53 protein-coding genes (1 of these 53 only partly in view) are annotated in these 55,494 nt (G+C 73.0%); 16 read left to right on the forward strand and 37 right to left on the reverse strand.

What is annotated here, in order from left to right; all coding sequences use genetic code 11:
- Positions 1-88: 88 nt before the first annotated feature.
- Positions 89-1,240, reverse strand: a complete 1,152-nt coding sequence (locus ACFVQZ_RS34300) for a hypothetical protein (protein ID WP_383628731.1) — start codon at positions 1,238-1,240, stop codon at positions 89-91.
- A 225-nt stretch (positions 1,241-1,465) separates the two neighbouring features.
- On the opposite strand from ACFVQZ_RS34300, the gene ACFVQZ_RS34305 reads away from it, so the two are divergent.
- On the forward strand, positions 1,466-2,284 hold the full coding sequence (locus ACFVQZ_RS34305) for an NAD(P)-dependent oxidoreductase (RefSeq protein ID WP_030492812.1): 819 nt from the start codon (positions 1,466-1,468) through the stop codon (positions 2,282-2,284).
- A 221-nt stretch (positions 2,285-2,505) separates the two neighbouring features.
- Here ACFVQZ_RS34305 and ACFVQZ_RS34310 read toward each other — a convergent pair whose 3' ends face one another.
- Complete coding sequence (locus ACFVQZ_RS34310) at positions 2,506-3,480, reverse strand: AraC family transcriptional regulator (protein WP_383628733.1); 975 nt, start codon at positions 3,478-3,480, stop codon at positions 2,506-2,508.
- A gap of 55 nt (positions 3,481-3,535) precedes the next feature.
- Here ACFVQZ_RS34310 and ACFVQZ_RS34315 point away from each other — a divergent pair, with 55 nt between their 5' ends.
- Together ACFVQZ_RS34315 and ACFVQZ_RS34320 are read left to right on the forward strand one after the other, a co-directional pair.
- Entirely contained in the window at positions 3,536-3,775 is a 240-nt protein-coding gene (locus tag ACFVQZ_RS34315) for a hypothetical protein (RefSeq protein ID WP_030492814.1), read from the forward strand.
- A 45-nt stretch (positions 3,776-3,820) separates the two neighbouring features.
- A complete protein-coding gene (locus ACFVQZ_RS34320; RefSeq protein ID WP_030492815.1) occupies positions 3,821-5,071 on the forward strand; it encodes a TerD family protein in 1,251 nt (416 codons plus the stop codon).
- A gap of 25 nt (positions 5,072-5,096) precedes the next feature.
- On the opposite strand, the gene ACFVQZ_RS34325 is transcribed toward ACFVQZ_RS34320, so the two are convergent.
- The 4 genes from ACFVQZ_RS34325 to ACFVQZ_RS34340 form a co-directional block, all read right to left on the reverse strand.
- A complete protein-coding gene (locus ACFVQZ_RS34325) occupies positions 5,097-6,113 on the reverse strand; it encodes a 1-aminocyclopropane-1-carboxylate deaminase (protein ID WP_030492816.1) in 1,017 nt (338 codons plus the stop codon).
- A 30-nt stretch (positions 6,114-6,143) separates the two neighbouring features.
- On the reverse strand, positions 6,144-6,845 hold the full coding sequence (locus ACFVQZ_RS34330) for a GntR family transcriptional regulator (protein ID WP_030492817.1): 702 nt from the start codon (positions 6,843-6,845) through the stop codon (positions 6,144-6,146).
- A 128-nt stretch (positions 6,846-6,973) separates the two neighbouring features.
- Positions 6,974-8,416, reverse strand: a complete 1,443-nt coding sequence (locus ACFVQZ_RS34335; protein ID WP_383628736.1) for an alkaline phosphatase PhoX — start codon at positions 8,414-8,416, stop codon at positions 6,974-6,976.
- 153 nt (positions 8,417-8,569) lie between these two features.
- Positions 8,570-10,018, reverse strand: a complete 1,449-nt coding sequence (locus tag ACFVQZ_RS34340; protein ID WP_030492819.1) for a hypothetical protein — start codon at positions 10,016-10,018, stop codon at positions 8,570-8,572.
- A 231-nt stretch (positions 10,019-10,249) separates the two neighbouring features.
- Here ACFVQZ_RS34340 and ACFVQZ_RS34345 point away from each other — a divergent pair, with 231 nt between their 5' ends.
- Positions 10,250-12,088 (forward strand): endonuclease/exonuclease/phosphatase family protein, encoded by a 1,839-nt coding sequence (locus tag ACFVQZ_RS34345; RefSeq protein WP_030492820.1) that lies wholly within the window; start codon positions 10,250-10,252, stop codon positions 12,086-12,088.
- 11 nt (positions 12,089-12,099) lie between these two features.
- Here the strand turns inward: ACFVQZ_RS34345 and ACFVQZ_RS34350 are convergent, their stop codons facing one another.
- Complete coding sequence (locus tag ACFVQZ_RS34350) at positions 12,100-12,852, reverse strand: antibiotic biosynthesis monooxygenase (protein WP_383628739.1); 753 nt, start codon at positions 12,850-12,852, stop codon at positions 12,100-12,102.
- A gap of 65 nt (positions 12,853-12,917) precedes the next feature.
- Between ACFVQZ_RS34350 and ACFVQZ_RS34355 the strand changes: the two genes are divergently transcribed.
- A complete protein-coding gene (locus tag ACFVQZ_RS34355; RefSeq protein WP_030492822.1) occupies positions 12,918-13,364 on the forward strand; it encodes a GNAT family N-acetyltransferase in 447 nt (148 codons plus the stop codon).
- A gap of 78 nt (positions 13,365-13,442) precedes the next feature.
- Positions 13,443-14,336, forward strand: a complete 894-nt coding sequence (gene dapA / locus ACFVQZ_RS34360; protein WP_030492823.1) for a 4-hydroxy-tetrahydrodipicolinate synthase — start codon at positions 13,443-13,445, stop codon at positions 14,334-14,336.
- Here the strand turns inward: dapA and ACFVQZ_RS34365 are convergent.
- From ACFVQZ_RS34365 to ACFVQZ_RS34380, 4 genes are all read right to left on the reverse strand, one after another.
- Entirely contained in the window at positions 14,315-14,533 is a 219-nt protein-coding gene (locus tag ACFVQZ_RS34365; protein ID WP_030492824.1) for a hypothetical protein, read from the reverse strand. The two genes, dapA and ACFVQZ_RS34365, sit on opposite strands and share 22 nt — an antisense overlap.
- A 154-nt stretch (positions 14,534-14,687) precedes the next feature.
- Entirely contained in the window at positions 14,688-15,674 is a 987-nt protein-coding gene (gene dapD, locus ACFVQZ_RS34370; RefSeq protein WP_383628742.1) for a 2,3,4,5-tetrahydropyridine-2,6-dicarboxylate N-succinyltransferase, read from the reverse strand.
- 44 nt (positions 15,675-15,718) lie between these two features.
- Complete coding sequence (locus tag ACFVQZ_RS34375) at positions 15,719-16,315, reverse strand: TetR family transcriptional regulator (protein ID WP_030492826.1); 597 nt, start codon at positions 16,313-16,315, stop codon at positions 15,719-15,721.
- Positions 16,315-16,686 carry a DMT family transporter gene (locus tag ACFVQZ_RS34380; RefSeq protein ID WP_383628772.1) on the reverse strand — a complete coding sequence of 124 codons (372 nt, stop codon included), beginning with the start codon at positions 16,684-16,686 and terminating at the stop codon, positions 16,315-16,317. Before ACFVQZ_RS34380 ends, ACFVQZ_RS34375 begins: the two co-directional genes overlap by 1 nt.
- Positions 16,687-16,697: 11 nt before the next feature.
- Here ACFVQZ_RS34380 and ACFVQZ_RS34385 point away from each other — a divergent pair, with 11 nt between their 5' ends.
- A complete protein-coding gene (locus ACFVQZ_RS34385) occupies positions 16,698-17,753 on the forward strand; it encodes a hypothetical protein (RefSeq protein ID WP_383628744.1) in 1,056 nt (351 codons plus the stop codon).
- A 67-nt stretch (positions 17,754-17,820) separates the two neighbouring features.
- Here the strand turns inward: ACFVQZ_RS34385 and ACFVQZ_RS34390 are convergent, their stop codons facing one another.
- The 8 genes from ACFVQZ_RS34390 to ACFVQZ_RS34425 all read right to left on the reverse strand — a co-directional run bounded on the left by ACFVQZ_RS34390 (position 17,821) and on the right by ACFVQZ_RS34425 (position 24,371).
- Positions 17,821-18,159 (reverse strand): metal-sulfur cluster assembly factor, encoded by a 339-nt coding sequence (locus ACFVQZ_RS34390; RefSeq protein WP_030492829.1) that lies wholly within the window; start codon positions 18,157-18,159, stop codon positions 17,821-17,823.
- Positions 18,156-18,617: a Fe-S cluster assembly sulfur transfer protein SufU gene (gene sufU / locus ACFVQZ_RS34395; protein WP_030492830.1), complete on the reverse strand. Its 462-nt coding sequence runs from the start codon at positions 18,615-18,617 to the stop codon at positions 18,156-18,158. Before sufU ends, ACFVQZ_RS34390 begins: the two co-directional genes overlap by 4 nt.
- Positions 18,618-18,629: 12 nt before the next feature.
- A complete protein-coding gene (locus ACFVQZ_RS34400) occupies positions 18,630-19,898 on the reverse strand; it encodes a cysteine desulfurase (RefSeq protein ID WP_030492831.1) in 1,269 nt (422 codons plus the stop codon).
- Complete coding sequence (gene sufC, locus ACFVQZ_RS34405) at positions 19,895-20,659, reverse strand: Fe-S cluster assembly ATPase SufC (protein WP_030492832.1); 765 nt, start codon at positions 20,657-20,659, stop codon at positions 19,895-19,897. The genes ACFVQZ_RS34400 and sufC overlap by 4 nt, the downstream gene beginning before the upstream one ends.
- A gap of 7 nt (positions 20,660-20,666) precedes the next feature.
- Positions 20,667-20,984, reverse strand: coding sequence for a bifunctional 3-phenylpropionate/cinnamic acid dioxygenase ferredoxin subunit (locus ACFVQZ_RS34410; protein ID WP_030492833.1), 318 nt, complete (start codon positions 20,982-20,984; stop codon positions 20,667-20,669).
- Positions 20,984-22,165: a Fe-S cluster assembly protein SufD gene (sufD, locus tag ACFVQZ_RS34415; RefSeq protein WP_030492834.1), complete on the reverse strand. Its 1,182-nt coding sequence runs from the start codon at positions 22,163-22,165 to the stop codon at positions 20,984-20,986. Before sufD ends, ACFVQZ_RS34410 begins: the two co-directional genes overlap by 1 nt.
- 68 nt (positions 22,166-22,233) lie before the next feature.
- Complete coding sequence (gene sufB, locus ACFVQZ_RS34420) at positions 22,234-23,649, reverse strand: Fe-S cluster assembly protein SufB (RefSeq protein ID WP_030492835.1); 1,416 nt, start codon at positions 23,647-23,649, stop codon at positions 22,234-22,236.
- Entirely contained in the window at positions 23,646-24,371 is a 726-nt protein-coding gene (locus ACFVQZ_RS34425) for a metalloregulator ArsR/SmtB family transcription factor (protein ID WP_030492836.1), read from the reverse strand. The genes sufB and ACFVQZ_RS34425 overlap by 4 nt, the downstream gene beginning before the upstream one ends.
- Positions 24,372-24,541: 170 nt before the next feature.
- Between ACFVQZ_RS34425 and ACFVQZ_RS34430 the strand changes: the two genes are divergently transcribed.
- The 3 genes from ACFVQZ_RS34430 to ACFVQZ_RS34440 all read left to right on the forward strand — a co-directional run bounded on the left by ACFVQZ_RS34430 (position 24,542) and on the right by ACFVQZ_RS34440 (position 27,289).
- Complete coding sequence (locus ACFVQZ_RS34430) at positions 24,542-25,486, forward strand: ABC transporter ATP-binding protein (protein ID WP_383628749.1); 945 nt, start codon at positions 24,542-24,544, stop codon at positions 25,484-25,486.
- The gene (locus ACFVQZ_RS34435; protein ID WP_030492838.1) at positions 25,483-26,247 is read left to right on the forward strand and encodes an ABC transporter permease; all 765 of its coding nucleotides are present in this window, start codon (positions 25,483-25,485) and stop codon (positions 26,245-26,247) included. Before ACFVQZ_RS34430 ends, ACFVQZ_RS34435 begins: the two co-directional genes overlap by 4 nt.
- 82 nt (positions 26,248-26,329) lie before the next feature.
- On the forward strand, positions 26,330-27,289 hold the full coding sequence (locus tag ACFVQZ_RS34440; protein ID WP_030492839.1) for a COX15/CtaA family protein: 960 nt from the start codon (positions 26,330-26,332) through the stop codon (positions 27,287-27,289).
- Between the two features lie 10 nt (positions 27,290-27,299).
- Here ACFVQZ_RS34440 and ACFVQZ_RS34445 read toward each other — a convergent pair whose 3' ends face one another.
- The 3 genes from ACFVQZ_RS34445 to ACFVQZ_RS34455 all read right to left on the reverse strand — a co-directional run bounded on the left by ACFVQZ_RS34445 (position 27,300) and on the right by ACFVQZ_RS34455 (position 29,870).
- Positions 27,300-28,379 carry an amidohydrolase family protein gene (locus ACFVQZ_RS34445; RefSeq protein WP_030492840.1) on the reverse strand — a complete coding sequence of 360 codons (1,080 nt, stop codon included), beginning with the start codon at positions 28,377-28,379 and terminating at the stop codon, positions 27,300-27,302.
- Positions 28,380-28,470: 91 nt separating this feature from the next.
- Positions 28,471-28,815, reverse strand: a complete 345-nt coding sequence (locus tag ACFVQZ_RS34450; protein WP_030492841.1) for a hypothetical protein — start codon at positions 28,813-28,815, stop codon at positions 28,471-28,473.
- A gap of 101 nt (positions 28,816-28,916) precedes the next feature.
- The gene (locus ACFVQZ_RS34455; RefSeq protein ID WP_383628752.1) at positions 28,917-29,870 is read right to left on the reverse strand and encodes a heme o synthase; all 954 of its coding nucleotides are present in this window, start codon (positions 29,868-29,870) and stop codon (positions 28,917-28,919) included.
- Positions 29,871-30,214: 344 nt separating this feature from the next.
- Here ACFVQZ_RS34455 and tkt point away from each other — a divergent pair, with 344 nt between their 5' ends.
- Genes tkt through pgl form a run of 5 tightly spaced genes read left to right on the forward strand, consistent with a single transcriptional unit; the run spans position 30,215 to position 36,849 of the window.
- Positions 30,215-32,302 (forward strand): transketolase, encoded by a 2,088-nt coding sequence (tkt, locus tag ACFVQZ_RS34460; RefSeq protein ID WP_030492843.1) that lies wholly within the window; start codon positions 30,215-30,217, stop codon positions 32,300-32,302.
- A 35-nt stretch (positions 32,303-32,337) separates the two neighbouring features.
- Positions 32,338-33,462: a transaldolase gene (gene tal, locus ACFVQZ_RS34465; RefSeq protein WP_030492844.1), complete on the forward strand. Its 1,125-nt coding sequence runs from the start codon at positions 32,338-32,340 to the stop codon at positions 33,460-33,462.
- Positions 33,463-33,467: 5 nt separating this feature from the next.
- The gene (zwf, locus tag ACFVQZ_RS34470; RefSeq protein ID WP_030492845.1) at positions 33,468-35,000 is read left to right on the forward strand and encodes a glucose-6-phosphate dehydrogenase; all 1,533 of its coding nucleotides are present in this window, start codon (positions 33,468-33,470) and stop codon (positions 34,998-35,000) included.
- Positions 34,997-36,070 carry a glucose-6-phosphate dehydrogenase assembly protein OpcA gene (gene opcA, locus ACFVQZ_RS34475; RefSeq protein WP_383628755.1) on the forward strand — a complete coding sequence of 358 codons (1,074 nt, stop codon included), beginning with the start codon at positions 34,997-34,999 and terminating at the stop codon, positions 36,068-36,070. The genes zwf and opcA overlap by 4 nt, the downstream gene beginning before the upstream one ends.
- Positions 36,067-36,849: a 6-phosphogluconolactonase gene (gene pgl / locus ACFVQZ_RS34480; protein WP_030492847.1), complete on the forward strand. Its 783-nt coding sequence runs from the start codon at positions 36,067-36,069 to the stop codon at positions 36,847-36,849. Before opcA ends, pgl begins: the two co-directional genes overlap by 4 nt.
- A gap of 33 nt (positions 36,850-36,882) precedes the next feature.
- Here pgl and ACFVQZ_RS34485 read toward each other — a convergent pair whose 3' ends face one another.
- The 15 genes from ACFVQZ_RS34485 to ACFVQZ_RS34555 form a co-directional block, all read right to left on the reverse strand.
- Entirely contained in the window at positions 36,883-38,436 is a 1,554-nt protein-coding gene (locus ACFVQZ_RS34485; protein ID WP_030492848.1) for a PH domain-containing protein, read from the reverse strand.
- Positions 38,433-38,933 (reverse strand): PH domain-containing protein, encoded by a 501-nt coding sequence (locus ACFVQZ_RS34490; RefSeq protein WP_383628758.1) that lies wholly within the window; start codon positions 38,931-38,933, stop codon positions 38,433-38,435. Before ACFVQZ_RS34490 ends, ACFVQZ_RS34485 begins: the two co-directional genes overlap by 4 nt.
- A 3-nt stretch (positions 38,934-38,936) precedes the next feature.
- On the reverse strand, positions 38,937-40,601 hold the full coding sequence (gene pgi / locus ACFVQZ_RS34495; RefSeq protein WP_383628760.1) for a glucose-6-phosphate isomerase: 1,665 nt from the start codon (positions 40,599-40,601) through the stop codon (positions 38,937-38,939).
- A gap of 155 nt (positions 40,602-40,756) precedes the next feature.
- The gene (locus tag ACFVQZ_RS34500; RefSeq protein ID WP_003957010.1) at positions 40,757-41,092 is read right to left on the reverse strand and encodes an RNA polymerase-binding protein RbpA; all 336 of its coding nucleotides are present in this window, start codon (positions 41,090-41,092) and stop codon (positions 40,757-40,759) included.
- A 77-nt stretch (positions 41,093-41,169) separates the two neighbouring features.
- Entirely contained in the window at positions 41,170-41,400 is a 231-nt protein-coding gene (gene secG / locus ACFVQZ_RS34505) for a preprotein translocase subunit SecG (protein ID WP_030205174.1), read from the reverse strand.
- A gap of 106 nt (positions 41,401-41,506) precedes the next feature.
- The gene (tpiA, locus tag ACFVQZ_RS34510; RefSeq protein WP_030492851.1) at positions 41,507-42,283 is read right to left on the reverse strand and encodes a triose-phosphate isomerase; all 777 of its coding nucleotides are present in this window, start codon (positions 42,281-42,283) and stop codon (positions 41,507-41,509) included.
- A gap of 7 nt (positions 42,284-42,290) precedes the next feature.
- A complete protein-coding gene (locus ACFVQZ_RS34515) occupies positions 42,291-43,502 on the reverse strand; it encodes a phosphoglycerate kinase (protein ID WP_030492852.1) in 1,212 nt (403 codons plus the stop codon).
- A gap of 118 nt (positions 43,503-43,620) precedes the next feature.
- The gene (gap, locus tag ACFVQZ_RS34520) at positions 43,621-44,631 is read right to left on the reverse strand and encodes a type I glyceraldehyde-3-phosphate dehydrogenase (protein WP_030492853.1); all 1,011 of its coding nucleotides are present in this window, start codon (positions 44,629-44,631) and stop codon (positions 43,621-43,623) included.
- A gap of 223 nt (positions 44,632-44,854) precedes the next feature.
- The gene (locus ACFVQZ_RS34525) at positions 44,855-47,809 is read right to left on the reverse strand and encodes a M14 family metallopeptidase (protein ID WP_030492854.1); all 2,955 of its coding nucleotides are present in this window, start codon (positions 47,807-47,809) and stop codon (positions 44,855-44,857) included.
- A 291-nt stretch (positions 47,810-48,100) separates the two neighbouring features.
- Positions 48,101-49,090: a DNA-binding protein WhiA gene (gene whiA / locus ACFVQZ_RS34530; protein ID WP_030492855.1), complete on the reverse strand. Its 990-nt coding sequence runs from the start codon at positions 49,088-49,090 to the stop codon at positions 48,101-48,103.
- Positions 49,081-50,121 carry a uridine diphosphate-N-acetylglucosamine-binding protein YvcK gene (yvcK, locus tag ACFVQZ_RS34535; protein WP_030492856.1) on the reverse strand — a complete coding sequence of 347 codons (1,041 nt, stop codon included), beginning with the start codon at positions 50,119-50,121 and terminating at the stop codon, positions 49,081-49,083. Before yvcK ends, whiA begins: the two co-directional genes overlap by 10 nt.
- Positions 50,118-51,071: an RNase adapter RapZ gene (gene rapZ / locus ACFVQZ_RS34540; RefSeq protein WP_081958888.1), complete on the reverse strand. Its 954-nt coding sequence runs from the start codon at positions 51,069-51,071 to the stop codon at positions 50,118-50,120. Before rapZ ends, yvcK begins: the two co-directional genes overlap by 4 nt.
- Positions 51,068-53,050: an excinuclease ABC subunit UvrC gene (uvrC, locus tag ACFVQZ_RS34545; RefSeq protein WP_030492858.1), complete on the reverse strand. Its 1,983-nt coding sequence runs from the start codon at positions 53,048-53,050 to the stop codon at positions 51,068-51,070. Before uvrC ends, rapZ begins: the two co-directional genes overlap by 4 nt.
- Positions 53,051-53,171: 121 nt before the next feature.
- Positions 53,172-54,089: a hypothetical protein gene (locus ACFVQZ_RS34550; RefSeq protein WP_383628774.1), complete on the reverse strand. Its 918-nt coding sequence runs from the start codon at positions 54,087-54,089 to the stop codon at positions 53,172-53,174.
- 5 nt (positions 54,090-54,094) lie between these two features.
- Complete coding sequence (locus ACFVQZ_RS34555) at positions 54,095-54,706, reverse strand: papain-like cysteine protease family protein (protein WP_383628764.1); 612 nt, start codon at positions 54,704-54,706, stop codon at positions 54,095-54,097.
- A gap of 267 nt (positions 54,707-54,973) precedes the next feature.
- Between ACFVQZ_RS34555 and ACFVQZ_RS34560 the strand changes: the two genes are divergently transcribed.
- On the forward strand, positions 54,974-55,494 hold the 5' portion of the coding sequence (locus ACFVQZ_RS34560) for a hypothetical protein (RefSeq protein ID WP_030492861.1). The gene runs 409 nt beyond the window's last position; 521 of the gene's 930 nt are visible here — the first part of the coding sequence; its start codon is at positions 54,974-54,976; its stop codon lies beyond the right edge, outside the window.

Below are 55,494 nucleotides of genomic sequence, written 5' to 3' on the forward strand. Positions count from 1 at the left end.
GTCCGGCAGCAACGGCTCGATCCTCGCCCACTGGGCATCAGTCAACGACACACATCAACCAACGATCAGATGATCCGAAGGAAACGCCCTAGCCGAGGTCCGCGAGGGCGGTGCGGACCGCCGCCAGGTCGGCGTCGGAGGCGAGGCCCGCGTGGTAGAGGCGGAGTTCGGTGGCGCCGTCGGCGACGGCCCGCCGGGCGTCCTCGGCGAGCCGGCCGGGGGCGCCGCCCATGCCGCTGACGACGGAGAGGTTGGCGGCGAGGGTGGTGCCGGGCCGCAGCCGGGCGGCGAAGGGGGCGAGCCGGCCGGGGCGGGCCACCACGCCGTCGGCGAGGCCGAGGACGTGCGCGGGGTCGGTGCCGGCGTCCGCGCCGCAGGCGTACGGGTCCGGGTCGGCGTGCAGCAGGACGCGGAAGCCGGGCGGGGCGGCGGCCCGGACGGCGGCGACGGCCTCCTCCTGGAAGGAGCGGGCGGTCCGGGCGCGCCAGGCGAGGGCGGGCGCGGCGAGGGCGCCGGGCTCCCCGGCGGGGCCGGTGCCGGTCCAGACCGGGGCGAGGGCGGCGCGGACGGCGGCGGCCAGCGCGTCGGGGTCGGCGCCCTCGTCCGCGTACCCCTGCCGGCAGTGGGGGCAGAAGCAGAGGGAGAGCAGCAGCAGGGCGCGGTCGTCGAGCGGGATGCCGCCGGTCTTGTCGTGGGCGTGCAGGTGGGCGTAGCCGTACCAGCCACAGGACTCCAGTTCGGTGCCGGCGGCGCCGGGGCGGACGGCGGCCTCGGCGGCGAGGCCGACGAGGAGGGCGCGGACCTCGGGGTGGGCGACGCAGGGGGCCCAGGGGTAGCGGTCGCCGTGGGCGTTGACCACGGAGGTGTCCGGATGTTCGGCGCCGAGACGGGAGTTGTGGGCGAGGACGACCCAGCTGTGCACGGCGAGCCCGGTGCCGTCGAGGGCGTCGGCGGCGCGCGCCCAGGCGTCGCCGGGGGCCCAGTCGCCGGCCGGGTACGGGGCGAGCCGGCGGCCGGCCCAGCGGTCCGGGTCCGGCGGGTAGAGCACGGCGGCGTGTTCGGCGGTGACGACCCGCCGGCGGGGGTGGCGGGGGGTGAACGCCCGGGTGCCGTGGTAGGCGGCGGCGAGGGTGACCTGCTGGACGCCGAGTCCGGCGAGGAGGGCGGGGGCGGCCGGGTCGCCGTCGACGTCCCAGGGGTAGAGGAAGGCTCCCGCACGGGGGCGGACGGGGGTGGTCACGGGCGCTCCGGGGGTACGCGGCACGGAATCCAGCGCCGTTCACATCCTTGAACGACGCCCGCACGCTAACCCGCCCCGCCACCCGGGTCAAGAGGAACGCCCCTGGCCGCGCAGTGCCTTGACGCCCCTTCGACCCCTCCCTAGCGTGTCCACGTCCGTGAATGCCCCACCCGCGGACGGCCCGGGCCCGCCGGGCCCCGCGCCCCAGCCGAGGAGAACCCCCCGATGCCCGCACCCCGCACGCTCCTCCTCACCGGTGCCGCCGGCGGCGTCGGCACCCTGATGCGGGAGCTGCTCCCGGCCCACGGGTACGCGCTCCGCCTCCTCGACGCCGTCCCCGTGCCCGGCGCCCCGGACGCGCTGGTCGCCGACCTCGCCGACCGCGCGGCGCTGCGCGAGGCGGTCCGTGGCGTGGACGCGGTCGTGCACCTCGCGGGCATCTCCCGGGAGGCGGACTTCGACGCGGTCGTCGCCGCCAACATCACCGGCCTCCACCACCTCTACGAGGCCGCCCGCGAGGAGGGCGTCCGCCGGATCGTCTTCGCCTCCAGCAACCACGCCGTCGGCTTCACCCGCCGCCCGCGCGCCGGCGAACCCCTCGTGCCGGTCACCACTCCGCACCGCCCCGACACCTTCTACGGCCTCTCCAAGTGCTTCGGGGAGGACCTGGCCCAGCTGTACTGGGACCGGCACGGCGTCGAGACCGTCTCGGTCCGCATCGGCTCCTGCTTCCCCGAGCCCACCTCGGTCCGCATGCTGTCCCTCTGGCTGAGCCCCGCCGACTGCGCCCGGCTGCTGCACGCCGCGCTCACCGCGCCGGACGTCGGCCACACCGTGGTGTACGGCTCCTCCGCCAACACGCGCGCGTGGTGGGACCTGTCGACCGCCCGCGCCCTCGGCTACGCGCCGCGGGACGACTCGGAGGAGTACGCGGAGAAGCTGATCGCCGAGCAGGGCCTGCCGCCGGAGGGCAGCCCCGACGACCTGTACCTGGGCGGCGGCTACACCGGGGACGCCCCGCGCTGGCGGCCGCCGGCGCCCTGACCCGGCGCTGCCGGTGCGGCGCCCGGGACGGAGCGGACGTCCGCGGGCCCGGCCGGTGATACGGGGGAGCCGGCCGGGCCCGGTTCGACGGCGCGCGCTGGCAGCGCCGGACGCGACCACGGTAGGCCGCGTCCAAGATCACCGCGAGCCGCGGAACGCGGCCTCTGTCCGGAATGCGCGGCCGGCCGGAGCACAGGGGCGGACAGGGGCGCACCGACGGCTCACGGTGCCGTGCGCAGCGTCCGGGACGGGGACTCGCCGAACCGCTCCCGGTAGCGGGCGGCGAACCTGCCCTGGTGCGCGAAGCCCCACCGCCAGGCGACCTCGCTGACGCTCACCTCGTCCGGCTCCGCCGCCCGCAGCTCCTCCCGCACCCGTTCCAGCCGGACCTCGCGGACGTACGCCATCGGCGACATCCCGACGTACTCCCGGAAGGACTCCTGGAGCCGGCGGACGCTCACGCGCGCGTGCGCCGCGAGTTCCCCGGTGGTGAAGGGGTGTTCGGGGCGCTCCCGGACCGCGTCCATGGCGCGCTTGACCGGGGCCGGGCGGCGCGGCCCGCCGGGGTGGGCCAGTTCGTCCCGCCAGGGGTGGTCGGCGGCGAGCAGCAGGCCGTTGAGCAGCGCCTCCTGGAGCGGGCGGGCGACGAGTTCGTGGTGGGCCGGGCCCTCCCCGGCCAGCGCCTCGGCGGCGACCCGGCGGGCGAACCGCACCCAGCCGAGACCGGGGCCGCGCGCGATGTCGAGGCCGGGCCGGAAGGCGAGGCGGCCCTGCGGCGGCCGGCCGAGCAGGCTCTCCAGACGGTCGCGCAGTTCGGCGGCGCCGACCTTGACGGAGAGGATCCGCCCGTCGCCGCTCCAGCGGTCGAGGAAGGTGTCCCCGGCGGGGTCGAGGAGCAGCGCCTCGCCGGCGGAGGCGCGGACGGCGGGGCCGCGTCCCTGGCGCATCTCCATGGTGCCGCTCATCGGGGCGTTGACGTGGTACGCGCCCAGCTCGCCGAAGCTCATCCGGACGTCGGCGCCGCAGCTCAGGTCGCCGATGACGAGCGGCCCGAACTCGACGATGTCGAAGCGGGCCGCGAAGGTCCGGTGCTCGTCGACGACGTCCATCCGGCTCGTGTAGTAGCGCGCGTCCAGTTCCTGGCGCGCCTCGTCGACGTCCCCGGTCGTAAAAGAGCTCCCACCCACAGCACCCACGGTGCGAAAGATAATTCATATGACGGACCCGTCCGGAACGGGCAGGATGCCCCGCATGCCACGACCCCAGGGATTCGCGTACGAAGAGCGCAAGGACGGTTCCGTCGTCCTCACCCACCACGGCCGCCCCGCCGGCGTGCTGCGCGGCGCCCGGGCCGCGACGTTCCTGGCCGAGGCCGCGTCCGGCGACGTCCAGCTGCTGATGGCCCGCTGGACGGGGTCGTACCGCTTCGGCAACGAGCGGCAGGCGCGGAACCACCCCCGTCACCGGGGTGGCGCAACCCGCCGCGGGTAAGGGAACGGCAAAGCGGCCCGGATCGTTGACCCAGGCATGACCGCAATGACCCCCGGCTCGAACCTCCCGCTCACCGCCCCCCGCGTGGCGGTGGACGTCGCCGCCCCCGTGCGGCTCGACGTCTCGGGCCTGCTGCTCGGCGCCAACGGCAAGGTGCGCTCGGACGACGACTTCATCTTCTACAACCAGCCCGCCGGGCCCGGTGTCACCTACCGCTCCGGCGGCGGCACCGCCCCGGACGCGATCCTGGTGGACACCGGCGGCCTGCCCGCCGGCATCGAGAGGATCGTGGTCACGGCCAGTCCGGACGCCGCAGGCCAGACCTTCCAGGGCATCGAGCCCACCGCCACCGTCCGCGACGCCGACAGCGGCGCGGTCATCGCCACCTTCACCCCGCCCCAGCTGGCCACCGAGACGGCCCTGGTGGTCGTCGAGATCTACCTGCGCAACGGCGCGTGGAAGGTCCGCGCCGTCGGCCAGGGGTACGCGAACGGCCTGGCCGGCATCGCCACCGACTTCGGCGTCTCCGTGGACGAGGAGCCGGCCGCCGCCGCTCCCCAGGCCCCGGCCGCGCCGCCCGCCCCGCCGATGCCGGCCTCGCCGCCCACGCTGGTGACGCCGCCCGGCCCGAACGACCCCCGGTTCGCCTTCGGCACCCCCGCCCCCTCCGCCGCCCCCGCGCCGCCCGCCCCCGCGGCCCCTGCCCCGGCCGCCACCGGCAAGATCAACCTGGACAAGGGCCGGGTCAGCCTCCAGAAGAACCAGACGGTGTCGCTGGTCAAGGGCGGCCGTCCGCTGCTCTCCCAGGTGAAGATGGGCCTCGGCTGGGAGCCCGCGTACCGGGGCAAGGACATCGACCTGGACGCCTCGGTCATCGCCTACGGCCCCCAGCGCAACCACCTGGACAGCTGCTACTTCGGCAAGCTGACCATCCTCGGCGGGGCCGTCCGGCACTCGGGCGACAACCTGACGGGCGAGGGCGCGGGCGACGACGAGGTCATCACCGTCGACCTGGGCCGGCTGCCGGCCGACGCCACCGGCCTGGTCTTCACGGTGAACTCGTTCTCCGGGCAGAAGTTCACCGAGGTCGCCAAGGCGTACTGCCGGCTGATGGACGCGGCGACCGGCGAGGAGCTGGTCCGCTTCGACCTGACGTCCGCCGAGCCGCAGACCGGCGTGATGATGGCCAAGCTCATCAAGCAGTTCTCCGGCGAGTGGGAGATGACCGCGATGGGCGAGTTCGTGAAGTCCCGGACGGTCCGGGGCATGGTGAAGCCGGCCGCCCAGGCCCTCTGAGCGGCCGGTCCGTCCCGCGGCGCGCCTAGAACAGCGCGCTGTAGGCGTTGAGGGCGGGCTGGCCGCCGAGGTGGGCGTAGAGCACGGTCGAGGAGCGGCCGATCTCGCCGCGGTCCACCAGGTCGATCAGCCCGGCCATCGACTTCCCCTCGTAGACCGGGTCGGTGACCATGCCCTCGGTGCGGGCGGCCAGCCGCATCGCGTCGAGGGTGGCCTCGTCCGGGACGCCGTAGACGCCGGCGTGGTAGCGCTCGTCCAGCTCCACGTCGGCGCCGGTGAGTTCGCGCTCGACGCCGATGAGGGCGGCGGTGTTCCGGGCGATCCGGGTGATCTGGTCGTGGGTCTCGGCGGGCTTCGCGGAGGCGTCGACGCCGATGATCCGGCGCGGCCGGCCGCCCTCCTCGGCGAGCGCGGCGAAGCCGGCGACCATCCCGGCCTGGGTGGAGCCGGTCACCGAGCAGACCACGACCGTGTCGAAGAAGACGCCGAGGTCCCGCTCCTGTTCGGCCACCTCGTAGGCCCAGTTCGCGAAGCCGAGGCCGCCGAGCGGGTGGTCGGAGGCGCCGGCCGGGATCGCGTACGGCTTGCCGCCGCCCTCCTCGACCTCGCGCAGCGCCTGCTCCCAGCTCTCCTTGAAGCCGATCCCGAAGCCGGCCCTGACCAGCCGCACGTCGGCGCCCGCGAGCCGGCTGATCAGGATGTTGCCGACCTTGTCGTAGACGGCGTCGGGCCAATCGACCCAGCTCTCCTGCACCAGCACGCACTTCAGCCCGGCGCGGGCGGCGACGGCGGCGACCTGGCGGGTGTGGTTGGACTGCACGCCGCCGATGGAGACGAGGGTGTCGCAGCCCTGCGCGAGGGCGTCCGCGACCAGGTACTCCAGCTTGCGGGTCTTGTTCCCGCCGTACGCCACACCGGAGTTGCAGTCCTCGCGCTTGGCCCACAGGGCCGCGCCGCCGAGGTGGTGGCCGAGGCGTTCGAGGGGGTGGACCGGGGACGGCCCGAAGAGGAGCGGGTAGCGGTCGAAGTCGGTGATCGGCACGGGCGGCTCTCCCTGGAGTGGCGGACGGGGTTACGGCGCCGAGGGCGCGGGCGCGGGGATGCCCGTGACCTCGGCGACCTCGATGGCGTCGTCGGCCAGCTGTTCCAGGGCGGCCCAGATCTCGCTGGTGAGCCGGACGGCCTCGTCCACGTCGCCGGCGGCGCAGGCGTCGATGAGGCGGGTGTGCAGCTCGGCGGAGGCGCAGCTGTCGGCGTTCCCGAAGAGCCGGCGCTCGACGCGGCGGAGCAGCGGGGTGTAGCGGTCGATGGTGGCGGCGGCGGCGTGGTTGCCGCTGGCGCCGACGAGGACCTGGTGCAGTTCGTCGTCGGCGTCGAGGGCGGTCTCGACGTCGGAGGCGCGGACGGCGGCGGCGAAGCGCTCGTTGGCCTCGCGCATGGCGCGGATGGCCTCGGGGCCCAGCAGCGGGACGGCGGTGCGGGCGGCGAGTTCGTGCATCACCCGGACCACGGAGGCGGCGTCGCGGACGATCCGGCTGACCGGCCGGGTGACCCGGGTGTAGCTCTGCGGCTTGGTCTCGACCAGGCCCTCGACGGTGAGCCGGGCGAGGGCGTCGCGGACGGGCGCGCGGGAGAGGCCGAGCCGGTCGGCGAGGTCGGCGTCCTTGAGGAGGGCGCCGGGCGCCAGGTCGCCGCGCACGATCGCCTCGCGCAGCGACTCGTAGGCCCGGTCGCGCAACAGGGTCCGGCCCACGGGCCGCAGAACGTCGTCCATGGACTGACAGGTTAGATGTCAGTCCCGGAAGCGGACAGAGGATCTTGGAAGCTGGCGGGAACCCGTCGGATTCCCGACCCGAATCCTCACAGGCCCCCGGCTCCGGCGGGCCGGGGGCCGGCGGGGCGTCAGCGGCGGGGCTGGCGGCGCCAGGGGCCGGTGATCGCGACCATGATCCCCGGGTTCTGGATGGACGCGTACAGGGTGTCGCCGTCGGGCGAGAAGACGACGCCGGCGAACTCGCTGTCGTTGAGGTCGTTCCGGGCGATCGGGTAGGTGCGGCCGGAGTCGGTGGCGCCGACGAGGTGCTGGACGCCCTCGCCGTCCTCGGCGATGACGATCCCGCCGTACGGGGAGACGGTGATGTTGTCGGGGGCGTCGTAGGCCCCGTCCTGGCCGGGCGCGGGGTTCACGCCGAACAGCACCTTGAGGGTGAGGGTGCGGCGCTTGGGGTCGTAGAACCAGACCTGGCCGTCGTGGGGCGTGCCGGGGCTCTCCTCACGGGCGTACGAGGAGACCACGTACGCGCCGCCGTCGGCCCACCACATGCCCTCCAGCTTCCGGCCGCGGGTGACCTGGCCGTCGGTGAACTGCTTGCGGACGGGGGTGGTGCGGGCGTCGCGGTCGGGGACGTCCACCCAGTCGACGCCGTAGACGGTGCCGATGCGGGTGGCGCGGGACAGGTCGTCGACGAACCGGCCGCCGGAGTCGATGCACTTGGCGGCCTGGAGGACGCCGGCGTCGTCGGCGAGGGTGCGCAGCCGGCCGCGGCCGTGCGCGAAGCCCTGCGGCGGGACCCAGCGGAAGAGGAGGCCGTTGGGGCCGGAGGCGTCCTCGGTGAGGTAGGCGTGGCCGCGCTTCGGGTCGATGACGACGGCCTCGTGGTCGTACCGGCCGAAGAACTTGAGGGGCTTGGGGTCGAGGTTGGCCCGGCGGTCGCGGGGGTCGACCTCGAAGACGTAGCCGTGGTCCTTGGTCATGCCGTTCTTGCCGGCGAGGTCGGAGTTCTCCTCGCAGGTGAGCCAGGTGCCCCAGTCGGTGCGACCGCCCGCGCAGTTGGTGGAGGTGCCGGCGATGCCGACCCACTCGGCGACGGTGCCGTCGCGGTGCACCTCGACGACGGTGCAGCCGCCGGCCGCCTTCGGGTCGTAGACGAGTCCCTCGGCGAGCGGGACGGGGAACTCGACCTTGGCGCGGTCGCCCTTGATCTCGTGGTTGTTCACCAGGTACGTGACGCCGCGCGGGCCGGCGAAGGCGGCGGTGCCGTCGTGCTTGGCGGGGGTGAACTCGCCGGTCTCCAGGCGGGTGACCCCGGTGCGGGTGATCACCCGGTAGGTGAAGCCCTCGGGCAGGGCGAGGATGCCGTCGGGGTCGGCGACCAGCGGGCCGTAGCCGAGGCGGTGGTGGCCGCGGCCGTGGTCGTGGTCGCCGCGCTCGCCGCCGGGGCCGCCGTGGGCGTCGTCGTCGCTCGCGAGGGCCTCGGGGGCGGTGGCGAGCACACCGACGGCGCCGGTGAGGGCGAAGCCGGCGACGGCGGACTTCTGGGTGAACTCTCTGCGGTTGAGCGCCATGGTGTGCGGTCTCTCCCCAAGCTGAGTGCCGGTTGTCGCGCACACCCTCGCGCGCCCGCGGGAACGGCGGCTGAACGCCGCGGGAACGGCCGCGGAGCGCCTCTCCCCGGTCCGGGGAAGGGCGCTCCGCGTCCGGCGCGACGGGGGCGTCCGTCAGGCGGAGCCGGCGCGGGAGCGGGCCTTGAAGGCGGCCTTGCGGGCCTCCTTGGCGGCGTTCTTGTCCGGGTGGAGCCGGCCCATGGCGTCGAGGACGTCGGCGGTGGCGGGGTGCTCGACCCGCCAGGCGGTCTCCAGGAAGCCGGTGTGCCGGCTGGTCAGGCCCTCGATGAGCTCCTGGAGTTCGGCGGGGGCGCCGGAGGCGTCGAGCTGGGCGGCGATGGTGTCGACGGCGAGCCAGAAGATCATGGACTCCGGCGGCGGCGGCACGTCGGTGGCGCCGCGCTCGGCGAGCCAGACGCGGGCGAGGCCGCCGAGCTCGGGGTCGTCGAGGACGGCGCGGACCACCGGCTCGGCGTCGGCGCCGACGAGGGCGAGGGCCTGCTGGCAGTGGAGGCGGCGCAGCGGCGAGGCGGGGTCGGAGCCGCGGGCGGCGGCGAGGAGTTCGGCGGCGGCGGGCACCGGCTCGCGGCCGGCGAGCCACGCCTCGGTCTCGGCGCGGGCGGCGGACTCGGGGTAGCCGGCGAGGCCGGCGAGGAGGGCGTCGGCGTCCTTCTCCGCGAGGTCGCCGACGACGGGCGCGTCGACGCCGGCCTCGACCATGCGGGTGCGGACGCCGTAGAGGCCGAGCGGGGTGAGCCGGACCATGCCGTAGCGGGTGACGTCCTCGTCGTCGACGGGCGGCGCGGGCTCCTCGCCCTCCTCCGCCATCAGGGCCTCGTCCACGGGCTGGTACTCGACGAGGCCGATGGGCTCCAGGAGCCGGAACTGCTCGTCGAGCCGCATCATCGCGTCGGAGACCTGCTCCAGGACGTCGTCGGTGGGCTCGCCCATGTCGTCGGGGACGACCATGGAGGCGGCGAGGGCGGGCAGCGGCACCGGGCCGTCGCCGGGGCCGCCGTCGCTGACGGTCAGCAGGTAGAGGTTGCCGAGGACGCCCTCCAGGAAGTCGGCCTCCGCCTCCGGGTCCCAGTCGAGGCTGTCGAGGTCGAGGCCACCGTCCTCGTCGAGCAGCGGCTCCAGGTCGTCGAGGACGGGGGCGACGGCGTCGCCGAAGACGGCCTCGAAGGCGTCGAGCCAGAGCGCGAGCACGTCCCGGGGCGCGCCGCCGGTGACGACGGCGAGGTTCTCGCCGGGGGCGGCGGTGCCGGGGGTGTCGTCGTCGGCGCCGTCCTCGACGTCGACCAGGCCGGTGTCGACGGCGAGCCGCCAGGCGTCGCCCGCCCAGTACTCGGCGTCCTCGTCGTCGCCGAGCCCGAGGACGCCGGCGGCCTCCGGCAGCTGCTCGTCGACGAGTTCGCCGCCCGCGCCGACGCGGGTGCCGGGGCCGGCCCAGCGGGCGAGGCGCACGGCGTGGGCGAGGAGGGGGGCGGCCAGGGCGTCCCGAGCCAGCTCCGCGTCCGAGGGCAGCCGAACGGGGGGAAGGGTGGGGTGCTCCGCAGCCATGTGGGGGATCTCCTCGACGCGCGCGTGGATCGGTGGGGTGGACCGGTGGGGACCGGGCGGCACCGGTGGGGCCGGCGTCTCAGCGTAGACGCATCCGGGGGCCCGCCCGCCGGTTCACGGATCCGTCAGCCTTCGTACACCCGTCGACCCTTGACAAGTGGGGTGCTCCCCACGGAGATTGACGCGCGTAGATCCCTCTGCCGTTCCTCCAAGCACCCTCGGAGCCTCCTGATGTCTTCCTCCATACCGAGAACCGCCGCCGTCTCCGCGGTGGTCGCGGCGGCGCTCGCGGCCGGACTCCTCGCCGGCTCGCAGAGCGCCGCGGCCGAGGACACCGCCGCCGTCCGCATCCACGACGTCCAGGGCACCACCCGGGTCTCGCCGCTGGCCGGCAAGCAGGTCACCGGCGTGACGGGCGTCGTCACCGGCGTCCGGACCTACGGATCCTCGCGCGGCTTCTGGATGCAGGACCCGCAGGGCGACGGGAACCCGGCCACCAGCGAGGGCCTGTTCGTCTTCACGGGCTCCACCCCGGCGGTGGCCGTCGGCGACGCGGTCAGCGTGGACGGCACGGTCACCGAGTACGTCCCCGGCGGCCTGAACTCCGGCAACCAGTCGCTGACCCAGCTGTCCCGCCCCAAGGTCACCGTGGTGTCGAAGGGCAACGCGCTGCCCGCCCCGGTCCACATCGCCCCCTGGTCGGTGCCGGACGCGTACGCCCCCGAGGGCGACCCGGCGAACGGCGGCTCGATCAACGGCCTGGAGCTGGACCCCGACACGTACGCCCTGGACTACTACGAGTCCCTGGAGGGCACCAACGTCCGCGTCGGCTCCTCCCGGGTGGTCGGCGCCACCGACCCGTACTCCGAGCTGTGGGTCACGGTGAAGCCTTGGGAGAACGACAACGAGCGCGGCGGCACGGTCTACGGCTCGTACGCCTCCCAGAACACCGGCCGGCTCCAGATCCAGTCGCTGGTCCCGACCGCCCAGCAGCCCTTCCCGAAGGCGAACGTCGGCGACTGGCTGACCGGTTCGACCGAGGGCCCGCTCGACTTCAACCAGTTCGGCGGCTACACGCTGACCGCCCGCACCCTCGGCACCGTCCAGGACATGGGCCTGGAGCGCGAGGTCACCGCGAAGCAGCACAAGAACGAGCTGGCCGTGGCCACGTACAACGTGGAGAACCTCGACCCGACCGACCCGCAGGAGAAGTTCGACGCGCTCGCGAAGGCGGTCGTCGAGAACCTCGCCGCGCCCGACATCGTCGCCCTGGAGGAGATCCAGGACGACAACGGCGCCAAGAACGACGGCACGGTCTCGGCCGGCCAGACGCTGAAGAAGTTCACGGACGCGATCGTCGCGGCCGGCGGCCCGGCGTACGAGTGGCGCTCGATCGACCCGGAGAACAACAAGGACGGCGGCGAGCCCGGCGGCAACATCCGCCAGGTGTTCCTCTTCAACCCGGAGCGGGTCTCCTTCGTGGACCGCCCGGGCGGCGACGCGACCACCGCGACCGCCGTCACCGGCACCAAGGGCCGCGCCGCCCTCACCCTCTCCCCCGGCCGGATCGACCCGGCGAACACCGCGTGGGAGAACAGCCGCAAGCCGCTCGCCGGCGAGTTCCTCTTCCGCGGCCGGACGGTCATCGTCGTCGCCAACCACTTCGGCTCGAAGGGCGGCGACGAGGGCCTGACCTCCCACCACCAGCCGCCGAACCGTTCCTCCGAGGCGAAGCGCCACCTCCAGGCGCAGGCCGTCAACGCCTTCGTGAAGGACGTCGTGGCGCTCGACAAGCAGGCGGACGTCCTCGTCGTCGGCGACATCAACGACTTCGAGTTCTCCGCCACCACCGAGGCGCTGACCGACGGCGGCGTGCTGTACCCGGCCGTGACGTCGCTGCCGGCCTCGGAGCGGTACTCGTACGTCTACCAGGGCAACAGCCAGGTCCTCGACCAGATCCTGACCAGCCCCGGCGTGCACCGCTTCGCGTACGACAGCGTGCACATCAACGCCGAGTTCGCGGACCAGGACAGCGACCACGACCCGCAGGTGCTGCGCTTCCGCCCGTGACCCGGAGGGCGCTACGCGTCCGCGCTCAGGCCGAGCGCGGGCGCGTAGCGCCGTACCCGGCCGCCCACGAGCCGCGGGTCGTACTGCACCCGGCGCCACGCCTCGCTCAGCGGGGCGTCGTCCGCGAGCCATTCCTCGTGGGCCCGCTCGCTCTCCCACTCGGCGTAGTTGAGGACCCGGCCGCCGTCGGCGGACAGGTGGAAGTTGCCGCTGATCCCGCCGGACGCCGGCCGGGCCGCCGTGGCCTCGTCGTCCGCCAGCGCGGCGAGGACGCGCTCCACCCACTCCTCCCGCCGTCCGTCGCCGGCCGCCCCGGCGTCGAAGTCGGCCTCGACGACCACGACGATCCCCGGCTCCTTCCCCGGGCCCGCCGCGCGGTGGACGGTCGAGCGGTGGATCGGCCCGTACCGGCGGAGCTCGACGCGCTCGATGCCGGGCACGGCGGCGTCGATCTCGGCGTTCCGGTCGTCCCGGAAGGTGCGGACGAACTCCTCGTACGCCTTCTCCTCGGTCCACTGCGAGTAGTGCAGCAGCGTCTCTCCGTCGGTGCCGGCGAGGACGCTGTACGAAAGCAGGTCGGGGGTGGGCCACGCCCGCCGCTCCCAGGTCGTGCGGATGGCCTCCACGGCGGCCTCCTGGCGCTCGGGGGTGCCGACCCGCCAGGTGCTGACGAGGACGGCGCCGACTCCGGGACGGTGCAGATCGGGACGGGCGCCGGGGCGTGCGACGGTCTTCATGCGGGGCTCCTTCTGCTCGGTGCGCATGACCCGAGCCTCCTTCCTCAACCTTGGTCGAGGTCAAGGGTTTTCCGCGTGGCAGACTTCGGCCCATGATCCTCCGCCCCGCCACCCGCGCCGAACTCCCCGCCGTCCTCGCCCTCCTGGCCGAGGAGGAGCGGGTCGTCGACCCGGCGGCCGTCCGGGTCACCGAGGCGTACGAGCGCGCCTTCGCGGCCATCGAGGCCGACCCCCGCAACGAGATGCTGGTCCTGGCCGCCGACGACGGCCTCGTCCTCGGCTGCCTCCAGGCCACCTACATCCCCGGCCTCGGCAAGGGCGGCGCCGAGCGGGCGCTGATCGAGGCCGTCCGGATCCGGGCCGACCTCCGGGGCACGGGCCTGGGCCGCCGACTGATGGAGCTGGCCGCCGACCGGGCGCGGGCCCGCGGCTGCGCCCTCGTCCAGCTGACCAGCAACAAGGAGCGCGCCGCCGCCCACCGCTTCTACGCCTCGCTCGGCTACGCCCGCAGCCACGAGGGCTTCAAGCTGGCGCTCTGAACCCTTCACCCGGGCTGAACGTTCCGCCGAAGCAGATCTAAGTGGACCTTACGGGACGGACGCGGCCAGACTTCCCGCATGAGCACTCCGGGAACGCACCGCCCCTTCGGCCGCGCCCTCTGCGCGATGGTCACCCCCTTCACCGACTCCGGCGCCCTCGACCTCGACGCCGCCGGGAAGCTGGCCGCCCGGCTGGTCGGCGAGGGCTGCGACGGACTGGTCCTGAACGGCACCACCGGCGAGTCCCCCACCACCTCGGACGAGGAGAAGGCGGCGCTGATCCGGGCGGTGCGGGAAGCGGTCGGCCCGGCCCCGGCGCTGGTCGCCGGCGTCGGCACGGCCGACACCCGGCACACCGTGGAGCTGGCCCGGCAGGCGGAGGCGGCCGGCGCCGACGGGCTGCTCGTCGTCACCCCGTACTACAGCCGCCCGCCGCAGGACGCGGTCGCCGCCCACTTCCTCAAGGTCGCGGACGCCACCGGACTGCCCGTGATGGTCTACGACATCCCCGGCCGCACCGGCACCCGCGTCGAACCCGGCACGATGCGCCGGCTCGCCGCGCACCCGCGGATCACGGCCGTCAAGGACTGCTCCTGCGACCTGCTCGCCTCCGCCCGGCTGATCGCCGAGACGGGGCTGGCGTACTACTCCGGCAGCGAGGAGCTGAACCTGCCGCTGTACGCGGTCGGCGGCGCCGGCTACGTGAGCACGGTCGCGAACGTGGCGCCGCGCCCGTTCGCCGCCGTCCTCGACGCGTACGACGCCGGCGACACCGCGCTGGCCGCCCGGCTGCACGCGCGCACGCTGCCGCTGGTCGAGCGGATGATGGCGGCCGGGCTGCCCGGCACGGTCACCGTGAAGGCGCTCCTCGGCGGCCCGGTCCGGGAACCGCTGCGGCCCGCCGGCCGGGAGACGGCCGACGGGCTGCGCGCCCTGCTCGCGGAGCTGGATCAGGCGGCGTCGGTGGTGTAGGTCCGCCCGAGGATCGCCGCGTGCTCCAGGACGTCCTCCAGCGGGTCGTCGATCTGACCGGTGTGCAGGACGAGACTGGGGCCGTTCGTCACCGTCGGCCCGTTGTGCGTGTGCGTCTCGTCCGCCCGGGCGGCCCCCGCCGGCAGCAGCACCGCCGCGGCGGCCAGCACCCCGGCCACCATGGGCTTCGTCCTCATGTCGACTCCTCGCCTCGTCTCTCGGTGGAGCACTCCGCTCCGGGGTGCTCAACGCTCCGTGACGGGGTTCGGTTGCCCTCCGGTCGCGACGGCCTGCGCGCCGCCCTCCCCGGCCCGCCGGAGCGGGCCGGGGAGGGCGGGCGGGGCCGGACCGTCAGTTGTGGCTGTGCAGGATGTCGTTGAGGCCGCCCCAGACCGCGTTGTTCGGGCGGGCCTCGACGGCGCCGGTGACCGAGTTGCGGCGGAAGAGGATGTTCGACTGCCCGGACAGCTCGCGGGCCTTGACGATCTGCCCGTCGGGCATCGTGACCCGGGTGCCGGCGGTGACGTACAGGCCGGCCTCGACGACGCACTCGTCGCCGAGCGCGATGCCGACGCCCGCCTCGGCGCCGATCAGGCAGCGCTCGCCGATGGAGATGACCACGTTGCCGCCGCCGGACAGGGTGCCCATGGTGGAGGCGCCGCCGCCGATGTCGGAACCGTCGCCGACGACGACGCCGGCCGAGATGCGGCCCTCGACCATGGAGGCGCCGAGCGTGCCGGCGTTGAAGTTGACGAAGCCCTCGTGCATGACGGTGGTGCCGGCGGCGAGGTGGGCGCCGAGGCGGACCCGGTCGGCGTCGGCGATCCGGACGCCGGCGGGCACGACGTAGTCGGTCATGCGGGGGAACTTGTCGATCGAGGTGACCTGGAGGTGCAGGCCCTCGGCACGGGCGTTGAGCCGCACCTTCTCGACGTCGTCGACGGCGACCGGGCCGAGCGAGGTCCAGGCGACGTTGGCGAGCAGGCCGAAGACGCCGTCCAGGCTCTGGCCGTGCGGCTTCACCAGGCGGTGGCTCAGCAGGTGGAGACGGAGGTAGGCGTCGTGCGCGTCGAGCGGCTTCTCGTCCAGCGAGGCGATGACGGTGCGGACGGCGACCACCTCGACGCCGCGGCGGGCGTCCACGCCGATGGCCTTGGCGGCGCCCTCGCCGAGGGCGTTCACCGCCTCGTCCGGGGAGAGGCGCGTGGTGCCGGCCGGGCCGGGCGCCTCGGTGAGCTCGGGGGCGGGGAACCAGGTGTCGAGAACGGTGCCGTCGCCGGCGACGGTGGCGAGGCCGGCGGCGACGGCGCCGGTGGTACGGGGAGCAGTGGTGGTCATGACGGAAAACCTAACCGGCGAGGCCCCGCGCGGGCCAACCGGTCTCAGGTGCCGGTCGGGCCGCCCGGAGCTTCCGACGAGGCCCCGGTCCCGCCGTTCGGCGCTTCGTTCAGGATCCGGGCGATCATCTCCCGGGCGTAAGCCTCGTCGTAGGGCGTGCCGGTGAGCAGGACCTGGAGGGCGATGCCGTCCATCAGGGCGACCAGGGCGCGGGCGGTGGTCCGCCCGGTGTGCGGGGCGAGCGCGGTGACGGCCTCCTCGGCCCATGCGGCGGCGACGGGCCGCAGCGCGGGGCGGCGCAGGGCGGCGAGGTGGAGCTCGTACTCCCGTTCCGCCTGGGCGCGTTCGGCCCCGAGCCGGCCGCCGAGCAGCCGGGCGAGCCCGTCGGCGAGGGTGCCCGCCGGGTGGGCGGGCCGGGTGCGCAGCTCCTCGGCGAAGCCGGCGCCGGCCTTGCGGAGGGCGGCGACGAGGAGGTCGTCGAGGGAGCCGAAGTGGTAGGTGGTGGAGCCGAGCGGCACGTCGGCCTCGGCGGCGGCGGTGCGGTGGCTGAGCGCGCCGATCCCGTCCCGGCGCACCACCGCGAGGGCGGCGTCCACGATCCGGTCGCGCCGCCCGGGGTCGTACCGCCGGGGCCGGGCCATCAGTGCGCCCCGCCCAGGTTGAGGACGGCGACGCCGGCGATGATGAGGACGATCCCGGCGATCTTGGCGAGGCTGAGGGTCTCGCCGAGGAAGAGGATCCCGATGCCGGCGACGGCGGCGGTGCCGACGCCGGACCAGATGGCGTAGGCCGTGCCGACCTGGAGGGTCTTGAGGGCCTGGGCGAGCAGCGCGAAGGCGACGAGGTAGCCGGCGCCGGTGACGACCGAGGGCCAGAGGCGGGTGAAGCCCTCGCTGTACTTCATGGAGGTGGTGGCGATGATCTCGGCCGCGATGGCCCCGGCGAGCAGTCCGTAACCCATGCGTCCGAGGGTATCCGTCGTTGTGTACGGGCGTACACAAGGCGGGCCGATACCGTGTGCGCATGACTCACCCCTCTGGGCCGTACGGGTACGGCTACGCTCCCGCGCCGCCTTCCAGGCCCGGCGTGATACCGCTGGCGCCGCTCGGGCTCGGCGACGTGATGGTCGGCGCCTTCGACACGTACCGCCGGCACGGAAAGGTGCTCCTGGGCGTCGCGCTGGCCAGTTACGCGGTGGCCGGCGTGCTGATCGTCGTGGTCGGCCTGGCCGCCTGGGCCGCCCTCGCCGACCGGTACGAGCGCTGGGCGGACGCTCCGGCCCGGGACGGCGCCGTGCCGGACCTGACCGCGCTCTTCGTCGGCGTCGGCGCCGTCTGGCTGGCCTGCGCCGTGGGACTGCTGTTCGCCACCGCGCTGCTGTACGCCGCCGTGGCGGTGGTGGTGCAGGAGGCCGTGGTCGGCCGGGCGATCGGCTTCGGGGCGGTGTGGCGGCGGGCCTGGTCCCGGGTGGGGGCGACGCTCGGCTCGCTCGTCCTCACGGCCCTGGCCGCCCTCGTCCCGATGCTGCTCTTCCTGGTCGGGCTCTGTCTGATGCTGGCCGCGCTGCTCGTGAGCATCGCGAGCGAGCGGGAGCTCACCGGCGACGGCACCGGTCTCGCGGTCGCCGGCCTGCTGGTGCTGCTGCTCAGCACCGCCACTCTGCCGGTCGCCGTCTGGATCTTGGTGAAGTTCAGCCTCGCCCCGGCCGCCGCGGTGATCGAGTCGGCGGGCCCGCTGACCGCGATGCGCCGCTCGGCGGAGCTGGTGCGCGGCTCGTGGTGGCGGATCCTCGGCTACACGCTGGTGATGGTGCTGATCGTCTCCGCCGTCTCGTTCACGGTGCAGATGGGCGTCTCGCTGGTGACCCAGTTCTCGCTGTTCGCGGTCCCCGACGACGGTGCCCCGGGCACGGCCTTCGCCGCCGTCGGCGGCCTGATCGCGGCGGTCGGCCTGGTGCAGTTGCTCGCCCAGGCCCTGCTGGCCCCGCTGCAGCCGCTGGTCTCCGCCCTGCTCTACGTCGACCAGCGCATCCGCCGGGAGAACCTGGCCCCGGCGCTGGCCGCCGAGGCGGCCGTCTGACGGCACCCGCGCGCACGGGAAGAGGCCCCCGGCGGTGTGCCGGGGGCCTCTTCCCATACGGTCGATCTCAGACGTTGAAGCCGAGCGCGCGCAGCTGCTCGCGGCCGTCGTCGGTGATCTTGTCCGGGCCCCACGGGGGCATCCAGACCCAGTTGATGCGCAGCTCGTTGACGATGCCGTCGGTGGCCGCGCGGGCCTGGTCCTCGATGACGTCGGTCAGCGGACAGGCCGCCGAGGTCAGCGTCATGTCGAGCGTCGCGATGTTGGCGTCGTCGATGTGGATGCCGTAGATCAGGCCGAGGTTGACGACGTCGATGCCCAGCTCGGGGTCGACGACGTCGTACAGCGCCTCGCGGATCTCTTCCTCGGTGGCCGGCTTGAGCGCGGCCTCGGTGTTCTCAGTCATGCCGACTTCCTCTCCGCGTCACCCAGGGCCTGGGCCGTCGCGTCCTTCCACGCCATCCAGCTGAGCAGCGCGCACTTCACCCGGGCCGGGTACTTGGAGACGCCGGCGAACGCCACCGCGTCCTCCAGCACCTCCTCCATGGCGTCGTCCGGCTCGATCTGGCCCTTGGACTGCATCAGCTCCAGGAAGGTCTCCTGGATCCGCCGTGCCTCGGCCAGCTCCTTGCCGACCAGGAGGTCGTTGAGGACGGAGGCCGACGCCTGGCTGATGGAGCAGCCCTGGCCCTCGTACGACACGTCCTCGATCCGGTCGCCGTCGTACTTCACGCGGAGCGTGATCTCGTCGCCGCACGTCGGGTTGACGTGGTGCACCTCGGCGTCGCCGTCCCGCAAGCCCCGCCCGTGCGGGTGCTTGTAGTGGTCCAGGATGACGTCCTGGTACATCGAATCCAGCTTCACAGGTCAGCCGCCCTATCCGAAGAAGTTACGGACGTGCTCCAGCCCCTCGACCAGGGCGTCGACCTCGGCCGGAGTGGAGTACAGGTAGAACGACGCCCGCGTGGTCGCAGGAATTCCGTACCGCAGGCAGACCGGCCGCGCGCAGTGGTGGCCGACCCGGACCGCGATGCCCTGCTCGTCCAGCACCTGCCCCACGTCGTGGGGGTGGATGTCCCCGAGCGTGAAGGAGATCGCGGCGCCGCGGTCCTCGGCCGTGGTGGGGCCGATGATCCGCAGGTCGGGGACCTCCTGGAGGCGGCGGACGGCGTACTCGGTGATCGCGTGCTCATGGCGGGCGATGTTCTCCATGCCGATCGCCGACAGGTAGTCCACGGCCGCGCCGAGGCCGACGGCCTGGGCGATCGGGGGCGTACCGGCCTCGAACTTGTGCGGGGCCGGCGCGTAGGTGGAGGAGTGCATCGAGACGGTCTCGATCATCTCGCCGCCGCCGAGGAAGGGCGGCAGGTCCTCCAGGAGTTCCTGCCGTCCCCACAGCACGCCGATGCCGGTGGGGCCGCACATCTTGTGGCCGGTGAAGGCCACGAAGTCGGCCTGGAGCGCCTGCACGTCCAGGACCATGTGCGGGGCCGCCTGGGAGGCGTCGATGCAGACGAGCGCACCGACCTCCTGGGCGCGCCGGACGATGGTCTCGACCGGGTTCTGGGTGCCGAGCAGGTTGGAGACCAGCGTGAAGGAGACGATCTTCGTCTTCTCCGTGATGACCTCGTCGATGTTCGACAGGTCGAGACGGCCGTCGTCGGTGAGGCCGAACCACTTCAGCTTCGCGCCGGTGCGCTGCGAGAGCAGCTGCCACGGGACGATGTTGGAGTGGTGCTCCATCTCCGTGATGGCGATCTCGGTCTCGTGGTCGACCCGGTAGGGGTCCTCGGCCCAGCCGAGCATGTTGGCCACGAGGTTGAGCGACTCGGAGGCGTTCTTGGTGAAGATCACCTCGTTGCGGCTCGGCGCGTTGATGAAGGCGGCGACCTTGTCACGCGCGCCTTCGTACAGCGCGGTGGCCTCCTCGGCGACCGTGTAGACGCCGCGGTGGACGTTGGCGTTGTGCCGCTCGTAGTACGCGTTGAGCGCGTCGAGGACCTGGCGCGGCTTCTGCGAGGTCGCCGCCGAGTCCAGGTACACGATCTTCTTGCCGTCGTGGACCGTGCGATCCAGCAGCGGGAAGTCCTTGCGGATCGCCTCGGTGTCGAGGAGGCCGGTCAGCCCCTGATGGGCGGAAGTCACGCGGATGCGCCACCCTTCACGTACTTGTCGTAGCCCTCGTTCTCCAGCTGGTCGGCGAGCTCGGCGCCGCCGGACTCGACGATGCGGCCGTTCGCGAACACGTGCACGAAGTCGGGCTTGATGTAGCGCAGGATGCGCGTGTAGTGGGTGATCAGCAGGGTGCCGACCTCACCGGTCTCGCGGACGCGGTTGACGCCCTCGGAGACGATGCGCAGGGCGTCGACGTCGAGGCCGGAGTCGGTCTCGTCGAGGATCGCGATCTTCGGCTTGAGGAGCTCCAGCTGGAGGATCTCGTGGCGCTTCTTCTCACCGCCGGAGAAGCCCTCGTTGACGTTGCGCTCGGCGAAGGCCGGGTCCATGGAGAGCTTCTCCATGGCCTCCTTGACCTCCTTGACCCAGGTGCGCAGCTTGGGGGCTTCACCGCGGATGGCGGTGGCGGAGGTGCGCAGGAAGTTGGAGACCGAGACGCCGGGAACCTCGACCGGGTACTGCATGGCGAGGAAGACGCCGGCGCGGGCGCGCTCGTCGACGGACATCTCCAGGACGTCCTCGCCGTCGAGGGTGACGGTGCCGCCGGTGATCGTGTACTTGGGGTGGCCCGCCAGGGAGTACGCCAGGGTCGACTTGCCGGAGCCGTTGGGGCCCATGACCGCGTGGGTCTCGCCCTGCTTGATGGTCAGGTCGACGCCCTTGAGGATCTCGCGGGGGCCGTTCTCCGCCTCGACGGAGACGTGCAGGTCGTGGATTTCGAGCGTTGCCATGGGTGACTCAGGACTCCTGGGTGACGGAGACGAGCACATCGTCCCCTTCGATCTTTACGGGGTACACGGGGACGGGGCGCGTCGCGGGAAGGCCCGACGGCTTGCCGGTACGGAGGTCGAAGCTGGAACCGTGCAGCCAGCACTCGATGGCGCAGTCCTCGACCTCGCCCTCCGAGAGGGAGACGTTGGCGTGCGAGCAGATGTCGTTGATCGCGAACACCTCGCCCTCGGTGCGGACGACCGACACCGGCGTGCCGTCGACCTCGACCCGCTTCGGGGTGTCGGCCTCCAGCTCGCTCAGCGCGCAGACTCGGACGAAGGCCATCAGACGGACGCCTCCAGCTCGGCGTCGACCTTGGCGATCAGGCGCTCCTCGACGTCCGGGAGGCCGATCTGCTGGACCAGCTCGGCGAAGAAGCCGCGGACGACGAGGCGGCGGGCCTCGGTCTCCGGGATGCCGCGGGCCATCAGGTAGAAGAGCTGCTCGTCGTCGAAGCGGCCGGTGGCGGAGGCGTGGCCGGCGCCGGCGATCTCGCCGGTCTCGATCTCCAGGTTCGGCACGGAGTCGACCCGGGCGCCGTCGGTGAGGACGAGGTTCCGGTTGAGCTCGTAGGTGTCGGTGCCCTCGGCGGCGGCCTGGATGAGGACGTCGCCGATCCACACCGCGTGCGCGTCCTGGCCCTGGAGCGCGCCCTTGTAGGCGACGTTCGAGGTGCAGTGCGGGGTGTTGTGGTCGACGAGGAGGCGGTGCTCCTGGTGCTGGCCGGCGTCGGTGAAGTACAGGCCGAAGAGCTCGGCCGAGCCGCCGGGGGCGGAGTAGCTGACGCGCGGGTGGAGGCGGACGACGTCACCGCCGAAGGTGACGACGACCGACTTGAAGGAGGCGTCGCGGCCGAGGAGCGCGTTGTGCTGGGCGACGTGGACGGCGTCCTTGTCCCAGTCCTGCACGGAGACGACGGTGAGCTTGGCGCCGTCGCCGAGGACGAAGTCCACGTTGGCGGCGAGCACCGCGTCACCGGTGTGGTCGATGACGACGACGGCCTCGGCGAAGGCGCCGAGCTCGATCACCTGGTGGCCGAAGGCGACGCCGCCCTGGCCGTGCACGGCGACGCGGATCGGCTCGGAGAGGACGGCCTCCTTGGCGACGGTGACGACCGACGCCTTCTCGAAGGAGGAGTACGCCTGGGCGGCGACGCGGTCGACCGGCTTGCCGGCCTTGCGCAGCCGCTCGTCGTCGCGGCCGACGGTCTCCACGGTGACGCCCTCGGGGGCCTCGATCTCGACCCGGACGCCCTCGCCGGTGGCGACGGCGGTGCCGTCGTGCAGACCGCGGAGGCGGGCGAGCGGGGTGAACCGCCACTCCTCCTCGCGGCCGTGCGGGACGGGGAAGTCCGCGACGTCGAAGGACGGCGGGGCGCTCATGCGGGTGGCGACGGTGGACTCGGCGGCCACCGCGATCGAGCCCGCGGTGGTGGAGCCCGCGGGGATGTTCTGAGCCTCAGCCATGGCTGTCGTCTTGCTCTCTTCCTGCGTAAAGAATCAGTCGCTGCGGTACGGGCGGGGCGGTGGCGGTCCTAGCCGACCGCGCCTTCCATCTGCAGCTCGATCAGCCGGTTCAGCTCCAGCGCGTACTCCATCGGCAGCTCCTTGGCGATCGGCTCGACGAAGCCGCGGACGATCATCGCCATGGCCTCCTGCTCGGTCAGGCCGCGCTGCATCAGGTAGAAGAGCTGGTCCTCGGAGACCTTGGAGACGGTGGCCTCGTGGCCCATGGTCACGTCGTCCTCGCGCACGTCCACGTAGGGGTACGTGTCGGAGCGGGAGATGGTGTCGACGAGCAGGGCGTCGCAGAGGACGTTGGACTTGGCGCCGGGGGCGCCCTCGCCGATCTCGATGAGGCCGCGGTAGGAGGTGCGGCCGCCGCCGCGCGCCACCGACTTGGAGACGATGGACGACGAGGTGTTCGGGGCCATGTGGACCATCTTGGCGCCGGCGTCCTGGTGCTGGCCCTCGCCCGCGAAGGCGATGGACAGGGTCTCGCCCTTGGCGTGCTCGCCCATCAGGTAGACGGCCGGGTACTTCATGGTGACCTTGGAGCCGATGTTGCCGTCGACCCACTCCATGGTGGCGCCCTCGTAGGCGACGGCGCGCTTGGTCACCAGGTTGTAGACGTTGTTCGACCAGTTCTGGATCGTCGTGTAGCGGCAGCGGCCGCCCTTCTTCACGATGATCTCGACGACCGCGGAGTGCAGCGAGTCGGAGGAGTAGATCGGGGCGGTGCAGCCCTCGACGTAGTGGACGTAGGCGTCCTCGTCGACGATGATCAGCGTCCGCTCGAACTGACCCATGTTCTCGGTGTTGATGCGGAAGTACGCCTGGAGCGGGATCTCGACGTGCACGCCCTTCGGCACGTAGATGAACGATCCGCCGGACCACACGGCCGTGTTCAGCGAGGCGAACTTGTTGTCGCCGACCGGGATGACGGTGCCGAAGTACTCCTTGAAGAGCTCCTCGTGCTCCTTCAGCGCGGTGTCGGTGTCGACGAAGATGACGCCCTGCTCCTCCAGGTCCTCGCGGATCTGGTGGTAGACGACCTCGGACTCGTACTGGGCGGCGACACCGGCGACGAGGCGCTGCTTCTCCGCCTCCGGGATGCCGAGCTTGTCGTACGTGTTCTTGATGTCCTCCGGCAGGTCCTCCCAGGACTCGGCCTGCTTCTCGGTGGACCGCACGAAGTACTTGATGTTGTCGAAGTCGATGCCGCCGAGGTCGGAGCCCCAGGTCGGCATGGGCTTCTTGTCGAAGAGGCGCAGACCCTTGAGACGCAGCTTCAGCATCCACTCGGGCTCGTTCTTCTTCGAGGAGATGTCGCGGACGACGTCCTCGTTCAGACCGCGCTTGGCCGCGGCGCCGGCCGCGTCGGAGTCGGCCCAGCCGTACTCGTACCGACCCAGGCCCTCGAGCTCGGGGTGGCTGATCTCGGTGGTCATGCGGGGTTCCTCCCGGCCGTGCTTGCGGATGCTGATTCGGTGGTCTGTGGGGTGCTGTGCGGGATGAACGTGGTGCAGACGCCGTCGCCGTGGGCGATGGTGGCCAGGCGCTGGACGTGCGTTCCCAGGAGGCGGGAGAAGATCTCCGTCTCCGCCTCACACAGCTGGGGGTACTGCTCGGCGACGTGGGCGACCGGGCAGTGGTGCTGGCAGAGCTGCTCGCCGACCGGCGCGTTGCGCGCAGTGGCAGCGTACCCGTCCGCCGTCAGGGCCTTGGCCAGCGCCTCGGCCCGCCGCTCCGGCTCGACCGACTCCACGGCCTCGCGGTAGGCCTCGGCCTGGGCCTCGATCCGGTCGCGGGCGAAGGCGGCGACGGCCGCCTCTCCCCCGGCGTTCCGCTCGATCCAGCGGAGCGCCTCGACGGCGAGGGAGTCGTACGACTGGTCGAACGCGTCCCGGCCGCAGTCGGTGAGCGCGAAGACCTTGGCAGGACGGCCGCGGGTGCGGGCTCCGTAGACCCGCTTCTCGCGGGCCTCGACGACCTGCTCGGCGACGAGCGCGTCGAGGTGCCGGCGGACGGCGGCCTGGGTGAGCCCCAGCCGCTCCGCGAGGTCGGCCACGGTCGACGGGCCGTGGTCCAGGATGGAGCGCGCGACCCGGTTGCGTGTGGACCGCTCTCGGGTCGCGAGTTCCTCCGCCGGAGCCGCGCCAAGGTTTTTCACAACGCCATTGTTGCGTAATTAATCGGGCAGTGACAAGCCGCGCCGGACACGGCCGCGATGGCGTGCGTCACTCAGGTAAGGCTTACCTGACCTGCGGAAATGATCATTCATGGGATGAATCCCGGACCCGGCCGGACGCGCCCCTCCCGCTCTCTCCTAGACTTCCCGGCATGCGAAACGCGTCCGCCGACAGGACCGCCCCCGCCGTCCGCGTCCGCGGCCTGGTCAAGCGGTACGGCTCCAAGACCGCCGTCGACGGCCTCGACCTCGACGTGCGCACCGGCACGGTCACCGCCGTGCTCGGCCCCAACGGCGCCGGCAAGACCACCACCATCGAGACCTGCGAGGGCTACCGCAGGCCCGACGCCGGCACCGTCCGCGTCCTCGGCCTCGACCCGGTCGCCGACGCCGCCGCCCTCCGCCCGCGCATCGGCGTGATGCTCCAGTCCGGCGGCGTCTACTCCGGCGCCCGCGCCGACGAGATGCTCCGCCACGTGGCGAAGCTGCACGCCCACCCGCTCGACGTCGACGCCCTGATCGAACGCCTCGGCCTCGGCTCCTGCGGCCGGACGGCCTACCGACGGCTCTCCGGCGGCCAGCAGCAGCGGCTCGCCCTCGCCCTGGCCGTCGTCGGCCGCCCCGAACTCGTCTTCCTCGACGAACCCACCGCCGGCCTCGACCCGCAGGCCCGCCGCGCCACCTGGGACCTCGTCCGCGAACTGCGCGCCGACGGCGTCACCGTCGTCCTCACCACCCACTTCATGCAGGAGGCCGAGGAACTCGCCGACGAGATCGCCATCGTCGACGGCGGCCGGGTCGCCGCCCAGGGCAGCCCCGAACAGCTCTGCCGCGGCGGCGCCGAGAACACCCTCCGCTTCACCGGCCGCCCGGGCCTCGACCTCGGCTCCCTGCTCAAGGCGCTCCCGGACGGCACCGAGGCCGCCGAACCGCTCCCCGGCTCGTACCGGATCACCGGCACCGTCGACCCCCAGCTGCTCGCCACCGTCACCACCTGGTGCGCGCAGCACGGCGTCATGCCCGACGGCATCGCGGTCGAGCGCCACACCCTCGAAGACGTTTTTCTTGAGCTGACCGGCAAGGAGCTGCGCGCATGAGCGCCGGTACGTACGCCCCGAAGCCGGGCGCCGCCCCCGTCGGCCGCATGATCGCGGCCCAGACGGCCCTGGAGACCCGGATGCTGCTCCGCAACGGCGAGCAGCTGCTCCTCACGGTGATCATCCCGTCGCTGCTGCTGGTGCTCTTCTCGACCGTGGACGTCGTCGACACGGGCGCCGGCGAGGCCGTCGACTTCCTCGCCCCGGGCGTCCTCGCGCTCGCCGTGATGTCCACCGCCTTCACCGGCCAGGCCATCGCCACCGGCTTCGAGCGCCGCTACGGCGTCCTGAAGCGGCTCGGCGCCTCTCCCCTGCCCCGCTGGGCCCTGATGACCGCGAAGACGCTCTCCGTCCTGGTCACCGAGGTCCTCCAGGTCGTCCTGCTGACCGGCATCGCGCTCGGCCTGGGCTGGTCGCCGCACGGCGACCCGTTCTCCGTCCTGCTCCTTCTGGTCCTCGGCACCGCCGCCTTCTCCGGCCTCGGGCTGCTGATGGCCGGGACGCTCAAGGCCGAGGCCACCCTCGCCGCCGCCAACCTGGTCTTCCTGCTGCTCCTGGTCGGCGGCGGGGTGATCGTCCCGCTGGAGAAGTTCGGCGCGGCCGGCGACGTGCTGGCCCTGCTGCCCATCGCGGCCCTCTCCGACGGCCTCAGGGACGTCCTCCAGGGCGGCGCGGGCATGCCGTGGGCGGACGCCGGGATCCTCGCCGTCTGGGCCGTCCTGGGGCTCGGCGCGGCCGCGAAGTTCTTCCGCTGGGAGTAGCCGCGGGGGCTCAGAGGGTGACGTTTCCCGACAAGCCACCCCTCGTGAAAGCGTGCACAAACCCCCGCCTACGATAGGGCCCGTGCAGACCCCCCTCGCCTTCATCGCCCAGCGCTGGACTCCGTCCCCCCGGACGCTCCGGCGCGCCGCGCTCTCCGCCGTCGTGATGAGCGTGCTCATCATCGTCACCGGTGGCGCGGTCCGGCTGACCGGTTCCGGTCTCGGCTGCGACACCTGGCCCAAGTGCACGGACGACAGCCTCTTCGCCACGCCGGAACAGGGCCTCCACGGGGCCATCGAGTTCGGCAACCGGATGCTGACGTACGTCCTGTCGGCGGCCGTCGGCTGGGCGATCATCGCCGCCCGCTCGACCAAGCCCTGGCGGCGGAACCTCACCCGCTGGGGCTGGGCCCAGTTCTGGATCGTGATGAGCAACGCCGTGCTCGGCGGCATCACCGTCTGGATGGGCCTCAACCCGTGGACCGTGGCCGGCCACTTCCTGGCCGCGAACGCGCTGCTCACCGTCACCGTGATCACCTGGCACCGGGCCGGCGAGGGCGACACGCCCGCGCGCCCGCGCGTGCCGGGGCCGGTACGGAAGCTGTCCTGGGCGATCACGCTCGTGTCGGCCCTGCTGATCGTGCTCGGCACCACGGTGACCGGCGCGGGCAAGCACGCGGGCGACAGCAGCGACGTGCCCCGGATGCCGTGGGACTGGACGGACGCCGCGCACCTCCACGCGATCGCCGCCTGGGCGGTCTGCGCCCTCGCGGTCGCGATGTGGCTGGTCCTGCGCGTGGTGGACGCCCCCGACGACACCCGCGCCCGCGCCCGCGACCTGCTGGTCGTGCTGCTGCTCCAGGGCGGCATCGGTTACGTCCAGTACTTCACCGGCGTCCCGGAGCTACTGGTCGGCGCCCACATGCTCGGCTCCTCGCTGATGTGGATCGCGGTGCTGCGGCTGGCCCTGAGCCTGCGCGAGCGCCCGCTGCCGACGGCCGGCGTCCCGGCCCAGGCGGACCCGGAGCTGGCCGCGGCGTGAGCCGGGCGGCTCACCCCAGCCGGTAGACCCGCGTCGCGTTCTCCGCGGCCAGCATCGCGGCGACCCGCTGCGCGTCCGCGCGCGACCAGGCGCCGTCCAGCACCCAGGTGCCCAGCACCCGGTCGAGGGCGGCCCGGAAGGCGCCGGCCGCGACCACGTGCAGCTCGGGCAGGGCGCGGGCGCCGCTGGAGTAGAGCAGCTTGCCGAACGGGGCCAGCTCCAGGACCTCCGCGAGGACGTCCGCGGCCCGGGCCCCGGTGTGCGCCAGGGCGGCGCTCAGGTCCGCGTAGACGTGCGGGTACGCCCCCGCCATCCGGGCCGCGGTCCGGTGGTGCGGGGAGCCGTGCAGCAGGACGAGGTCGGCGCCGAGCCCGGCGGTGGCCGCGGCGAAACCGGCCAGCGCGGCCGGGTCCCGGTCGGCGGTGTGCAGCTGCAGCGGGCGCCCCGCGCCCACCGCCAGCCACAGCAGGTGGCGCAGGAGCACCGGCGAGTCGAGGGGGCCCTTCGCGGGCCGGTCGGCGAGCCAGCGGCCGGCGGCCCGGCGGGCCTCGCCGCGGCCGGGCGGGCGGGCGTCGGCGGCGAGGCCGCAGCGCGCGGCGGCGGCCGAGGAGAAGGCGACCGAGTGGACGGCGGCGTCCTGGACGGCCTCGGTGAGGTTGGCGAGGAAGCCGTCGACGGTCCCGGAGGTGTCGGCGACCTGCTCGGCGAGGGGTTCCAGGCGGACGATCTCGTGGGCGCGCGCGCCGCCCGCGGCGGCGAGTTCGGCGGGCCCGGTGAGGTCGTCGGGGAGGCCGGTGTCGACGAGGTACGTGGCGACGCCGGCGCCCCGCAGCAGCCGGCGGGCGGTCTCGGCGACGCCCAGCTCGCGGCGGCGGGCCAGATAGCGGGCCGGCGGGCAGTGGGCGTCGAGCCCGAGCAGCGGCGGGCACCAGCGGCGTACGGCGAAACCCGTCTGGGTGTCGAAGAAGGTGGTCCCGGACGCGGGCAGGACGGCGGCCGGGCCGAGGTGGGCCTCGAAGGTGCCGAGGCCCAGTTCCGTCCGGAGCAGCCCGTGGCAGTACTGGTCCACCAGGCGCGGCGTGTCGATCATCTCGGGGCTCCCCTGCGTGGGCGTGTCTCCACACGTCCTAACGGGTGAGCCCGCGCGAGGTTGTTGCCTGGCGCCGGCGCGGTGGGCCGGTTCAGGCGTTGGCGGGGCCGCCGAGCTGGATGCCGGCCATCCGGGTCCACTCGTAGGGGCCGGTGACGACCTTGGCGGCGAACTCGCCGTCGAACTCGTCGTGCAGCGTCAGCCCGGCCTGCTCGGCCGCCTGCTGGGCGATCGCGTACGTGGGGGCCACCAGGTCGCCCCAGCCGCCGTCCTCGCCGACGAGGACGATCCGGGTGCCGGCCTGGCCGATGTGGGCGAGCTGGCCCTCGACGCCGCCGTGCTCCTTGCCGAAGGCGCGGATCTCCTTGGCCAGCTTGGCCGCCTTGCGCCCGTCGCGGGGCGCGACGGCCGTGGTCTCTTCCTTGGTGTCTGCCATGACAAGGATGCTACCGAGGGGTAGATCGACTGACGACGGCCGGGCCGCGTGGTTCAGCCCACACGGCCCGGCCGTCGCCGGAGGTCGTACGCCCGGTGCGTCTAGCGGAGGAAGGGGTCCACCGCGACCGCCACGAAGAGCAGCGAGACGTAGGTGATGGACCAGTGGAAGAGGCGCATCTCCTTGAGCTTCGCGCCGGTGACCTCGGCCTTGGCGCGGTTCAGCAGGGCGTGCGCCTCCCAGAGCCACCAGCCGCCGGTGGCCAGGGCGACGGCGGTGTAGAACCAGCCGGTGTAGCCCATCGGGGTGAGGAGCAGCGAGACCGCGACCATGACCCAGCTGTAGACGACGATCTGCTTGGCGACGACCTTGTTGGAGGCGATCACCGGGAGCATGGGCACGCCCACGCGCGCGTAGTCCTCCTTCACCTTCATGGACAGCGGCCAGTAGTGCGGCGGCGTCCAGAAGAAGATGACCATGAAGAGGACGACGGCGGCCCAGGACATCGAGTTCGTGACCGACGACCAGCCGATGAGGACCGGCATGCAGCCGGCGATGCCGCCCCAGACGATGTTCTGCGCGGTGCGCCGCTTCAGGATCATCGTGTAGATCACGACGTAGAAGAGGAGCGCGCCGAGCGAGAGCCACGCGGAGAGCCAGTTGACCAGCAGGCCGAACCAGAGGGTGGAGACGACGGCCAGGGTGATGCCGAAGACCAGGCCCTCGCGCGGCGACACCATGCCGGTGACCAGCGGGCGCTGCGAGGTGCGGTCCATCAGCGCGTCGATGTCGCGGTCGATGTACATGTTCAGCGCGTTGGCGCCGCCGGCCGAGAGGTAGCCGCCGAAGCAGGTGGCGAGCACCAGCCACAGGTCCGGCACGCCCTGTTCGGCGAGGAACATCACCGGAACGGTGGTGATGAGCAGCAGCTCGATGATCCGCGGCTTGGTCAGCGCCACGAATGCCTTGACGCGGGCCCCGAACGGCCGATGGCCCCCCGGGCCGGAAGCCAAGACGACCCCTGCGGGTCGGGACTCGACGGCCGTCACGCACACCCCTGACAGAGAAATTCCCAGCAAGTTCCCCGGATAAAGGCGGGGTGAAACTTGCGCGTACCACGCCACTGTAGACGTTGCCCAGACGCCGATCTTCGCGGGGGTGGGGTCGTGTTGGCGGGGGTCACCCGCGGGTGTGCCCGGGGCCCCGTATCAAGGGGCGGACACGGTTCGGCGCGCCGCTCGGGAGGCGAACCCGCGCGGGCGTTGGCAGTCTTGCCATGTCCGCTCATTTGAGGGGCATGGACACGAAAAGAGGGGGCTTTTTCGGGGGTAGGCTCGACACCGCCGGTACACCCTCAGTCACCGGCTACAGACCATGTGGAGAGGAGCCCTGACCCAGGGTGAGCACTAAGCCGACCACCACAGACCTCCAGTGGACCGAATTGGACCAGCGGGCCGTCGACACCGCCCGCATCCTGGCCGCGGACGCCGTACAGAAGGTCGGCAACGGCCATCCGGGTACGGCGATGAGCCTCGCGCCGGCCGCGTACACCCTCTTCCAGAAGGTGATGCGCCACGACCCGTCCGACCCCGAGTGGGTGGGCCGGGACCGGTTCGTGCTGTCCGCGGGCCACTCCTCGCTGACCCTCTACACCCAGCTGTACCTGGGTGGCTTCGGTCTGGAGCTGGACGACCTCAAGGCGTTCCGCACCTGGGGCTCGAAGACCCCGGGCCACCCCGAGTACGGCCACACGGCCGGCGTGGAGACGACCACGGGCCCGCTGGGCCAGGGCGTCGCGAACGCCGTCGGCATGGCGATGGCCGCCCGCTACGAGCGCGGTCTGTTCGACCCGGAGGCGGCCCCCGGCACCTCCCCGTTCGACCACCGCGTCTACGTGATCGCCGGCGACGGCTGCCTCCAGGAGGGCATCTCCGCCGAGGCGTCCTCGCTCGCGGGCCACCAGAAGCTCGGCAACCTGATCCTGCTGTGGGACGACAACCACATCTCGATCGAGGGCGACACCGAGACCGCCGTGTCCGAGGACACGATGAAGCGGTACGAGGCGTACGGCTGGCACGTGCAGCGCGTGGAGCCGCAGGAGAACGGCGACCTGGACCCGGCGGCCCTGTACGCGGCGATCCGCGCGGCCGAGGCCGAGACCGAGCGCCCGTCGTTCATCGCGATGCGCTCGATCATCGCCTGGCCTGCGCCGAACGCGCAGAACACCGAGGCCGCGCACGGCTCGGCGCTCGGCGACGAGGAGGTCGCGGCCACCAAGCGCGTGCTGGGCTTCGACCCGGAGCGGAGCTTCGAGGTCTCCGACGAGGTCATCCGGCACACCCGCGCGCTGGGCGAGCGGGGCCGCGAGGCCCGCGCCGCGTGGGACAAGCAGCTCTCCGAGTGGCGTGCGGCCAACCCGGAGCGGGCCGCCGAGTTCGACCGGATCCAGGCGAACGAGCTCCCCGAGGGCTGGGAGGGGAAGCTCCCGGTCTTCGAGGCGGGCAAGAGCGTCGCCACCCGTGCCGCCTCGGGCAAGGTCCTGCAGGCGCTGGGCGAGGTCCTCCCCGAGCTGTGGGGCGGCTCGGCCGACCTCGCGGGCTCGAACAACACGACGATCGACAAGGCGTCGTCCTTCCTCCCCGAGGGCAACCCGCTGCCGGAGGCGAACCCGTACGGCCGCACGATCCACTTCGGCATCCGCGAGCACGCCATGGCCGCGGAGATGAACGGCATCGCGCTGCACGGCAACACCCGCATCTACGGCGGCACCTTCCTGGTCTTCTCGGACTACATGCGCAACGCGGTGCGCCTGTCGGCCCTGATGCACCTGCCGGTGACGTACGTGTGGACGCACGACTCGATCGGTCTCGGCGAGGACGGCCCGACCCACCAGCCGGTTGAGCACCTGGCCGCGCTGCGCGCGATCCCGGGTCTGAACGTGGTCCGCCCGGCCGACGCCAACGAGACGGCGATCGCCTGGCGCGAGATCATGAAGCGGCACACCCGGGAGTACCTGAAGGGCGCCCCGCACGGTCTGGCGCTGACCCGTCAGGGCGTGCCGACGTACGCGCCGAACGAGGACGCGGCCAAGGGCGGCTACGTGATGTTCGAGGCCGAGGGCGGCTCGCCCGAGGTCGTGCTCATCGCGACCGGTTCCGAGGTGCACCTGGCCGTCGAGGCCCGCGAGCAGCTGCAGGCGGCCGGCGTCCCGACCCGCGTGGTGTCGATGCCGTCCGTGGAGTGGTTCGAGGAGCAGGACCAGGCGTACAAGGACTCCGTCCTGCCGCCGTCGGTGAAGGCGCGCGTGGCGGTCGAGGCCGGTGTCGGCCTGACCTGGCACAAGTACGTCGGCGACGCCGGCCGGATCGTCTCGCTGGAGCACTTCGGTGCCTCGGCCGACGCCAAGGTCCTCTTCCGCGAGTTCGGCTTCACCCCGGAGGCCGTCGTCGCCGCCGCCCGGGAATCGATCGACGCCGCCGCGCGCTGACGCCCATACGTACGACTTTTGGAGATGCAACTCTCATGACAGACGCTCTCAAGCGCCTCTCCGACGAAGGCGTCGCGATCTGGCTGGACGACCTGTCCCGCCAGCGGATCACCTCCGGCAACCTGGCCGAGCTCATCGACCAGTCCCACGTCGTCGGCGTGACCACCAACCCCTCGATCTTCCAGAAGGCGATCTCCGAGGGCCACGGCTACGACCAGCAGCTGGCCGACCTGGCCGCCCGCAAGGTCACCGTGGAAGAGGCCATCCGCATGATCACGACGGCGGACGTCCGCGACGCCGCCGACATCCTGCGCCCGGTCTTCGACGCGACCGACGGCCAGGACGGCCGGGTCTCCATCGAGGTCGACCCGCGGCTGGCCCACGACACGGCGGCCACGATCGCCGAGGCGAAGCAGCTGGCCTGGCTGGTGGACCGGCCGAACACCCTCATCAAGATCCCCGCGACGAAGGCCGGCCTGCCGGCGATCACCGAGGTCATCGGCCTCGGCATCAGCGTCAACGTGACGCTGATCTTCTCGCTGGAGCGCTACCGCGCGGTCATGGACGCCTACCTGGCGGGTCTGGAGAAGGCCCGCGAGCGCGGCCTGGACCTGTCGAAGATCCATTCGGTGGCGTCCTTCTTCGTGTCCCGAGTGGACACCGAGATCGACAAGCGCCTGGACGGCATCGGCACCGACGAGGCCAAGGCCCTCAAGGGCAAGGCCGCGCTCGCCAACGCGCGCCTGGCCTACGAGGCGTACGAGCAGGTCTTCTCGGACTCCTCGGAGCGCTGGGCGGCCCTGGACAAGGCGCAGGCCAACAAGCAGCGTCCGCTGTGGGCCTCGACCGGCGTCAAGGACCCGGCGTACAAGGACACGCTGTACGTGGTCGACCTGGTCGCCCCGGGCACCGTGAACACCATGCCGGAGGCGACCCTGGAGGCCACCGCCGACCACGGCGAGGTCACCGGCGACACCGTGCGCGGCACGTACGACTCCTCCCGCGAGGTCCTGGAGGCCGTCGCGAAGCTGGGCATCGGCTACGACGACGTGGTCCAGCTGCTGGAGGACGAGGGCGTCCAGAAGTTCGAGGCGTCCTGGAACGACCTGCTGGGCTCGACCGAGGCGGAGCTCAAGCGCCTCGCCCCCTCGGAGGGCTGACCACAGTGAGCACCGTCGACGGAGCCAACCCGCTCCGTGACGCCGCAGACCGACGGCTCCCGCGCATCGCGGGGCCGTCGGGCCTGGTCATCTTCGGCGTCACGGGCGATTTGTCCCGTAAGAAGCTGATGCCCGCCGTCTACGACCTGGCCAACCGCGGCCTGCTGCCGCCGGGCTTCTCGCTCGTCGGCTTCGCCCGCCGCGAGTGGCAGGACGAGGACTTCGCGCAGGAGGTCCACGACGCGGTCAAGCAGCACGCCCGCACCCCCTTCCGCGAGGAGGTCTGGCAGCAGCTGATCCAGGGCATGCGGTTCGTCCAGGGCGACTTCGACAGCGACGAGGCGTTCGAGCAGCTCAAGGACACCATCCACGAGCTGGACAAGGCGCAGGGCACCGGGGGCAACTTCGCCTTCTACCTGTCCGTGCCGCCGAAGTTCTTCCCGCTCGTCGTGCAGCAGCTGAAGAAGCACGGCCTGGCCGACCAGAAGAACGGCTCCTGGCGCCGCGCCGTCATCGAGAAGCCCTTCGGCCACGACCTGGCCTCCGCCAAGGAGCTCAACGAGGTCGTCCACGAGGTCTTCCCGCCCGAGGCGGTCTTCCGCATCGACCACTACCTCGGCAAGGAGACCGTCCAGAACATCCTGGCGCTCCGCTTCGCCAACACCCTCTTCGAGCCGATCTGGAACCGGTCGTACGTCGACCACGTGCAGATCACCATGGCCGAGGACATCGGCATCGGCGGCCGGGCCGGCTACTACGACGGCATCGGCGCCGCCCGTGACGTCATCCAGAACCACCTGCTCCAGCTGCTCGCGCTGACCGCGATGGAGGAGCCCGCCTCCTTCGACGCCGACGCGCTCGCCGCGGAGAAGACCAAGGTGCTGGGCGCCGTCCGGCTGCCCAAGGACCTGGCGAAGTCCACCGTCCGCGGCCAGTACGCGGCCGGCTGGCAGGGCGGCGCGAAGGCCGTCGGCTACCTCCAGGAAGAGGGCATCGACCCCCAGTCGAAGACCGACACCTACGCGGCGGTCAAGCTGGAGATCGACAACCGCCGCTGGGCGGGCGTCCCCTTCTACCTGCGCACCGGCAAGCGGCTCGGCCGCCGGGTCACCGAGATCGCGGTGGTCTTCCAGCGCGCCCCGCACTCCCCCTTCGACCACACGGCGACGGAGGAGCTGGGCCGCAACGCCATCGTCATCCGGGTGCAGCCGGACGAGGGCGTCACCGTCCGCTTCGGCTCCAAGGTGCCCGGCACCCAGATGGAGATCCGGGACGTGTCGATGGACTTCGCCTACGGCGAGTCCTTCACCGAGTCCAGCCCCGAGGCGTACGAGCGGCTCATCCTGGACGTCCTGCTCGGCGACTCCAACCTCTTCCCGCGCGTGGAGGAGGTCGAGCTGTCCTGGAAGATCCTCGACCCGATCGAGCGGTTCTGGGACACGCACGGGAAGCCCGCCCAGTACGAGTCCGGGACCTGGGGTCCGGTCGAGGCGGACGAGATGCTCGCACGAGACGGCAGGAGCTGGCGCCGGCCATGAAGACCGACCTGACGGACACCACGTCCTCCAAGATCAACAAGGCGCTGGTGCTCGGGCGGCGGGCGATCGGCACCCCGGCCGTCGGCATGGTGCTCACCCTCGTCATCGTCACCGACGAGGAGAACGCCTACGACGCGCTGAAGGCGGCCAGCGAGGCCTCCCGCGAGCACCCCTCGCGGACCCTCGTGGTGATCAAGCGGGTCTCGCGCTCGCCGCGGGACCGCGCCAACACCCGGCTCGACGCCGAGGTCCGCCTCGGCGCCGACGCCGGCTCCGGGGAGACGGTCATCCTCCGGCTGTACGGCGAGGTCGTCGACCAGGCCCAGTCGGTGGTGCTGCCGCTGCTCCTCCCGGACGCCCCCGTCGTCGTCTGGTGGCCGGTGAACGCGCCGACCGACCCGGCGAACGACCCGCTGGGCGCCCTCGCCCAGCGCCGGGTGACCGACACGTACGCCGCCGAGCAGCCCATCGAGGAGCTCATCGCGCGCGCGGACACCTACACCCCCGGCGACACGGACCTGTCGTGGACCCGGATCACCCCGTGGCGCTCGATGCTGGCCGCCGCGCTCGACCAGGTCCGCTGCAGGGTGACCTCGGTCGAGGTGGAGGGCGAGGAGTTCAACCCGAGCGTCGAACTGCTCGCGATGTGGCTGGCCGAGCGGCTGAAGGTGCCGGTGCGGCGCTCCAGCTCCGGCGGGCCGGGCCTCACCTCCGTACGCCTGGAGACCAGCGCGGGGCCGATCGTGCTCGACCGGCCCGACGGTTCGCTCGCGACCCTCTCCATAGAGGGCCAGCCGGACCGGGCGGTGGCGCTCAAGCGGCGCGAGACGTCCGAGCTGATCGCGGAGGAGCTGCGCCGGCTCGACCCGGACGACACCTACGCGGCGGCGCTGAAGTACGGCCTGGAACGGCTCGACGAAGAGGCGGCGATCACCGCCCCCGCGCCCGAGGAGCCGGTCGACGTCACGGCGGCCGCCGCCGTGACCGGGGCGGAGGCCGAGCCGGCCGAGGAGCCGGCGAAGAAGGCTCCCGCCAAGAAGGCCCCCGCGAAGAAGGCGGCGGCGAAGTGAGCGCCCCCCGGCTGGTGGTCCACCGGGACAAGGAGCTGATGGCCCAGGCCGCGGCGGCCCGGCTGATCACCCGGATCGTGGACGCCCAGTCCGCCCGCGGCACGGCCTCCGTCGTGCTGACCGGCGGCCGGAACGGCAACGGGCTGCTCGCCGCGCTCGGCACCGCGCCGGCCCGGGACGCGGTCGACTGGTCGCGGCTCGACCTGTGGTGGGGCGACGAGCGGTTCCTGCCCGAGGGCGACCCCGAGCGGAACGTCACCCAGGCCCGCGAGGCGCTGCTCGACCGGGTCCCGCTGGACCCGCGCCGGGTGCACGCCATGCCGGCCTCGGACGGCCCGCACGGGGACGACGCGGATGCCGCCGCGGCGGCCTACGCGGCCGAGCTGGCCGCCGCGGCCGGCCCGGACGGGCGGGACGGCGTCCCGGCCTTCGACGTGCTGATGCTGGGCGTCGGCCCGGACACCCACGTGGCCTCGCTCTTCCCCGGGCTGCCGGCGGTCCGGGAGACCGGCCGGACGGTGGTCGGGGTGCACGACGCGCCCAAGCCGCCGCCGACCCGGATCTCCCTGACGCTCCCGGCGATCCGGGCGGCGCGCGAGGTGTGGCTGCTGGCGGCCGGCGAGGACAAGGCGGAGGCCGCGGCCTTCGCGCTGTCCGGCCCGGACCCGGTGGAGGCCCCGGCGGCCGGCGCCCGCGGCACCGCGCACACGCTGTGGCTGATGGACGCGGCGGCGGCCTCCAGGCTGCCGGCCGGCCTGCACCCGCCGGTCTCCGCCTGACGGAGCCTCACCCACGGCCCCCGGAGGCCCGGTTCACCCCTCGGTGGACCGGGCCTCCGGCGTTCCGGGGGTCCCGGCCGTCGCCGCGGGCTCCAGGAAGGGCGTGAGCAGCCCCGGTACGGCCTCGGCGGCGAAGGCCAGGCCCTCGCCCTCCGCCGCGTCCAGGACGTCGTACGCGCCCTCTCCGGCGGCCGTCGTGGCGGTCAGCGTGACGAGTCCGGCGCGCCGCTGGAAGTACGACTGCTTGACCGTCCAGCCGATGATCCCAGAGCGCTGGAGCGCCACCGTGCTCCGCCGCACCGCGCCCGACCGGGTCACCACATAGGCGCCGCCCAGCGCGTGCCCGAGGGAGCGGTACGCGTCCCGGGCGAGGAGCACGGCGAGCGGCGCGAGCACGACGGTCCAGCCCGCCGCCACGTACAGCAGCACCGGGGTCAGGAGCGCCCCGAGGACGGCGAGGACGGCGGCGGGGAGCAGCACGGCGAGCAGGGCCCACCGCAGCCGCCGGGCGCGGGCCGCCCGGGGGTGGGCGGTGAGCGGGACAGCGGTGGGCGGTGCGGGGGCGCGCAGGACCTCGGCGGCGACCCGGTCGGCGACGGCCCGGGGCACGGCGGGGAGGAGCGCCTTGAGGTCGGTGTGCTTCTCGTCGTCGTCCTCGGTGAGGCCGGTGGCGACGGCGTCGACCCGGGCGGCGCCGAGGAGCCGCACGCCGAGCGGTTCGACGAGTTCGACGCCGCGCAGCCGGCGCTCCTCCAGGGAGACCGAGCGGGTGGTGAGCAGGCCGCGGCGGACCCGGAGGGTGCCGCCCGGTTCGCGTTCCAGCCGGTGGTTCCACCACATCTCGGTCCAGAGGCCGAGGGCGCCGACCGCGCCGGCGAGGGTGGCGATCACGACCAGGTCGACGATCATCCAGGGCAGCGACACCGAGGCGAAGCGCTCCCCTATCCAGTCGATGACCTCGGCCTGGGCGCCGAACCACTCGCTGACCTGCATGACCGCTCCGGCGGCGGCGCCGCCGAGGGCCGGGGCGACGAAGGAGACGGGGGCGTAGCGGATCCAGCGGGGGTCGAGGACGGCGAGCGTGCCGTCGTGGGCCGGATCGGCCTCGGGGACGGCGGGGCGGGCGAGCAGGGTGCGGCGGAGCCGTTCGCCCTCGGCGCGGGTGACGAGTTCGAGTTCGAGGGTGGACTCGCCGCCGCCGGTGGACTCGCCGGTGCCGATGCGGACCTTGACGAGGCCGAGGACCCGCTGGAGCGGGTTGGCGGTGAGGTCGACGCTGCGGATGCGCTCGCGGGCCAGCGAGCGGCGCTTGAGGAGGAGCAGGCCGGTGTGGAGGTCGACCCGGTCGGGGCCGACCCGGTAGCGGGTGCGGCGCCAGCGGACGTAGTCGGCCGCGGTGCCGCCGCCGACCAGCAGGACGGCGCCGGCCAGGACCCAGCCGACGGCCTGCGCGAACGGCCGGGACCCGGCGAGCCCGGCGGCGACCGGGAGGCCCGCGCCGGCCGCGACCCCGCACAGGACGGCGGCGGTGACGAGGAGGGTGCGCCGGTCGAGGCCGCGCCACTCCCCCTCGCCGGACGGGCTCACGTGGCGTCCCCGGGGGTGGCCCGGGTGAGCGCGGTGAGCCGTTCGGCGAGCTCCGCGGCGAGCTCGTGGTCGAGTCCGCCGGCGCGCAGCGCGCCCTTGGCGGAGGCGGTGGTCACGGTGACGGTGGCGAGCCCGAACAGCTGCTCCAGCGGCCCGCGTACGGTGTCCACGGTCTGGATCCGGGACAGCGGGGCGATCCGCCACTCCTGCCACAGGGCGCCCGTGCGCACGTACACGGCCTCGTCGGTGACCTCCCAGCGGTGCACCCGGTACCACCAGCCGGGGAGGAACGCGGTGCCGGCCAGTCCGGCCGCCCCGAGGACGCCGGCCGCGGCGAGCAGCCAGGTCCGGGCCGGGTCGATCAGCAGACCGAGCACGGCCAGGACTGCGGCCGGGACGGCGGCGGCGAGCAGGCACCGGGCCCGCCACCAGCCGACCGCCCTGCGGTCCACGGCGTTCCTGGGCGGCCGGAGCCGCACCGCGTCCTCCCCCGCCATCCGTCAGCTCCGGCCGCGCAGTGCCCGATAGGCGGAGACGAGGGCCGCGGTGGAGCTGTCGAGGGCCTCGGCGGTCGCCTCCCCGGTCAGGACGGGCTCGATCCGCTTGGCGAGGACCTTGCCGAGTTCGACGCCCCACTGGTCGAAGGAGTCGATGTTCCAGATCGCGCCCTGGACGAAGACCTTGTGCTCGTAGAGCGCCACCAGCTGGCCGAGGACCGAGGGGGTGAGGGCGTCGGCGAGGATCGTGGTGGTGGGGTGGTTGCCCCGGAAGGTCTTGTGCGGGACGAGCTCCTCGGGCACGCCCTCGGCGCGGACCTCCTCCGGCGTCTTGCCGAAGGCGAGGGCCTGGGTCTGGGCGAAGAAGTTCGCCATCAGCAGGTCGTGCTGGGGGACGAGCCCGGGCAGCAGGTCCTCGACGGGCCAGGCGAAGCCGATGAAGTCGGCGGGGATGACCTTGGTGCCCTGGTGGATCAACTGGTAGTAGGCGTGCTGCCCGTTGGTGCCGGGGGTGCCCCAGACGACGGGGCCGGTCTGCCAGTCGACGGGCTCGCCCTGGCGGTCCACGGACTTGCCGTTGGACTCCATGTCGAGCTGCTGGAGGTAGGCGGTGAACTTGGACAGGTAGTGCGAGTACGGCAGGACGGCGTGCGACTGGGCGTCGAAGAAGCCGCCGTACCAGACCCCGAGGAGGCCGAGCAGCAGCGGCGCGTTCTCCTCCGGCGGGGCGGTGCGGAAGTGCTCGTCGACGAGGTGGAAGCCGTCGAGCATCTCGCGGAACCGGTCCGGGCCGATGGCGATCATCAGGGAGAGGCCGATGGCGGAGTCGTACGAGTAGCGTCCGCCGACCCAGTCCCAGAACTCGAACATGTTGGCCGTGTCGATGCCGAAGTCGTGGACCTTCTCGGCGTTGGTGGAGAGCGCCACGAAGTGCTTGGCGACGGCTTCCTGGCCGGCGCCGAGCCCGGAGAGGAGCCAGTCGCGGGCGGAGGTCGCGTTGGTGACGGTCTCGATGGTGGTGAAGGTCTTGGAGGCGACGATGAAGAGCGTCCGCGCCGGGTCGAGGTCGCGGACGGCCTCGTGGAGGTCGGCGCCGTCGACGTTGGAGACGAAACGGAACGTCAGGTCCCGCTGGGTGTAGGCGCGCAGGACCTCGTAGGCCATGGCGGGGCCGAGGTCGGAGCCGCCGATGCCGATGTTGACGATGGCGGTGATCGGCTCGCCGGTGTGGCCGGTCCAGGCGCCGGAGCGGATCTGCTCGGCGAAGCCGGCCATCTTGTCGAGGACGGCGTGGACCTTGGGGACGACGTTCTCGCCGTCCACCTCGATCACGGCGTCGCGGGGGGCGCGGAGCGCGGTGTGGAGGACGGCCCGGTCCTCGGTGGTGTTGATCTTCTCGCCGCGGAACATGGCGTCGCGCAGCCCGGCAACGCCGGTGGCGGCCGCCAGTTCGCGCAGCAGCGCCAGGGTCTCGTCGGTGACGAGGTGCTTGGAGTAGTCCAGGTGGAGGTCACCGACCCGCAGGGTGTAGCCGGTGCCGCGCTCCGGGTCGGCCGCGAACAGCTCGCGCAGGTGGGTGCCGCCCAGCTGCTCCCGGTGCTTGCCGAGGGCCGCCCACTCGGGCAGCCGGTTGAGCCTGATGCGTCCTTCAGTGGTCATTTCGGACATCGCCCACTTCTTCTCGTACGTGTCTGCCCCGCTGCTCCTCCAACCTAGTTGATCGGCCGGGGCATTCCGTGCCACCCGTCCCCGGACACGGCGAAGGGCCCCGCACGCGAACTCGGTTCGCGTGCGGGGCCCTTCGTCCGCTGGTGGGGCGCCGATCAGATCTCGCCCCGGAGCTTGGCCAGCGCCTCGGCGAGGATCGCCTCGCCGTCGGCGTCACTGCGGCGCTCGCGCACGTAGGCGAGGTGGGTCTTGTACGGCTCGGTGCGCGGCGGGTCCGGCGGGTTGTCCCGGTCCTGGCCGGCCGGGAATCCGCAGCGGGGGCAGTCCCAGGTGTCGGGGACCTGCGCGTCACTCGCGAAACTCGGCTGGGTCTCGTGCCCGTTCGAGCACCAGAAGGAGATGCGGAGGCGCGGTGCCGACTCGCCCCGCTCGGCCTCCCCCATCGGCCCCGCTCCGACCCGGCTTCCCCGGATCGCGTTGCCACTTGCCACGGTCGTAACTCCCTGCGTGATGGTGCTCGAAGATGCCCCAGTCTACGGAAGGCCCAACGCGCGTCCAGTGTGCGGAGTTACCCGTCCAGCTTCATGAGGAGACCAAGTACGACAATGCAGGCGAACCACAGCAGCCCGACCACGACCGTGATGCGGTCGAGGTTGCGCTCGGCGACCGAGGAGCCGCCGACGGAGGACTGCATGCCGCCACCGAACATGTCGGAGAGGCCGCCGCCCTTCCCCTTGTGCATCAGCACCAGCAGCATCAGCAGCGCGCTGAAGACGATCAGGGCGATCGAGAACCCCATAACCACGGCTGGACCAACTTCCTCGGAGCTTGACAACGGACGGGGGCCGGGCGCCGGGCCCGACCCCCGCAAGGGTACGACGGATCTCGTCCGTCGCTCTACATCGTCACTGGTCGCGGAAGCGGACGATCTTGACGAACTCGTCGGCGTCCAGCGAGGCGCCGCCGACCAGGGCGCCGTCGATGTCGGGCTGCGCCATGATCTCGGCGACGTTGCCGCTCTTGACGGAGCCGCCGTACTGGATGCGGATCTTGTCGGCGACGTCCTGCGTGTAGAGCTCGGCGAGCTTGCCGCGGATGGCCCCGCAGACCTCCTGGGCGTCGGCGGCGCCGCAGACCTTGCCGGTGCCGATGGCCCACACCGGCTCGTAGGCGACGACGACCGTCTCGGCCTGCTCGGCCGGGACGTCCTTCAGGCCGCCCTCGACCTGGGCGAGGGTGTGCGCGACGGCGTTGCCGGCCTCGCGCACGTCCAGCTCCTCGCCGACGCAGAGGATCGGGGTGATGCCGTGGGCGAAGGCAGCCTTCACCTTGGCGTTGCACAGCTCGTCGGACTCGCCGTGGTACTGGCGGCGCTCGGAGTGGCCGACGGCGACGAAGCCGGTGTTGAGCTTGGCGAGCATGGCGCCGGAGATCTCACCGGTGTACGCGCCGGACTCGTGGGCCGACAGGTCCTGGGCGCCGTACTTGATCTTGAGCTTGTCGCCCTCGATCAGGGTCTGCACGGAGCGCAGGTCGGTGAAGGGGACGAGGACGGCGACCTCACAGGCGTCGTAGTCCTTGTCGGTGAGGCTGAAGGCGAGCTTCTGGACGTGGGCGATGGCCTCCAGGTGGTTGAGGTTCATCTTCCAGTTGCCCGCCATCAGCGGGGTACGGGTGCTCATGGGGTGTTCAGTCCTCCAGTGCGACGAGGCCGGGGAGCTGCTTGCCCTCGAGGTATTCGAGGGAGGCGCCGCCACCGGTCGAGATGTGGCCGAAAGCGTTCTCGTCGAAGCCCAGCAGCCGGACGGCCGCGGCGGAGTCGCCGCCGCCGACCACGGTGAAGGCCGGGGAGTCGACGAGCGCCTGGGCGACGGCCTTGGTGCCCTCGGCGTAGTCGGGGTGCTCGAAGACGCCCATCGGGCCGTTCCAGAAGACGGTGGCCGCGTCGGCGAGCTTCGAGGCGTACAGCTTGCGGGTCTCCGGACCGATGTCCAGGCCCTCCTGGTCGGCCGGGATGGCGTCCGCGGCGACCGTGGTGGGGTTCGACGGGGCCTTGGTCTTCAGGTCCGGGAAGGACGGCGAGACCAGCACGTCGACGGGGAGGACGAACTCCACGCCCTTCTCCTCGGCCCGCTTGAGGTAGTCGAGCACGGCCGGGATCTGGTCCTCCTGGAGGAGGGAGATGCCGACCTCGTGGCCCTGGGCCTTGAGGAAGGTGTAGGCCATGCCGCCGCCGACGAGGATGCGGTCGGCCTTCTCCAGGAGGTGGTCGATCACGCCGAGCTTGTCGGAGACCTTGGCGCCGCCGAGGACGACCACGTACGGCCGCTGGACGTCCTCCGTCAGCTTCTTCAGGACGCCGACCTCGGTGGCGATGAGGTAGCCGGCCGCGTGCGGCAGCTTGCCCGGGAGGTCGTAGACCGAGGCGTGCTTGCGGTGCACGGCGCCGAAGCCGTCGCCGACGTAGAGGTCGGCGAGGGCGGCCAGCTGCTCGGCGAAGGCGGCGCGCTCGGCGTCGTCCTTCGAGGTCTCGCCGGCGTTGAAGCGCAGGTTCTCGATGACGGCCACGCCGCCGTCGGCCAGGCCGGCGACGGTGGCGCGGGCGGACTCGCCGACGGTGTCGGTGGCGAAGGCCACCTCGGCGCCGAGCAGTTCGCCGAGCCGCGCGGCGGCCGGGGCGAGGGAGAACGCCGGGTCCGGGGCGCCCTTGGGGCGGCCCAGGTGGGAGGCGACCACGACCCGGGCGCCGGCCTCGGCGAGCGCCTTGACCGTGGGGACGACGGCGCGGATGCGGCCGTCGTCGGTGATGGTGGTGCCGTCGAGCGGCACGTTGAGATCGGCGCGGACGAACACCCGCTTGCCCTCGACGCCCTCGCCGAGAAGCTCGTCGATCGTCTTCATCTGTTCACTGACTCCTTGGTACGCGGTGGAGCACACGAGACAGGGCTCGCGCAGCGCTTCGTCGCGCCGCCCGAGCCCTGCTCACATCGAAAGCCCTGCCCTGCTGAACCCTAGTACGTCAGAGCCGGCCACCGACGAAGGTGGTGAGGTCGACGAGACGGTTCGAGTATCCCCACTCGTTGTCGTACCAGCCGAGGACCTTGACGCTGTTGCCGTCCTGGACCATGGTCAGCGAGGAGTCGAAGGTGCAGGACGCCGGGTCGCTGACGATGTCCGAGGAGACGATCGGGTCCTCGGTGTAGAAGAGGATGCCCTTCAGCGGGCCGTCCTCGGCGGCCTTCTTGAAGGCGGCGTTGACCTCGTCCCTGGTGACCTCGCGGTCCAGGGTGACGACGAGGTCGGTGGCGGAGCCGGTGGGGACCGGGACGCGCATGGCGATGCCGTCCAGCTTGCCCTTGAGCTGCGGGAGGACCAGGGCGGTGGCCTTGGCGGCACCGGTCGTGGTCGGGATGATGTTCTCCGCGGCGGCGCGGGCGCGGCGCAGGTCCTTGTGCGGGAAGTCCAGGATGCGCTGGTCGTTGGTGTAGGCGTGGACCGTGGTCATGAGGCCGCGGACGATGCCGAAGTTCTCGTCCAGGACCTTGGCCATCGGTGCGACGCAGTTGGTGGTGCAGGACGCGTTCGAGATGACGTGGTGGTTCGCCGGGTCGTACTTGTCCTGGTTGACGCCCATCACGATGGTGATGTCCTCGTCCTTGGCCGGAGCCGAGATGAGGACCTTCTTGGCGCCGCCGGCGAGGTGCTTGGCGGCGTCCTCGCGCTTGGTGAAGATGCCGGTGGACTCGATGACGATGTCCACGCCGAGGTCGCCCCACGGGATGTCGGCGGGGTTGCGCTCGGAGAGCACCTTGATGGTGTGGCCGTCGACCGTGATGGTGTCGGCGGTGTGGGAGACCTCGGCCTTGAGGCGGCCCAGGATGGTGTCGTACTTCAGCAGGTGGGCCGTGGTCGCGGTGTCGCCCAGGTCGTTGACGGCCACGACCTCGATGTCGGCACCCTGCTCAAGGAGCGCGCGGAAGTAGTTGCGACCGATGCGGCCAAAGCCGTTGATGCCTACGCGGATCGTCACGAACCGATCTCCTCGTATGAGAACGCCGGGTGCAATGTCACACCGGCGAGATCTTGATTTTTCTGGGATGTCCCCGACCGCTTCCGACCCTACCTCTCCGGGTGCCCCCGAGTGACATCGAGCGCAGCCGTTCGAGCCCGGAAAGTGACCGGAAAACGGCCGACGGCCCGTACCTACCAACGGGTACGGGCCGTCTTGGGACCTTTGTCCCCACTACTCTCCGTCAGCGGCGGAGCGCGGTGAGGGCACGGTCGAGGAGCCGCTGCCGCTCGGCCGGGGAGCCGACGTGCTCCAGGCCGAAGCCGAGGAGCACGGTGTCGCGGGTGGTGACGGCGGCGACGGAGTGGAAGAGGGCCGGCGAGCGGGTCCAGTCGGCGGCGTTGCCGGGGCTGCCGGCCGGGGCGCCGGGGACGGTCCAGGCGCCGAGCGAGCTCTCGAAGCCCTCGCGCTCGGTGCCGGCGGCGGTGACGAGCCGGACGTCGTCGACGAAGGCGCCGGTCTCGCCGGTGCCGGGGTCGGAGACGTACGAGAGGGACAGCTCGACCTTCTTGCCGGCGTAGGCGGAGAGGTCGACGGACGCCTGCCGCCAGCCGTTGGAGGGGCCGGTGAAGGCGTTCCAGGCGCCGGTGGTGCCGGTGGGCGCGCAGCCGTCCTCGCCGAGGGTGAGGTAGCGGCCGAGGTGGGGGTGGAGCTTCAGGTAGTAGCCCTCGCCGCAGTCGGCGGGCGGCTCGCTGGAAGTGCCCCCGTTCCGGTCGGGCAGGGTGGTCCAGTCGTCCTGGCCGGCGGTGCGGGCCTCGACGACGAGGTTGTCGTACCCGGGCTCGGTGTCGTGGCTGACCTGGAAGTCCAGCCGGGGCGCGTCGGCGGCGGCGGTGCCGGTGAGGTCGACGGTCCGGGTGAGCCGGGCCCAGGTGTCGTCGGCGTGCCGGACGGCGGCGAAGGAGTCGCCCTCGGCCGGTTCGAAGGGGGTCCGCAGGCCCGGGTAGTCGCCGGCCGGGGCGCTGGAGGCGAACTGCGGGAAGCGCTCCGGGTCGAGGGCGTCGGAGGTGACGGTGTAGGCGCCGGCGTGGTCGAGCGGGTTGCCCGCGGCGGCGCCGAGCGCGGTGTCCGCGCCGGAGAGGCGGCCGGCGCCGGCGAAGGAGGCCGGGCCGTTCAGCCCGGCCCGGCGGTAGGCGCCGAGCCAGTACTGGGCGAAGTCGTTGGACTCGGCCCGGCCGATCCGGGTGAGCCCGCCGCTCTTCTCGCCGGCGTTGAGCAGCTTGCCGCCCTCGTTGAGGTAGGAGCGGACGGCGAGCTCGACGGCCCCGGAGGGGCGCTCGGCACCGGTGTACCAGACGACGGTGCGGAAGTGGGAGAGGACGCCGAGGGCGTGCGGGGCGCCCTGGGTGGCGACGTCCCAGACGGCGGCCTTCCGGCCGGTCGCGGCGAGCGCCTTCACATAGGTGCCGGCGTGCGCGGCGGCGCCCGTACCGCCCTCCTCGGCGAGGACGAGGACGTCTCCGCGGGCGCGCTCGGCCACCCGGTACGTGAACGGGGTGGTGGCGGTGGTGCGGCCGGCGCGGTCGCGGGCGGTGAACCAGACCTCGACGGTGTCGCCGGGGCGGGCGCCCCGCACCTCGCCGCGGTACTGGTCGTAGTACAGGTTGTCCTCGCCGCCGTACGTCTCGCCGCCCTCCCACGCCTCGACGCCGGCGCGGTGGGCGCGTCCGCCGTTGATCCGGTAGTGGAGGGTCTTGGCGCGCAGCGACTTGCGGGCGGTGACGGCGACCTGCTGCTCCTCGCCGGCGGCGGCGTAGGAGGTGGTGAAGGCGTCGGGGGTGAGGGCCGGGGCCTCGGCGCCGACCGGGGAGACCGGGTCGTCGGGGCGGGCGGCGGACTCGGCGACGGCGAGCGCGAAGGGGATGTTCTTGGCGAACTCGGCCTGGATCAGCTTCTCGTCGTCGGGGAAGGTGAAGACGGAGGCGCAGTCGGCGGCTTCCCAGGCGTCGTTCGGGTCGACGCGGGAGGCGGTGGCGCAGGTGGACATCTCGGGGGTGAACATCTGCATGCCGTTGACGTTGGCGGCGTGTCCGTCGGCCTCGCCGTTGGTGGTGTACAGCTCCGAGGAGACCTGCGGCCGGTAGCCGGGGACCGCGGGGTTCTGCGGGGTGCCGGCGAGCGCCTTGAGGGGGGTGTCGTCGGGGGTGTCGGTGGCGACCTGCCAGCCGACGCCGTACAGGATGAGCTGGGCCGCGGAGTGGTAGTTGATGCCGTACGAGAAGCCGATGCGCTTCTGGAAGGCGTCCAGGGCCCGGGTCTCCGGCTCGGACATGGGGCCCTTGCCGCGGAAGGTCTCGTCGGCCGGGTCGGGGGACGAACCCTCGTCGTCGTAGCCCCACTTGTAGGCGAAGTTCCGGTTGAGGTCGACGCCGTCGCCGGGGCGGATCACGCCGTCGCCGTCGTTGTCGCGGAGGTTCTTGCGCCACTGGCGGTTGGCCGGGTCGGCGTGGGTGAAGTCGTAGCCGTCGGGGTTGGCGGAGAGCACGAACCACAGCTCGGTGGTGTCGACGAGCCGGGTGATCCGCTCGTCGGTGCCGTAGTTGTCGAGGTAGTGGTGGAGCAGCCGCCGCGTCATCTCGGGGGTGATCCACTCGCGGGCGTGCTGGTTGGACAGGTACAGGGTGGCCGGCCTGCTGCCGTCCTTCACCTGCCGGGCGCCCTTGGTGACCTTGACCGCGAGGATGTCCTGGCCCTTGAGGGTCTTGCCGATGGACACGACCTTGGTGAGGCCGGGGTGGGCGGCGGCGGTGGCGAGGATCTCCTCCTTGAGGCCGCCGGGGCCGCCGTACGGGCGGAAGACGCCGTCGCCGGCGGCCTCCGCGCGGCGGGCGGCGGCCGGGCCCGGGTCGTGGGCGGCGACCGGGACGCCGCGGGCGCGGAGCGCTCCGGCCTGGTCCTCGGTGAGGTAGACCTCGACGGTGGCGGTGCCGCGCTCGGGCACCTGCTCGGTCAGTTCGTGGCCGTCGGCCCCGGCGTCGAGGAGGAGCGGCACCTGCTCCTTGGTGACCGTGGCCCGCCAGACGGAGAGGGCGTCGCCGCCCTCCGGGCCCGCGGGCCGCGCTCCGGCGGCGGGTGCCGCCGCGAGTCCGGCGATCAGAAGTGAGGCGGCGGCGAGGACCGCGCGCGCCCTGTGTCTCATGAGCCCCCCTGGGTGTGATCCGTCACGAGGTGGAGCGAACGGATGCCAGGCTCTTGGGCGCCCATGGGCCTGTCAAGGGCGCCTCGCCGCGACGCGCCCGCGCCACCCAGACGCTGAGGGAGCATCAGGAGTACGCAGCCGCCCCGGAGTTCACGCTTACGGGCCGGTACGCGGACGGCCCCGTGCCTCAGGGGCCGGGTACGGGGACGGCCCCGCGCCTCAGGGGGCGGGGTACGGGGACGGCCCCCGTCCCTCAGGGGGCGGGGGCCGTACGGGCGGGGTGCCGGGGCGTCAGCCGACCAGGCTCTCGTCCATCTCCTCGGTCAGGTTCGACTCGGTGCCGGGGATGCCCAGGTCCTGCGCGCGCTTGTCGGCCATGGCGAGCAGCCGGCGGATCCGGCCGGCGACCGCGTCCTTGGTGAGCGGCGGGTCGGCGAGGGCGCCCAGCTCCTCCAGGGACGCCTGCTTGTGCTCCATGCGGAGCCGGCCGGCCGCTGCCAGGTGCTCGGGCACCTCGTCCGCCAGGATCTCCAGGGCGCGCTGCACCCGGGCGCCGGCGGCGACGGCCGCGCGGGCCGAGCGGCGCAGGTTGGCGTCGTCGAAGTTGGCGAGCCGGTTGGCGGTGGCGCGGACCTCGCGCCGCATCCGCCGCTCCTCCCAGGCCAGCACCGACTCGTGCGCGCCGAGCCGGGTGAGCAGGGCGCCGATGGCGTCGCCGTCGCGGACCACGACCCGGTCCACCCCGCGGACCTCGCGGGCCTTCGCGGCGATGGAGAGCCGGCGGGCGGCGCCGACGAGCGCGAGGGCGGCCTCCGGGCCGGGGCAGGTGACCTCCAGGGAGGAGGAGCGGCCCGGCTCGGTCAGCGAGCCGTGGGCGAGGAAGGCGCCGCGCCAGGCCGCCTCGGCGTCACAGGTGGCGCCGGAGACGACCTGCGGCGGGAGGCCCCGGATGGGGCGGCCCCGGCCGTCGACCAGGCCCGTCTGCCGGGCCAGCTGGTCGCCGCCGGCGACCACGCGGACCACGAAGCGGGAGCCGCGCCGCAGCCCGCCGGGGGCCATCACGATCAGCTCCGAGCTGTGTCCGAAGATCTCCAGGATGTCCCGCTTGAGCCGCCGGGCCGCCATCGCCGTGTCGAGCTCCGCCTCGATCACGATCCGGCCGCTGACCAGGTGGAGGCCGCCGGCGAACCGGAGGATCGAGGAGACCTCCGACTTCCGGCAGCAGGTCCGGGTGACGGGAAGCCGGGAGATCTCGTCCTTCACCGCTGCCGTCATCGCCATGGGCCGATCCTTCCATGCATCCGAAAAATACGGTCGTACGCGGCGGCCAACCGCTCCGGGTCGTGCTTCGGAGAACCGTCGGCACGGGCCACCGGCGCCAGCTCCAGCGCGGCGCCGAGCCGCTTGGCGGCGTCGACGAGCGGTTCCCTGGCTGACACGTCGGGCACGGCGGCCTCGTCGGCCAGCACCACGTCCAGGGCGAGTTTAGGGGCGTGTCGTCCCAAAACCTCCAAATGACGCTGCGGGGAGAAGCCCTCGGTTTCTCCGGGCTGGGGCGCGAGGTTCAGCGAGAGCACCTTGCGGGCCTTGGTCTCGACGAGCGCGTCGAGCAGTTCGGGCACCAGCAGGTGCGGGATCACCGAGGAGAACCAGGAGCCCGGGCCGAGGACCACCCAGTCCGCGTCGAGGACCGCGGCGACGGCCTCCGGCACGGCCGGCGGGTCGGGCGGCACCAGGTGCACGGACTGCACCTCGCCGGGGGTGAGGGCCACGGTGGCCTGGCCGCGTACGGTGTCCACGTCGTCCGGGCGGGCCGGGTCGTGGCCCCTGACCAGGGCCTGGAGCTCCAGCGGCACGGCGGACATGGGCAGCACCCGGCCCTGGGCGCCGAGCAGCCGCCCGACCAGGTCGAGGGCCTGCACGGGGTCGCCGCCGAGCTGTTCCCAGAGGGCGACGATCAGCAGGTTGCCGACGGCGTGGCCGCCCATCTCGCCCTTGGACCGGAAGCGGTGCTGGATGACCCGGGCCCAGGTCTGGCCCCAGTCGTCGTCGCCGCAGAGCGCGGCGAGCGCCTTGCGCAGGTCGCCGGGGGGCAGCACGCCCAGCTCCTCGCGGAGCCGGCCGCTGGAGCCCCCGTCGTCGGCGACGGTGACCACGGCGGTGAGGTCACCGGTGATCCGCCGCAGCGCGGCGAGGGAGGCGGAGAGGCCCATGCCGCCGCCGAGGGCGACGACCTTCGGCTGGGCGCCGCGCCTGCGGAGCGTCCGCCGCACCGTGAGGGTGGAGGAGGAGCGCCGGCGGTACGGCTTCACTCGCGCCCCATGTCGCGGTGGACGACCACCGTCTCGACGCCCTCGGCGGCGATGCGGGCGGCCAGCTTCTCGGCGGTGGCGACGGAGCGGTGCTTGCCGCCGGTGCAGCCGACGGCGATCGTCACGTACCGCTTGCCCTCGCGGCGGTAGCCGGCGGCGATCAGCTGGAGCAGCTCGGTGTAGCGGTCCAGGAACTCCTTGGCGCCGGGCTGGTTGTAGACGTAGTTCGCCACCTCCTCGTTGAGGCCGGTGTACGGGCGCAGCTCGGGAACCCAGTGCGGGTTGGGCAGGAAGCGCATGTCGACGACGAGGTCGGCGTCGACGGGCAGGCCGTACTTGAAGCCGAAGGACATGACGGTGGCCCGCAGCTCGGGCTCCTCCTCGCCGGCGAACTGGGCGTCCATCTTGGCGCGCAGCTCGTGGACGTTGAGGCTGGAGGTGTCGATGACCAGGTCGGCGTCGCCGCGCAGTTCGCGCAGCAGGTCCCGCTCGGCGGCGATGCCGTCGACGATGCGGCCGTCGCCCTGGAGCGGGTGGGGGCGGCGGACCGACTCGAAGCGGCGGACCAGGGCCTCGTCGGAGGACTCCAGGAAGACGATCCGGCGGGTGACCTGCTTGGCCTCCAGGTCGGCCAGGGACTCCCGCAGGGCGTCGAAGAACTGCCGGCCGCGGACGTCGACGACGACGGCGATCCGGGCGACGTTGCCCTGGGAGCGGGCGCCGAGCTCCACCATGGTGGGGATCAGCGCGGGCGGCAGGTTGTCGACGACGAACCAGCCGAGGTCCTCCAGGCACTTCGCCGCGGTGGAGCGGCCGGCTCCGGACATGCCGGAGATGATCACCAGCTCGGGGATGGCCGCCTCGGCGCCGTTGTCGCCCGCGGTCTCCTTCGTGCCCGTACTCACGTGTCGTGCTCCGTCTTCTCGGTGGTGCGTGTGCCCGTCGGTCATGCCGTGCCGTCCCCGTCGTCTTCCATGATCTCTCCTGTGGCCGTGTTCACGGCGGGTGCGGCGGGGGCCGCCTGCGCCAGGGCCACGGCGACCGCCTCCGCGGTCTTCCGGCCGAAGCCGGGGACCTCACAGATCTGCTCGATTGTCGCCTGCTTCAGCCGCTTCACCGAGCCGAAATGCTTGATCAGGGCCTGCTTGCGCGTGTCGCCGAGGCCGGGGACGGCGTCGAGGGGGCTGCTCCGGAGGCGTTTGGTCCGCTTGGACCGCTGGTAGCGGATGGCGAAATCGTGAGCCGTGTCACGGACCCGCTGGAGGAGGTACAGGCCCTCGCTGGAGCGGGGCAGCACCACGGGGTCGTCCTCGCCGGGCAGCCACACCTCCTCCAGGCGCTTGGCGAGGCCGCAGACGGCGACGTCGTCGATGCCGAGCTCGTCGAGCGCCCGGCGGGCGGCGGCGACCTGCGGCTGTCCGCCGTCGACGACGACGAGCTGCGGCGGGTACGCGAACCGCTTGGGCCGGCCGTCGTCGCCGGCCTCGTCGACGGCGACCTCGCCGTCCTCGCCCCACTCCCCCGTCCTCTCCTTCTCGGCGAGGTAGCGCCGGAAGCGGCGGCCGACCACCTCGTGCATGGAGCGGACGTCGTCCTGGCCCTCGAAGCCCTTGATCTGGAAGCGGCGGTACTCGCTCTTGCGCGGCAGCCCGTCCTCGAAGACGACCATGGAGGCGACGACGTCCTCGCCCTGGAGGTGGGAGATGTCGAAGCACTCGATGCGCAGCGGCGCCGACTCCAGGTCCAGGGCCTCGGCGATCTCCTCCAGGGCCCGGGAGCGGGTGGTGAGGTCGCTGGCGCGCTTGGTCTTGTGCAGCACGAGGGCCTGCTGGGCGTTGCGGGCGACGGTGGCCATGAGGTCCTTCTTGTCGCCGCGCTGCGGGATCCGCAGCGAGACCTGGGACCCGCGGCGGCCGGACAGCCACTGGGTGACGGCGCCGGCGTCCTCGGGCAGCGCCGGGACCAGGACCTCCTTGGGGACGGCGTCGCCGGTCTCCTCGCCGTAGAGCTGCTGGAGGGCGTGCTCGACGAGCCCGGCGGTGTCGACGGCCTCGACCTTGTCGGTGACCCAGCCGCGCTGGCCGCGGACGCGTCCGCCGCGGACGTGGAAGATCTGGACGGCGGCCTCCAGCTCGTCCTCGGCGAGGGCGATCAGGTCGGCGTCGGTGGCGTCGGCGAGGACGACGGCGCTCTTCTCCATGGCGCGCCGCAGCGCCCCTATGTCGTCGCGGAGCCGGCCCGCCTTCTCGTACTCCATCTCCTCGGCCGCCGCCATCATCTGCTTCTCCAGGCGGCGGAGGTACGTGCCGGTGCGGCCGGCCATGAAGTCGCAGAACTCCTCGGCCAGTTCGCGGTGCTCCTCGGGGGTGACCCGGCCGACGCAGGGCGCCGAGCACTTGCCGATGTAGCCGAGCAGACAGGGCCGTCCTGCCGAGGCGGCGTTCCGGAACACGCCCGCCGAGCAGGTCCGCACCGGGAAGACCCGCAGCATCAGGTCGACGGTCTCGCGGATCGCCCACGCGTGCGCGTACGGCCCGAAGTACCGCACGCCCTTCTTCTTGTGCCCGCGCATGACCTGGACGCGCGGGAACTCCTCGTTCAGGGTGACGGCGAGGTAGGGGTAGCTCTTGTCGTCCCGGTACTTCACGTTGAACCGGGGGTCGTACTCCTTGATCCAGGAGTACTCCAGCTGCAGCGCCTCGACCTCGGTGGAGACGACCGTCCACTCCACGGAGGCGGCCGTGGTCACCATGGTGGCGGTCCGCGGGTGCAGGCTCGCGAGCGGCTGGAAGTAGTTCGCCAGCCGCTGCTTCAGCGACTTCGCCTTCCCGACGTAGATCACCCGCCGGTGCTCGTCCCGGAACTTGTAGACACCCGGCGAGTCCGGGATCTGCCCCGGCTGGGGGCGGTAGCTGGAGGGGTCGGCCATGCCCCCCACCCTACTGGCGCCCGCCGACAGGCAGGCCGTCGCGCGGACGGTGCCCGGGGCGCCTCAGGGGCGTCCCGGGCGGGGCCGCCGGCGGGCCCGGAGACCGGGCCGGGGCGGTCGGTCAGGGCCGGCCGGTGCCGCGGGTGCGGGCCCGGCGGCGGAGGGCGGAGGCGCCGGTCAGGACGAGGGCCGTCACCGCACCGAGGGCGGCGAGCGTGGAGGCGGCGGTGGCCGCGGCGGGCTGGTGCCAGGACCCGTCCGCCGCGGACGACGCCCGCAGGGGGGTGGCGCCGGTCGTCGCGGGCGCGCCCACGCCGGGGACGACGGCCCCGGGGACGGTCGTGCCGGGGGCGTAGCCGCCCGCCGCGCCCTTGCGGGCGTAGTCGGAGGCGGGGAGCTTGTCGGCGTACGCGCGCGTGACGCGGTCCCGGTAGGCGGCCAGGGTCGTGCCGCCGGCGCCGACGGCGTTCACCGCGTCCGTGTCCAGCGGCAGCACCTTCGCGCCCTTCTGGACGTACCAGGCGTCGATCTGCGGTTCGCGGAAGACCAGGCCACCGGGGAGTTTCCGGGCTCCTTCGCGCGCGTACCGGATCTCGTCGTCGCCGGTGGCGATGTTCACCACCCGCCAGCCGCCGGGGCCGCGGACCGTCCACAGGGACGCCTTCTGGCCGTCGGCGGCGACGGCGAGGCTGGCCCGGTACTCCTCGCGGGCCACGGGCGCGTCCGCCGCGCCGGCGACGAAGTCGGCGCTGAGGATCCGTACCGGCACGGCGGGGCCGGATATCCGGGGCGCCGCGGCGGTACGGGCGAGCGCCCCGTCGCGGGCGAAGAAGCGGCCGAGGGTGGCGAGCGTCTCCGGCGCGGCGGCGGCCTGCTCGGCGGTCGGCGCGGGCGGCAGCGGGTCGGCGCCCGGGGCCGCGGCGGCGGCGGGCGCCGCGAGGCCGAGGGCGAGGAGCGCGGCGGCTCCGGTCACGAGCGCCGTGGCGGTGGCCCGGGTGGTCGCGGAGGTGGCCGGCGCGGAGGTGGTCGTCGTGGTCATGGTCGTCACGCCCCGATCCGGTAGAGCGAGTGGGTCCAGGAGAAGGAGGCATTGTTCACGTACCACGCGTGGGAGGCCCAGTTGTAGCGATTGCTGGAAGGCCACGGATCTCCCCAGTACACCCAGCTGTTCGCGTCGTCGTAGCCGTAGAGCACGTGCATGTGCCCGCCGCCGCTCGACCACTGGATGCGGGTCTCGACTGGCCGGTCGGCGTCGATCTCGGCCTGGACGGTGGAGTAGCGCAGCCAGCCGTTGACGTACGAGCCGGGGCTGACGCCCGCCCAGGACAGGCCGGTCTGGACGTTGGCGAGGGTGGCCTGCCAGTTGGGGCAGTCGTAGCCCTGCTGCCGCTGGAAGGCCGCGTTGCAGAACTGGTTCTGGCTGTAGCCGCGGCCGTACCAGGTGGCGATGGTGTTCCCGGCCGCCGCCCAGCACCAGTTGGTCTTCTGCTGGGCCTGCATGGTGATGCTCAGGCGCTTGGCGGCGAGGACGGCGGCGGTCGCGCCGGGTGCGGGCGCCGGCGCGGCGGACGCCGAGGCCGCGGCGGGGACGAGGAGCAGCGCGGCGGCGGCGAGCGCCACGAGGCCGCGTCGCCGGTTCCGGCGTCGTCCGGGCATGGGGTTCCTCATGGTTCCTCCCAGGGCGGGGGGCGGGGATGAGTGGGGGGTGCGTGGGGGGTGCGTGGGGGGTGGGGGTGGCGTCCGGACACCGCTTGGAGCATCGGTCGTTGTCGGGAGCGGGTCAACACGCTTCAATGCGGGGTGACATCGGGCTGTGAACGGTGTGGCGCGGGTGTGAACGCGGTCCCGCCGTCCACCAGCCCGCCCCCCGTCCGGGCCCCGGCGGTCCGTGCCCCGGGCGTGAACGTTCACCGAGGAGCCCGTGTGAGCCACACCGAGGCCGATCTGGTGCAGCTGCTGCACACCGGCCCCTTCCATCTGGCGCTGCGCACCGCGCTGGCCGTGCGCGGCCTGCCGCTCCAGCGGGTCCAGCACCATCTCGCGCACCGGGGCGTGAAGGTCGGGGTGACCTCGCTGAGCTACTGGCAGCAGGGCGCCCGGCGGCCCCAGCGGCCGGAGTCGCTGAAGGCGGTCCGGGCGCTGGAGGAGGTGCTGCAGCTGCCGGGGAACTCGCTGCTGCGGCTGCTGGCCGAGGGCACGGCGGGCCGGGACGGGGTGGAGCGGCCGGCGGCCCGCTCGTACCGCTCGCTGGTGGAGGCGTCGGGCGCGGTGGAGGAGCTCTTCGCGGAGCTGGAGTCGCCGGCGGACGGCGGGCTGCACACGGTGGGCCACCACGAGCGGGTGCGGATCGGCGCGGGCCGGGAGCTGGTGGGGCGGGAGTCGCAGCACGTGGTGCGGGCGCACCGGGACGGCGTGGACCGCTACCTCGCCATCCACCACGGGGA

The sequence above is a fragment of the Streptomyces sp. NPDC057854 genome (assembly GCF_042797055.1).
In the GTDB taxonomy this organism is placed as follows: Bacteria; Actinomycetota; Actinomycetes; order Streptomycetales; family Streptomycetaceae; genus Streptomyces.

Bases quoted from the DNA above. Each gene is read 5' to 3' on its own strand.
- ACFVQZ_RS34305 (WP_030492812.1), top strand. From the start codon at position 1,466: ATGCCCGCACCCCGCACGCTCCTCCTCACCGGTGCCGCCGGCGGCGTC.
- sufD (WP_030492834.1), bottom strand. From the start codon at position 22,165: ATGGCTGAGGCTCAGAACATCCCCGCGGGCTCCACCACCGCGGGCTCG.
- dapA (WP_030492823.1), top strand. From the start codon at position 13,443: ATGAGCACTCCGGGAACGCACCGCCCCTTCGGCCGCGCCCTCTGCGCG.
- ACFVQZ_RS34450 (WP_030492841.1), bottom strand. From the start codon at position 28,815: ATGGCAGACACCAAGGAAGAGACCACGGCCGTCGCGCCCCGCGACGGG.
- ACFVQZ_RS34525 (WP_030492854.1), bottom strand. From the start codon at position 47,809: ATGAGACACAGGGCGCGCGCGGTCCTCGCCGCCGCCTCACTTCTGATC.
- ACFVQZ_RS34410 (WP_030492833.1), bottom strand. From the start codon at position 20,984: ATGGCCTTCGTCCGAGTCTGCGCGCTGAGCGAGCTGGAGGCCGACACC.
- ACFVQZ_RS34350 (WP_383628739.1), bottom strand. From the start codon at position 12,852: ATGCGCACCGAGCAGAAGGAGCCCCGCATGAAGACCGTCGCACGCCCC.
- pgi (WP_383628760.1), bottom strand. From the start codon at position 40,601: ATGTCCGAAATGACCACTGAAGGACGCATCAGGCTCAACCGGCTGCCC.
- ACFVQZ_RS34330 (WP_030492817.1), bottom strand. From the start codon at position 6,845: ATGGACGACGTTCTGCGGCCCGTGGGCCGGACCCTGTTGCGCGACCGG.
- ACFVQZ_RS34345 (WP_030492820.1), top strand. From the start codon at position 10,250: ATGTCTTCCTCCATACCGAGAACCGCCGCCGTCTCCGCGGTGGTCGCG.
- tal (WP_030492844.1), top strand. From the start codon at position 32,338: ATGACAGACGCTCTCAAGCGCCTCTCCGACGAAGGCGTCGCGATCTGG.
- ACFVQZ_RS34385 (WP_383628744.1), top strand. From the start codon at position 16,698: ATGACTCACCCCTCTGGGCCGTACGGGTACGGCTACGCTCCCGCGCCG.
- ACFVQZ_RS34375 (WP_030492826.1), bottom strand. From the start codon at position 16,315: ATGGCCCGGCCCCGGCGGTACGACCCCGGGCGGCGCGACCGGATCGTG.
- ACFVQZ_RS34430 (WP_383628749.1), top strand. From the start codon at position 24,542: ATGCGAAACGCGTCCGCCGACAGGACCGCCCCCGCCGTCCGCGTCCGC.
- secG (WP_030205174.1), bottom strand. From the start codon at position 41,400: ATGGGGTTCTCGATCGCCCTGATCGTCTTCAGCGCGCTGCTGATGCTG.
- ACFVQZ_RS34355 (WP_030492822.1), top strand. From the start codon at position 12,918: ATGATCCTCCGCCCCGCCACCCGCGCCGAACTCCCCGCCGTCCTCGCC.
- uvrC (WP_030492858.1), bottom strand. From the start codon at position 53,050: ATGGCCGACCCCTCCAGCTACCGCCCCCAGCCGGGGCAGATCCCGGAC.
- ACFVQZ_RS34315 (WP_030492814.1), top strand. From the start codon at position 3,536: ATGCCACGACCCCAGGGATTCGCGTACGAAGAGCGCAAGGACGGTTCC.
- ACFVQZ_RS34515 (WP_030492852.1), bottom strand. From the start codon at position 43,502: ATGAAGACGATCGACGAGCTTCTCGGCGAGGGCGTCGAGGGCAAGCGG.
- ACFVQZ_RS34445 (WP_030492840.1), bottom strand. From the start codon at position 28,379: ATGATCGACACGCCGCGCCTGGTGGACCAGTACTGCCACGGGCTGCTC.
- ACFVQZ_RS34390 (WP_030492829.1), bottom strand. From the start codon at position 18,159: ATGACTGAGAACACCGAGGCCGCGCTCAAGCCGGCCACCGAGGAAGAG.
- ACFVQZ_RS34555 (WP_383628764.1), bottom strand. From the start codon at position 54,706: ATGCCCGGACGACGCCGGAACCGGCGACGCGGCCTCGTGGCGCTCGCC.
- tpiA (WP_030492851.1), bottom strand. From the start codon at position 42,283: ATGAGCACCCGTACCCCGCTGATGGCGGGCAACTGGAAGATGAACCTC.
- ACFVQZ_RS34335 (WP_383628736.1), bottom strand. From the start codon at position 8,416: ATGGCGCTCAACCGCAGAGAGTTCACCCAGAAGTCCGCCGTCGCCGGC.
- opcA (WP_383628755.1), top strand. From the start codon at position 34,997: ATGAAGACCGACCTGACGGACACCACGTCCTCCAAGATCAACAAGGCG.
- ACFVQZ_RS34365 (WP_030492824.1), bottom strand. From the start codon at position 14,533: ATGAGGACGAAGCCCATGGTGGCCGGGGTGCTGGCCGCCGCGGCGGTG.
- rapZ (WP_081958888.1), bottom strand. From the start codon at position 51,071: ATGACCGACGGGCACACGCACCACCGAGAAGACGGAGCACGACACGTG.
- dapD (WP_383628742.1), bottom strand. From the start codon at position 15,674: ATGACCACCACTGCTCCCCGTACCACCGGCGCCGTCGCCGCCGGCCTC.
- sufC (WP_030492832.1), bottom strand. From the start codon at position 20,659: ATGGCAACGCTCGAAATCCACGACCTGCACGTCTCCGTCGAGGCGGAG.
- ACFVQZ_RS34550 (WP_383628774.1), bottom strand. From the start codon at position 54,089: ATGACCACGACGACCACCTCCGCGCCGGCCACCTCCGCGACCACCCGG.
- ACFVQZ_RS34320 (WP_030492815.1), top strand. From the start codon at position 3,821: ATGACCCCCGGCTCGAACCTCCCGCTCACCGCCCCCCGCGTGGCGGTG.
- ACFVQZ_RS34340 (WP_030492819.1), bottom strand. From the start codon at position 10,018: ATGGCTGCGGAGCACCCCACCCTTCCCCCCGTTCGGCTGCCCTCGGAC.
- sufB (WP_030492835.1), bottom strand. From the start codon at position 23,649: ATGACCACCGAGATCAGCCACCCCGAGCTCGAGGGCCTGGGTCGGTAC.
- ACFVQZ_RS34435 (WP_030492838.1), top strand. From the start codon at position 25,483: ATGAGCGCCGGTACGTACGCCCCGAAGCCGGGCGCCGCCCCCGTCGGC.
- ACFVQZ_RS34490 (WP_383628758.1), bottom strand. From the start codon at position 38,933: ATGGCGGGGGAGGACGCGGTGCGGCTCCGGCCGCCCAGGAACGCCGTG.
- whiA (WP_030492855.1), bottom strand. From the start codon at position 49,090: ATGGCGATGACGGCAGCGGTGAAGGACGAGATCTCCCGGCTTCCCGTC.